Origin of the sequence: Salinicoccus albus DSM 19776 (assembly GCF_000385175.1) — a bacterium.
GTDB classification, from domain to species: Bacteria; Bacillota; Bacilli; order Staphylococcales; family Salinicoccaceae; genus Salinicoccus; species Salinicoccus albus.
The window spans coordinates 288,357-342,819 of the sequence record NZ_ARQJ01000033.1 but is presented as its reverse complement, the minus strand read 5'-3'; the positions used below and the strand labels follow the sequence as shown (position 1 = coordinate 342,819).

Below are 54,463 nucleotides of genomic sequence, written 5' to 3'. Positions count from 1 at the left end.
GATGGATTCAGTGGTATCATGAAGTTGCGTCATGTGATTTCATTCCTTTATTGAGAGTCTGCTAACTTCAATATAACATGAAATTCACATGGCGTTTTTTGTATCAAAGGTGGCTAAGTTCATTATAAAATCCACCAAAGGAAAATTAGTTTTATGAATGATGACATTAAATGCAATGGAAAGTGTTTTGATTTATAATTGTGAATGGATTGAGGTGGATCATGATGAAGAAGCTCAGAGACCGGTCTGAAGTATATATCAGCATACTGCTTGGAATATTCTTTGCAATGCTCGGAATTTTTATTCTCTTTAATACAGGGAACATCAGGGGGGATGCATCCGGAATGGAAGAATCCTCCATAGATACAATTTTCGATTTGATCAACGCATTCTTCCTCGAAGTGACGAATGTACTTGGTATGATGATCGGCCCGTTTCCCATTATTGCGGGCATTCTGATCATTCTGGCCGGCGTTGGAATGTTCAAAGTTGCAGCAACTGTCAAGCGGACGACAAAATACGACACGGAACTGTCATTTCTTTTCACCGGCCTTTCGTTTTTCCTATTTATGATTACGACAGTTCTGATGCACCAGGTCTATGGCTGGTGGGCATTGACCTACATGGCCGCTTTTATCGTTCATATGCTCTATAACATTTTCAAGGAATATCTCGACCCGCGGCACAGGAAAGAACAGTATATGGTCATTCTGTTTTTCTATGGAATCGCATATTTCCTCACGCAGAATGCTGTCTATTCAAACATAGAATCAACGATTACACCGACAGACGTACTGTCGATCGATATGTTCTTTGCCATCATGTGGATCCTGTCTTTGTGTGCACTGGGGGTCGGCGTATTTCTGTCCAAATCGAAAAACCTGCTTAAGAAACCGAAGCGTGATGAAAATGGTGAGATGATTCGGCAGTCCAAAAGGAATAGACTGCATCCGGACGAGTATTTAGGGTTTTCAAAACAACTGTATGATTTCAGGAACGGGGTGCTCGAAAGAACGAAAGCTTTTCTGGAAATCGAATTGCCCAGATGGCTCAGACCAGGGTATATTGAATTGCTGCTCGGGACACTCATGCTGATATTCATACTGATTGAGTTCAACAACCGTCACGGTGTATTCACAGAAGGCTATTTCAGACTGTCACAGATGAACTATATATATGAATGGGTGAACTTGTTCCTGGCGCTGGTCCTGGCAGTACTTTACCTGTTTACAACATTTTTCAATCTGACGCAGAATAAATTTTATCACAGACAGATGATTATCATTGCCGCCCTTTGGTTAAAGGTAAGTGTGAGTTTGTATATCACCTTATTCAAAGAAGTGGAGCTGTCGTTGTTCATACTGCCGTTCAATGTATTGCTGGTACTGATATCGACACCGCTTGTTCTGATCAGTATTTTCAAAGAGTTTAACGGGGAGGCAGAGAAATGAAAGAATTGAGGACATACACTTATAATGGCCGCATAGATAACCCTGATATTCATGAGAGGTTCCATCAGGTGGTGGGCGAATGGCATGAAGACACTCAGGCAAGTAAACCGGTGTTCATCGGTTTTAGTTCGGAGGAAGGAGTCCGCCGCAACCAGGGACGGGCTGGTGCAGCAGAAGGACCGTTTACAGTAAGAGAGAAGATGGCCTCGCTGCCCTATGTCGATGCTGCCTATGACTACGGGAGTGTAATGGGTGATGAAGATCTTGAAGGCTCGCAGAAAGCCCTTGGGGAACACGTGGAGACTGTGCTCGGCAACAATCAGTTCCCGCTGATTATTGGGGGCGGCCATGAGACTTTGTATGGACATTACCTCGGTGTCAGATCACGATATCCGGATGCGAAGATTGCTGTTGTAAATCTGGATGCACACTTTGATATGCGCCAGGAGCGTCCGTCTTCGGGGACGATGTTCCATCAGATCCTGTCCGAAGATGATCAAGTGGATTATTATGTATTCGGCATCCAGCTGAGCGGCAACACGAAGACGCTGTTTGATACTGCCGATGCGTTCGGTGTGAAATATGCATTGATGGAAGAAGTGCGCAGTTCGGATGTTTTCCAGGAGTCGCTCGATGACATGGGGGCATATGATGTTGTATTTGCTACACTGTGCATGGATTCCGTACAGCAGGGTGCGGCCCCCGGGACAAGTATGCCAGCGCCGAATGGGTTTACAGCTGAGGAAGTGCATTCGATGATCGGCAGCCTGGCAAAAGTGCCCAACCTGGTCAGTTTCGACATCAGTGAAGTGGCGCCGAAGCTCGATGCAAATGACCGTACGAGTGCGCTGGCTGCCAGTCTTTTCCACAGATTCATGATGGAAAGGCAGACATTCAGATAAAGTAAATACAGCTGCTTTCTGACTGTTCAGTGGAATTGGCTGCGTCATGGCGGACTTGCCCGTGTTAGTAAAGATAAAAATACGGGTATGAATACACTGTCCTGACTTAATAGAGTATAAAAGGAGTTTTGATGATGAGTGGATATCCGTTCACTGACGCGGAATTAAAAGAAAGGGAGAAAGAAGCGCGAGAACTTGTGGACAAGAAGGCGTTCTATTCTTCAGCAGCGGCAGCCGTACCGATTCCGTTCCTTGATATCGGTACGGATATGAAGCTGATGAACGATCTTACCGATGATATAGAGGAAATATTTGATCTGAATCATAAACAGGTCAGCAGGATGACAGATGATACCCGGAACCGTTTTGCGGTCATGGCTACCAGCATGGGCAGCGAGTTTGTTTCCACTCGGGTGACGAAATTTCTGATGAAACGTCTCGCGAAAAACTCAGCGAAGAAAAGCTTTCGCCTGCTGCCGATTATCGGTCAGGGGGCAGGTGCTCTCATCAGTTACAGAATGATGAAAAAACTTGGGTATGATCATATAGAAAAATGTCTAAAAGCATCAAAACAGATGAATGCAGCCTGATTAAAGACACTCTGAAACAGAGTGTCTTTTACATTTTATCGAAGAATTGCAGGAGTGAGACTTTTTCAGTCCCGGCACGGACTAAATTTGTAAAGTTTAAGCGTCTATGTACTGTGGTATATTAGCATTAGCATACCTAACCGTGATACAATAGCAATAATCATGTAATCATTTTCATGAACTATTAAAATATATCAATGCAAGCAAAAGGAGACTGGCACAATGGAACAGAAATCTTATCTAATCACAGACGAAACAGGGATTCATGCAAGACCTGCGACAATTCTTGTCCAGACCGCATCCAAGTATGACTCTGATATCCAGCTGGAATTCAACGCCAAGAAAGTAAATCTTAAATCCATTATGGGGGTAATGTCACTCGGCGTCGGGAAGGATTCGGAAGTGACTGTACATGTGGAAGGCAAGGATGAAGCTGAGGCGATTGAAGCAATTACTGAAACGCTTTCTAAAGAAGGACTGACTGACTGATGTCTAAGATTTTAAAAGGGATAGGGGCAAGTGATGGCGTGGCTATCGCGTCTGTTTATTCATTGGAGGAGCCCGACCTGTCTTTTGACGGGGATACAATTGAAGAGGATGAGAAAGACAGCGAAGTGGAGCGTTTTAAAGGCGCATTCAACCAGGCGAAGGTGGAGATTACCAAGATCCGTAATCACGCAGAGTCAACGGTGGGACCAGAGCATGCGGCAATCTTTGATGCCCATCTGCTCGTGCTCGATGACCCTGAGTTCTTGTCGCCGATAGAGGATGGTATCCGCAATGAGAAAAAAAGTGCGGCACAATCGCTGTGTGATACGCGCGATCAGTTTGTCACGATTTTCGAAGGCATGGATAATGAATACATGAAGGAAAGGGCTGCGGATGTCAAAGACGTATCAAAACGTGTGCTTGCCCAGATATTGGGGAAGGAAATTCCGACGCCAAGCAATATTTCTACACCAGTAGTGATTGTTGCTGAAGATCTGTCACCTTCAGATACTGCCCAGCTCGACAAGGAATTTGTCAAAGGATTCGTGACAAATGTCGGCGGGCGTACCTCTCATTCTGCAATCATGTCACGTTCACTTGAAATTCCCGCAGTCGTCGGGACCAGGGAAGTGACAGATGCTGTGACCGTCGGCCAGCAGATTATCGTGGACGGCGGTGCTGGTGATGTCATTGTCGATCCGGACGATGAAGAGATACAGGTCTATGAAGATAAAGCAGCCAGAGTTGAAGAGGACAAGGCAGCGCTTAAAAAACTTGTGGACGAACCATCCAAAACCATGGATGATGTCACAGTGGAACTCGCCGCCAACATCGGTACACCGGACGATCTTGATGGGGTTGTATCAAACGGTGCTGAAGGCATCGGCCTTTACCGTACAGAATTTCTTTACATGGGAAGAACGGAGATTCCGAGTGAGGAAGAACAGTACGAAGCTTACAAGGCAGTACTGGAGAAACTGGATGGCAGCCCCGTCGTTGTTCGTACGCTGGATGTAGGCGGAGACAAAGAACTTCCGTATCTGGATCTGCCCGAAGAATTGAATCCGTTCCTCGGATATCGTGCGATCCGCATGACGCTCGACAATCAGGAACTTTTCAGAACACAGTTGAGAGCGCTGCTCAGAGCAAGTGCGCACGGTAACCTTAAAATTATGTTCCCGATGATTGCAACAATAGAAGAATTTAATCAGGCAAAAGCATTGCTTGTCGAAGAAAAAAACAAATTGAAGGACGAAGGCGTCCAGGTTAAAGATGATATTGAAGTCGGCATCATGATTGAGATACCCTCTGCTGCCATCATTGCAGACCAGTTTGCTAAAGAAGTGGACTTCTTCTCAATTGGTACGAATGATCTGATTCAGTATACAATGGCAGCAGACCGTATGAACGAAGCTGTCAGCTACCTGTATCAGCCGTACCATCCTGCCTTGCTGCGTCTGATCAAAATGGTCATTGACGCTTCCCATAAAGAAGGGAAATGGACAGGAATGTGCGGAGAAATGGCGGGAGATGAAAAGGCCGTTCCATTATTGCTTGGACTCGGGCTGGATGAATTCTCCATGAGCGCCTCATCCGTATTGAAAGCGCGCAGGCAGCTTTCAGGATTGAAGAAAACAGACATGGAAAAACTCGTAGAATCAGCACTCGAATGTAAAGATACAGAAGAAGTGCTGGCACTTGTCGATGAATATACGAGCCGAGTATAAAATATGCAGGAGAACCTCCACGCGTTTTTGCGCGTGGAGGTTTTTTGAAGTTTAACGGTTATTGAAGGGCATGTTCAGTGCCATTAAAATTCTAAAACAACCATTCAGTTAAAAATTTTCATCAGCTCCCTAAACCTGCAGGCATCTGTTATACTTGGGAAAAAGTGGGGTGCCGGATATTGAAGGAACAGACACGCAGTCCGATTCAACTGTATTTGACGCTGCCGATTTTAGCGTGGGCGCTATTTGATTTTGCGAATACGATTTTCAGTGCGAATATCGTTACATTATTTTTCCCGCAATACATAACTGAAGTGGTGGGTTCCACCCCCCGCCTGGAACAGATTGCTTCTACAGTTATCGCTTATGCCAATGCTGTGTCAGCGGGTCTGCTCATTCTTTTCTCGCCTTTATACGGTGTGACAATGGATCGTACGGGCGCGCGTAAAAAATTTGTGATGCTGTTTACGCTGCTCTGTGTGACTGCAACGATTCTGATGGGTGTATTTGGCGGTATGGATACTGACCGCTGGTTCGGCTTGCCGAACGGGCTCGTCTTGACGATTATACTTTTTGTTTTTGCCCGTTTTGCATACAACTCCGGGAATGTATTCTACGATGGGATGCTTTCCAGCCTTGGCAATAAGAAGGAAATCCCCCTCATTTCCGGTTTTGGTGTGGCGCTCGGTTATTTGGGAACGCTTTTTGGCATTCTCACGGTAATGCTGCTTGTTGGTGATGCCGGCGTACACAATACGTTCTGGTTATCCGGGATTTTGTTTCTGGTGTTTGCACTGCCGTTGTTTATCATTAATAAAGATCAGAAAACACGGCCTAAGCCGAAACAGCCCTTCCTAAAAGGGTATAAGGATATTTATCATACATTCAAAATGGCGCGTGCCTATCCTTCGATCTTTTTCTTTATGATTGCGTATTTCTTTGTCAATGACGCGTTGGCAACTGCGATTGCGATGATGCAGCCGTATGCTACGACGGTTGTCGGGTTTGAACCGGGCGCATTCCTGATCATCTTCATGGTGGCAACCGCTTTTTCAATCGTCGGAGCGATTGTTTTCAGTTTCGTCAACCGGGCGATCGGTTCCAAAAAGACTTTCCTGATCATCGCCACAGTGCTGGGGACCGCAGTGGCCATCGCTGCAATTCCGCTGCCGATGTGGACGTTCTGGATTGCTGCTGTATTCTTCGGGATTGCGATGGGCTCCACGTGGGTCGTCAGCCGTACCATGATTATTGAGCTTTCACCGGAGGGCACTGAAGGCCAGTTTTTCGGGCTCTTTGCCTTCAGTGCAAAGATGAGCGCGATTGTCGGCCCGTTTATCTATGGCTCAATCACGTGGATGCTGGCGGATTACGGCGCGCTTGCGTCACGCGCGGCAATTACAAGTTTAATCGTCATGATTGCCATCGGGATCATATTCCTCATGAGAGTGCGGGAAGATCAGACTGCTGGAACAGAAGGATAAACGTCGATAAACACCTGCATCAATTGATATGCGGGTGTTTATTCATATTATTGATAATAATTTCACAAAAATGTCATGAAAATTGGAACTTTGCAGTTATCATACAGTCTACTTACGGACTATAATTGAGGGTAAGTTACTAATGGGGTGATTGAATGGATGATGTTATTCTTGGCCGTGTACTGACTGCCAGCACACTCGGTTTCCATATCATTTTTGCTACAATCGGTGTCGGTATGCCGATTGTCATCATGGTGCTGGAGTTCCTTGGCATCAGGAAAAAAGACACCGATTATCTGACGATGGCAAGACGCATTGCCAAAGGGTATACGGTGACCGTTGCTGTCGGTGTCGTGACCGGTACGATCATCGGTTTACAGCTGTCACTGATCTGGCCGGAATTTATGAGGCTGGGCGGGCAAATTATCGCATTGCCGTTATTTATGGAAACATTCGCTTTCTTCTTTGAAGCGATTTTCCTTGGGATCTACCTTTACACCTGGGATCGTTTCAAGAATCTGTGGTATCATTGGATGCTGAACATACCGATCATTTTAGGGGCAACCTTATCTGCTGTTTTCATCACGACGGTAAATTCATTCATGAATACACCGGCAGGGTTTGATATGGCAGATGGCGAACTTATCAACGCTGAGCCGCTGACTGCAATGTTCAACCCTTCAAGCTGGGTCAGAATGTTCCACGTCGTTGCGACTGCCTATATGACGGCGGTATTCATCATTGCGTCGATCGGTGCCTTCAAACTGCTCCGTTCCAAATTTAAAGAAGATCGTACTTATCATAAAAAAGGTCTGAAAGCGATGATGGTCGCTGGTGTCATTACTGCACTGCTTACAGTGCTTGCGGGTGATTTCTCAGCGAAATTCCTGCACAACCATCAGCCCGAAAAACTGGCTGCGATGGAATGGCATTTCGACACGGAAGAAAATGCAGATCTGGTGCTATTCGGGATGCTGGATGAAGAATCGCAGGAAATCAATTATGAACTGAGAATTCCCGGTTTCCTGAGCTTTTTGGCAGGCAGTTCATTTGATACGGAAGTCACTGGATTGAACGATATCCCTGAAGAGAATCACCCGCCGATGATCATTCATTATTTCTTTGATATCATGGTATTCTTCGGCATGTACGCGCTTGGTGTATCAATCATCTACTTTATCGCTAAGTTCACCAAGGGCCTGAACGAACACCACCCGGCACTGCTCTACGCTTATGTTCTAGCCGGCCCCTTGTCGGTCGCTGCCATTGAAGCAGGGTGGTTCCTGGCCGAGATGGGTCGTCAGCCATGGATACTGAGGGGCTATATGAGAGTTTCTGAAGCAATAACTAACGCAGACGGGCTGGGCATGGCCCTGATTGCATTTGTTGCATTGTATGCTGTACTCGGAGTGACCTGCGTTTACGTGCTGCTTAAAATGTTCAAGGATAAAAGTGCACAGGCCGAGCGCCTCGAACTATACGGTGAGTCCAATAAGGGAGGTCATCTCTGATGAATTATGAAATCATTGGGATAACAGTGCTGTGGACGTTCCTGTACGGCTATATCATCATTGCATCCATTGACTTTGGTGCCGGATTCTTCAATTTCTATGCCAAGGTCACCGGTGTGGAAAACATCATCAGTCCGATTATAAAAAGATATCTGAATCCAGTATGGGAAGTGACAAACGTATTTTTTGTGTTCTTCTTTGTCGGCATCGTCGGATTTTACCCGGATACTGCATATTACTACGGTACAGCGCTTCTGATTCCGGCAAGCATCGCACTGATACTATTGTCGATACGCGGGAGTTATTACGCTTTCAACTCGTACAATAAAATCCCGAAGATATCATGGGATTTTCTGTACGGCGCAACCGGACTCCTGATCCCGGCGTCTTTATCAGTGGCACTGGTCATCTCTGAAGGCGGATATATCATAGAAGATGCCGGCGGCATACAGCTTGATCTGGAAGCATTGCTCTACAGCACATATTCATGGTCAGTCGTATTCCTGGCCATCATTTCAGTGCTCTATATATCGAGCGGATTCCTGACATTTTACGCAGACCGGGCCAAAGCGGCAAAAGCGGTTGAACTGACCCGGCGCTGGTTTTTAATCTGGACGCTGCCGATGCTTGTCATCACGCAGTTTGTCTTCCTGGGACTTCGTGATCATAACTATGAGCATTTTATGAATGCCCAGGAATTGTGGTATTTATTCGGCCTCAGTCTGTTGTCGATGGGCATCGCCATTTTTCTGATATGGAAGCGGCGCAATTACGGCATTGCCTTCATCATGATCATGCTGCAGTTTGCATTTGCGTTTTACGGTTACGGTATCAGCAAGATGCCTTATATCCTGTATCCGCATGTTGAGGTAAATACATCCATCGTCAATGATGCCATGGCGATGAGTCTGACCATCGTATTTATACTCGGCCTCCTGCTGCTGATTCCAAGCCTTGCCCTGCTGCTCCGGTTATTCCTGTTTGACAAGGATTACGTCCAGGGTAAGGATAAAAGTAAATACTGAACCAAAATGACTTGAAAAGGGGATAATCTGATGAATAAAGAGTTTGCAGTGATTGGGCTAGGGCGTTTCGGCGGCAGTATCGTCAAGGAATTGATCAACCTTGATATGGACGTATTGGCGATTGATGCAGATGAAAAACGGGTCAACGAGTTTGCAGACATCGCCACCCAGGCAGTCGTTGCGAATACTACTGATGAGTCGGTCATCAAAGATCTCGGGCTGAAGAACTTCGACAATGTCATCGTAGCCATCGGTGATGATATCCAGTCAAGCATATTGACCACGGTCATCCTGAAAGACCTGGGTGTGGAAAAGGTAACAGTTAAATCACAGAGTGATCACCACGCTCGCGTGCTTGAAAAGATCGGTGCGGATTACGTTACACATCCTGAGAGGGATATGGGCAGGCGGATTGCGCATAAGCTGGTTTCCAATTCAGTACTCGATTACCTTGCATTGTCCGACCGGCATTCCATCGTAGAGCTGGAAGCGACGGATTTACTTGACGACAAATCCCTCCTCGACCTTGATATCCGGGCAGAGTACGGGGTCAGCGTCATAGCGATAAAAAGGGATGACGACATTATCGTCAGTCCGGATCCTACAATTAAGATCAGAACTAAAGACATTCTGATTGTCATTGGTGATGACAAAGATCTGACCCGATTTGAAAAGCTGCTGATACAAAAGTGAAAACAAAGCGAGTACATGAGTCATAACAATATCAGACTGCTGTCAGCTTTCAACAACGCAAAGAAGCACCCGCCTCGACAAATTGAGACGGGTGCCTTTTACTGTATATTAACGCTGCTGTTCCTGTGCCTGATCGACTCTCATGATCATGGGGAGGATCATCGGTCTTCTGCGTGTTTTCCGATACAGATGGTTGCTGAGTTCTTCAATGATGAGCTGTTTGACATGGAACCATTCAACGTCATCTTTGGTATTGAGCAGATTGATTACATCGCCTTTGATCTTTTTCTCGGAACTGCGGATGAGTCCGTAGGATTCTCTCATGTAGACGAAACCGCGGGAGATGATGTCCGGTCCGCTGAGGAGTTTGCCGGTTTTGAAGTCGATGGATACAACGACGATGGCGAGTCCTTCCTCCGACAGGTCTTTTCTGTCCCGCAGGACGATGTTGCCGATATCCCCGATGCCGATACCATCGATGAAGACCGTGCCTGCCTGTACCCTGTGTGAGTATCTTGCACGATCTTTTTTAAGTGCAAGGACGTCCCCCTGTTCCATGAGAAATACGTTCTCAGGATCTATGCCCGTGTTGACTGCAAGTTCTTTGTGCAGGTGGAGCATACGGTATTCCCCGTGGATCGGCATGAAATACTTCGGCTTCATCAGTCTGAGCATCAGTTTCTGTTCTTCCTGGGAACCGTGCCCGGACGTATGAATGTTTGATAATTTTCCATGGATGACATCAGCCCCCGCCTTGTACAGTGCATTGATCGTACGGTTGACACTGAGCGTATTGCCCGGAATTGGTGAAGAACTGAATACGACCGTATCGTCCGGGATGATGCTGATTTGACGGTGTGTGCCATTGGCGATTCTGGAAAGAGCTGCCATAGGCTCGCCCTGTGAACCGGTACAAAGGATCATCACTTTATGCTTCTCCATGCGGTTGATCATTCTGGGTTCGATGAATGTCTCCGGCGGTGCTTTAATATAGCCGAGCTCGGTACCAATACGGATATTATTCTCCATACTGCGGCCGAAGACGCATATTTTACGGTCTAACTTTACGGCTGCATCAATCGCTTGCTGAACGCGGTAGATGTTGGATGCAAAAGTCGCAAAAATAATCCGGCCTGCACATTTCCTGAAGATGTCCTCCACATTCTGGCCGACTGCTTTTTCGCTGATTGTAAAGTTCGGGACAGTCGCATTTGTCGAATCCGACAGCAGACAGAGGACGCCTTCCTCTCCAAGCTTTGCCATCTTTGCAATGTTCGCCGGTGCCCCGACAGGAGTGAAATCAAACTTGAAGTCACCGGTGTGCACGATGTTGCCTTCAGGAGTTCTGACGATGACTCCGTATGCTTCAGGGATGGAGTGGGTAGTCAGATAAAATTCAATTGTCATGTGTTTGAATTTGAGCACAGTGGATTCTTCAATCGGGTTGAGCTCTGCTGTCCGGAGAAGATGGTGCTCCTCCAGCTTGTTGCGGATGAGTCCAAGTGCAAGCGGCCCTGTGTAGATCGGCACATTAATCTCTTTCAGAAGGAACGGGATGCCCCCGATGTGATCCTCATGCCCGTGGGTGATGATCAGTGCGCTGATGCGTTCTTTATTCTGTTTTAAATACGTGTAGTCCGGGATTACATAATCGATGCCGAGCTGTTCATCATCTGGAAATTTTATGCCCGCATCGATCATAATTATCTCATCTTTATACTCTATGCAGTAGGTGTTCTTTCCGATTTCCCCAAGTCCCCCGAGGGCGAAAACACCAACTTCTTCCTTTTCAAGAGACATCAGAGATTCTCCACCTTAAAGTCTGCATTATTATTTCTTTCGTACTCCAGATGTTCGGGACTCAATTCCTGTACGAATTCGATATTATACGCTGCCGCTGCATCTTTCAGACCCCGTCGTACTTCTGTCTCTGAGTCTGCTTCGAAATACCTTGTCAATGTGTCTTCTCTGATAATTCTTGCATCCTGTCTTTCCTGGAAAAATACTTTGAATACTGCCATTTAGATAATTCTCCTTCAATTGTCTTTTAATAATTTATATGAATATACTTAGGTTCTCATGTCAATAAAAAACTTGTGCTGCCCCTGACAGCACAGTAAATCAGAGGGGGTTACTCCCCCTTCATATAATCGTTGTTGAGCAACCCTTTTCTACCGAGAATGCGTTTGAGCTTTTGCTTCAGTTTCTTGCGCAGACGCCTGAGCATAAAGACCACATCCCTCATTCAGCTTAGTTTTATTCTACATTATAGACGTTTGACATGCAAAGACTTTATAATGGGATTGATTGGAGGGATATACTGATGAAAGAAAAACAGATTATTGATGCTGTGCTGCTCGAGTATAACCGTGCAGACCGCAACATGACAAAACTGGAATTCAATATTCGTCCGGGCGTCGTAGTAATGGATTATGTGTATGATGATCTGGCGGAGGATAAGGGAGAAGATCCGCATAAGAAGCGTCATAACCATGATCCTGAAATAATGGATGAAAATACTTTTGAAGCAGTGAAAGAAAAATTATATGAACACAATATACCGTTTCGACAAAGGCGCGACGAGTTCATGTAAACATGAGCCCGCCGCGCCTTTGTCGCTTCTTCATTCTGCCGGCCTGGCGCCAATCTTAGGTTCCATGGGCATGTCCTTATCGATGCGGTCATAGAAGAGGATGCCATCCAGGTGATCCAGTTCATGCTGCAGTACGACTGCCGGGACGCCACTCAATTTAAGCTCAAATTCATTGCCTTCGATATCCAGCGCCTTAATTTTAACTCTTTGATAGCGGTGGATAAGCCCCGGATAATCTTCGTCCACGCTCAGGCAGCCTTCCCCGGCCGGCAAATATGTTTCAGTCACCGAATGGCTCTTCACCCTTGGGTTGATGAGCATGTAATCGTGAATGGGGCTGCCTTCTTCATCCTCTATATAGATTGCTGTCATTCTTTTATCCAGGCCGATCTGAGGCGCTGCCAGTCCGACCCCCGGCCGCAAACCGTATTTTTCAGCCACTGCTTCATCCTGTGAATTGATCACATAGTCTCTCATTTCCCGTAACTGATTGACAGTTTCCTGATTTATTTCTTTTATCTCCGCAGCCTTCTTTCTCAAGTTTGGATCGGGATCGCGGATTATATCTTTCATTGTCAGCAAAATAATGTCCTCCTGTTTCTTCTATTCATCCTGTTATTATACTATAATATACAAGTGATTGTGTTATTCTCAAACTGAAAATTAATCGTTATCAATCCTGGAGGTCGGAAAATGAGAAATTTGTTAGCCGGTTTAATGCTGGTCGTTGTGATAATTGCTGGATGTTCATCGGAGGAGGATGAACTGGGGGATTTTTATAATGCGTTTCAGGAGACCGTAGAAGTGGAAAAGGAGATAGAACCTTTAACAGAAGAATTCAATTCACTCGAGGAAGAGAAATCTGAACTGCAGCAGTCTCTGGAAGATGCATCCAGGGATGAATTACCGGATATCAGCGACCAGCTTGTAGAAAATACTGACTCGCGTATAGAGCAGCTGGATGCTGAAGTTTCTGTGATGGAAGACAGCAGGAATGCAATGGAATCTTCCCGTCAGTATGTCGAGGAAATTTCCAATGAGTCGTACAAAGAGAAAGCGCAGTCCCTGATTGATTCAATGGAATCAAGATTCACAGCTCACGAGGAAATGATCAGCAGTTATAAATCAGTGCTGGAAGGCGAGAAAGAAGTATTTGAGTATCTCGGGGGAGAAGATATTTCGCAGGATGAGGTGGATCAGCGTCTGAACAGCCTGAACGAGGAATATCAGACCGTTGAAGACAATACATCAGCTTTCAGTGAAGAAACCGATAAGGTAAATGAGATCAAGCAGGAAATAGAGGAACTGGTTCAGAGATAAAAAATGGAAGCGCTGTATCATACAACAGATTTTACTGTTATATGATAAAAACCCCCTCTATGTAAGTATTCATTACCATCTGTTATATTTTTGTTTATTTTACTATTGTAACAGCATATGATAAAATATAACTAATCATTGAAAATTTGAAAGGTATGGTGAACAGTTTATGGCACCGAAGAAAAAAGGCTTCGATCCAGTGAAGACACTAAACGAGATCGAAAGCAAATTTGAAATGTATCAGATTCTGGATAAGGAAGGCAACGTGATAAACGAAGGGGAAATGCCGGAGTTGTCTGATGATGAACTTGTTGAAATGATGACCCGGATGGTCTGGACACGTGTGCTCGACCAGCGCTCCATATCACTGAGCCGCCAGGGCCGTCTTGGATTCTATGCGCCGACTGCCGGCCAGGAAGCTTCACAGCTGGCCAGCCATTACGCGCTGGAGAAAAGTGACTATGTAGTTCCAAGTTATCGTGATGTGCCGCAGCTCATCTGGCATGGCTTGCCGCTCACTAAAGCGTTCCTGTTTTCAAAAGGGCATTTCGTCGGCAACCAATTCCCTGAAGGTGTCAATGCATTGAGTCCTCAGATTATCATTGGTGCAAACTATGTTCAGGCTGCCGGTGTAGCAATAGGCATAAAGAAACGCTCCAAAGATGCAGTAGCGATCACTTATATTGGTGATGGCGGATCTTCACAAGGGGACTTCTACGAAGGTTTCAACTATGCGAGTGCGTTTAAAGCACCGGCGATATTTGTCGTCCAAAACAACCAGTACGCAATTTCGACCCCTCAGGAATTGCAGACGGCTGCACAAACTTTTGCACAAAAAGGCTTGGCTGCTGGTGTGCCGAGTATCCAGGTGGATGGTATGGATCCGCTTGCCGTTTACAAAGTGACAAAAGAAGCACGTGAACGTGCGACAGCGGGAGAAGGACCGACAATCATCGAAACAGTCACCTACCGTTACGGTCCGCACACGATGGCAGGGGACGACCCGACCCGTTACAGGACTTCCGATGAAGATTCTGACTGGGAGAAAAAGGATCCGCTTGTCCGTTTCCGTAAATTCCTGGAGGATAAAAATCTTTGGAATGAAGAGAAAGAGAATGAGCTGATGGAAGAGGCTAAAGAAGAAATCAAGAAAGCAATCAAAGAAGCTGATAATACTGAAAAACAGACAGTCACTCAACTGATGGAAAACATGTACGACGAAATGCCTGCAAACTTAAAAGAGCAGCATGAAGTCTACAAAGCAAAGGAGTCGAAATAAGCAATGGCAGAATTGACAATGATTCAGGCAATCACTGAAGCGATGGCGACTGAATTGAAAAATGATGAGAATGTCCTTGTGCTCGGTGAAGATGTCGGTGCATACGGCGGTGTCTTCCGGGCCACGGAAGGTCTGCAAAAAGAATTTGGTGAGGACAGGGTGTTCGATACACCGCTTGCTGAAAGTGCGTTGGTTTCACTGGGTCTCGGACTCACTCTTGAAGATTTCCGTCCAGTCGTGGAGATTCAGTTTTTCGGATTTGTTTTCGAAGCGATGGATGGTGTTGCGGGACAGATCGCACGCCACAGAGCACGTTCCGGCGGAACTAAAGAAGCACCGATTCTAATCCGTGCACCGTTTGGCGGCGGTGTCCATACACCTGAACTCCATCCGGATTCACTTGAAGGACTAATGGCACAGACGCCGGGTCTGAAAGTGGTCATCCCTTCAAACCCAGCAGACGCTAAAGGACTTTTAATCGAAGCGATCCGTTCCAATGATCCGGTGGTTTTCCTTGAACATATGAAATTATACCGCTCATTCCGTGAAGATGTTCCTGAAGAAGAATATACGGTAGAGCTTGGCAAAGCCAGTGTCAAACGCGAAGGTGAAGATGTTTCCCTTATCGCATATGGTGCAATGGTCCAGGAAGCAATCAAAGCGGCGGATGCACTTGCTGAAGAAGACATTTCAGCAGAAGTCATTGATCTGAGGACCGTGTCACCGATAGATTACGAAACGCTGGTTGAGTCAGTGAAAAAGACAAATCGCGCAGTGGTCATCCAGGAAGCACAGCGTCAGGCAGGGGTCGGCGGCCAGGTGGTTGCTGAACTTTCCGAACGCACCATTCTGAGCCTGGAAGCCCCGATAAAACGCGTCACTGCCCCTGACACAGTTTATCCGTTCACTCAGGCAGAAGACATATGGCTGCCGAACAAGGACGATATCATAGAACGTGCAAAAGAAGTAATCGATTTCTAATCAAGATTTAAAGGAGGAATAAACTGTGGCTTATGAATTTAAACTGCCGGATGTTGGTGAAGGGACCCATGAAGCAGAGATTGCCAACTGGAATGTAGCCGAAGGCGATGAAATTAAAGAAGACGATGTGCTTGCAGAAGTACAAAATGATAAAGCCGTTGTGGAGATTCCCTCTCCGGTAGATGGTACGGTAAAAAAAATTCATGTGGAAGAAGGCGTTGTCACAACAGTCGGCGAAGTAATCGTTACTATCGATGACGGCTCTGAAGACAGCGGGAATGAGTCTGCTGCAGAAGAATCTGAAGCGCAGGAAGACTCTTCAAAATCTGAAGGAACTGAGGAAAAGGAAGCAGCCAAAGAAACGTCTGCAGAAAAATCTTCCGAGGATACAAAAACAGCTGGCAAAGCAGTGTCAGGTGAACGTGTCATCGCCATGCCTTCAGTCCGCAAATTTGCACGTGAAAACGATGTGAACATCAACGAAGTGACCGGCAGCGGCAAGAACGGACGGGTGCTGAGAGAAGACATCGAAGCATTTGCCAAAGGCGAACAGCCGGCTGCAGCGGCAGAAGAAACAGAGGAAGAAAAACCGGCAGCAGCTGCGGTGCCAGAAGAACAGTATCCAGAAACACGCGAGAAGATGAGCGGTATGAGAAAAGCGATCGCCAAAGCAATGGTCAATTCCAAACAGACATCTCCGCATGTTACTCATCTGGACGAAGTGGAAGTCTCCGCCCTGTGGGATCACAGGAAGCGATTTAAGGAAGTTGCACAGGAACATGATGTCAAGCTGACATTCCTCCCATATGTTGTGAAGGCACTTGTCTCAGCGCTCAAGAAATTCCCTGAACTAAATACTTCAGTTGACGGAGAAACGTTTGAAGTCATTCAGAAACATTATTATAATGTAGGTATTGCTGCTGACACAGACAGAGGCCTTGTTGTGCCGGTAGTCAAAGATGCTGAAAAGAAATCCATGTTCGAAATTTCTGGCGAAATCAACGAACTTGCTGAAAAAGCACGGGACGGCAAACTGACCAGTGAAGAAATGAAAGGCGGTTCCATGTCAATTTCAAACCTTGGTTCAGCTGGCGGACAGTGGTTCACACCAGTCATCAATCAGCCTGAAGTAGCGATTTTAGGCATTGGACGCATCGAGGAGAAACCGCTGGTACAGGATGGAGAAATCGTGGCTAAACCAGTTCTCGCACTGTCACTCAGCTATGATCACAGACAGATAGACGGCATGAAAGCACAGCTTGCATTGAACCATGTTAAGCGTTTGCTTAACAATCCAGAATTATTACTCATGGAGGGATAAGAGCATATGGTAGTTGGAGATTTTCCTATTGAAACTGATACTGTAGTTGTTGGCGCCGGTCCGGGCGGGTACGCAGCTGCGATTCGCGCTGCGCAGCTTGGACAAAAGGTGACGATTGTGGAGAAAGGAGATCTTGGAGGTGTATGTCTGAACGTTGGGTGCATCCCATCCAAGGCGATGATTTCTGCTTCACATCGTTACGATCAGGCACAGAATTCTGATGAAATGGGTATTATTACTGAAGATGTCAAACTCGACTTCCCGAAATTACAAGAATACAAAAGCGGCGTAGTCAATAAACTGACCAGCGGCGTTGAAGGACTGCTTAAAGGCAACAAGGTGGAAATCGTTAAAGGTGAAGCTTATTTCGTTGATGCCAACACGATGAAAGTGATGGATGAAAAACAGTCCCAGACTTATGAATTCAAAAACGCAATCATCGCTACAGGTTCACGGCCGATTGAAATCCCTGGATTCAAATTCGGCGGCCGGATCATTGATTCCACAGGTGCGCTTGCCCTTGAAGAAAAACCTGAAAAGCTTGTTGTCATCGGCGGCGGTTATATTGGTTCCGAACTGGGGACTGCGTATGCCAACTTCGGTACAGAAGTGACAATTCTTGAAGGAGCCGCAGATATTCTTGGCGGATTTGAGAAACAGCTCACACAGGTTGTCAAGAAATCACTTAAGAATAAAGGCGTTGAAGTTGTCACTGAAGCGATGGCCCAATCCGCGGAGGAAACTGACAACGGCGTTAAGGTAACTTATGAAGCTAAAGGTAAAACTGAGGAAATTGAAGCGGATTATGTACTGGTTACCGTGGGGCGCAAACCGAATACGGATGAACTTGGACTTGAAGAAGCTGGCATCAGGATGGACGATAATGGCATTATCGAAGTGGACAGGCAATCCAGAACATCCGTCGATAATATCTTTGCGATCGGCGACATCGTTCCAGGTTCTCCGCTTGCCCATAAAGCAATGTATGAAGCAAAGGTGGCTGCTGAAGTAATTTCCGGTGAAAAATCAGAAGTTGACTACCTTGGCATGCCGGCAGTATGTTTCACAGATCCAGAACTGGCAATTGTGGGTTACAATGAAGCAGATGCCAAAGATGCCGGATTCGAAGTCCAAACCGGTAAATTCCCATATGCGGCGAACGGACGTGCACTCGGGCTTAATGAAACAGAAGGTTTCGTTAAGCTTGTCTCCCGAAAAGAAGACGGGCTTCTGCTCGGTGCCCAGGTGGCCGGTACAGGTGCCTCTGACGTCATTGCAGAGCTTGGACTTGCGGTTGAAACAGGCATGACGGTGGAAGACATTTCACTAACAGTCCATGCACACCCGACTCTGGGCGAGATTCCGATGGAAGCTGCAGATGTAGTACTTGGCCAGCCGATCCATACGATGTAAGTAACAGATCAATATATCAGGCGTCCAATGATGGACGCCTTTTATTTTACAGAGTAAAGGGAGGATTTAATGCCGGATGAATACAGCTACCCGATCGATGCAGATTGGACGACAGAGGAAATCATCGATGTCGTTGAGTTTTTTGAGACGATAGAACGTGCATATGGGGCAGGCATATCCCCGGAAGAACTGAGAGAAAAATATCGCAGATTCAAAGCAGTCATTCCATCGAAGTCTGAAGAAAAAACGGTATTCAAAGCATTTAAAAAATCCAGTGGTTTCGAGGCTTACACTGCGGTAAAACAGCTGAAAGAGAGTGAAGATGGCCGGACGATAAAAATTTAAATCAATAATGCAGTATTTATTTGATTAAATCATATCGTGCAGGGTAATATTCAATATAAAGATATAATTAACGGAGGACAATATGGCTAATAAATCTTACAAACAAACTGTAGAACCGGTCAGCCGGATAGCAGAAAGAATATTTGGCTGGATTGCGTGGGCAGGTCTGCTGGTAATAACTGTTTTACTTCTGTTTTTTGCCTTGGTTATGGTAAACGATCCAAATTTTATCGAACAGTTCAGACAGGCATTTATACAATCGATGGAGCAGCAGATGCAGGGCCAATCATCTGAAGAGGCTGTCGGAGTTTCAAGTGAAGAAATGGCCGACATGATTGTTGGCTGGCTTAACAGCAGCTGGATATTTGCACTTTACCTTGCTTTGCCGCTAATACTGGGATTATTTGGTTTAATTACGATGCGCCGCAGGATTTTATCAGGATTCCTCCTGCTGATCACTGCCATTTTGACGGCGCCGCTTGTATTTTTCATCATCACTGGACTTATCCCGTTGTTCTTTGTGATTGCTGCCATCCTTTTGTTCGTCAGGAAAGACCGTGTCATTAATCACGATGAATTTGAACACGGCGGAGGAGAGGCCAGGAGAGATGAGTTTGACGCGCCGGGCCAGCGTGATGATGGGGAAAGTTTAAGAGAAGACAGAAGCCGTCGTCAAGATGGCCCTTTCCGTGAAGACCAGTATCGGGATGATACGGTAACGTATGAACGTTCGCAATCTCCAGATTCAGGGACGGATGAAAATAATATGGAAGAGACACGTCAGTTCCGTGCAATCGATGCGGACACTGACAGAGAGTACAGGAAAGAAAGCAACAGTGAAGCGCAGTCAGAAGCAGGGCGTTATGTGGACAGCAACCTGGACTCCCAGGAGACGACGGAACCTGTGACCGAGGAAGAATACACAAGAAGCGGCGGTACTTCCGGATTTTCAGAAGAGGCCGAGCGCGAAGATGATTCATTGTATAGAGAGTCAGAAGACCGTCGCCGTGAGTCACGCATGAACAATGAATACGGTTACGGGGAAGACGCTTCGACAGAACGCAGAAGAAATGTCGACCGCAGAAATAATGATGAATTGTAATCTGGGATTTGGAAAGAGAGAGCAATGAACAAAACGACGAGTTAAAGACCTTAATCTGGGGTATCTTGAAACGAGATCCCCCAGATTATTTTTTATGTATTCATGTCGTAACGGGCATTTTATACCGCATTAGTCATAAAAAATTGGAAAAACACTGACAATAACCCCCCACTGGTTTTAGAAGGTTCAGACTGCCTTGTTAATTTCAAAGATTCTAAAAATTTTTCAGCCAGCATCTAGGATATTCAAGAATTATCTGTTAATATACTCTTTATAGTTTTAATCAAAACTGAATCATGCTGCAATCCATTAAGGAGGAGTGTTTATGAACGCTGCGGGTAAACTCAGTCAGTTTGTTGGTAATACATTCGGGATCTGGGTCATTTTATTTGCCGTTGTTTCTTTTATGTTCCCGGAAGGATTTATGTGGATTGGTGGCTATATCAATCTGCTCCTCGGGATTATAATGTTTGGGATGGGGCTTACTTTAAAACTTGAAGATTTCAAGCGGGTTTTAAAAGTACCTAAAACGGTACTTGTCACTGTACTGCTGCAATATACAATCATGCCGCTGGTTGCATTGGGACTGGTATTTCTGTTTCAGCTGCCGCCTGAACTTGCAGTGGGTGTGATACTTGTCGGATGTACGCCGGGCGGAACCTCATCGAATGTGATGACTTTCCTGGCCAAGGGTAATACAGCGTTGAGTGTTACTGCAACTGCAGTTTCCACTCTGCTGGCACCAATCCTGACACCTGCACTGACACTGCTTTTGGCAAGTGCATGGCTGCCGGTATCGTTCATGGACATGTTCATGACGATATTGCAGATTGTGTTAGTGCCAATTGCCCTCGGACTTGTTGCCAGGTATCTTCTCGGTGATTATGTTGAGAAAGGTATCCAGGTGCTGCCGCTCGTTTCTGTAATAGGTATCGTTGGTGTCGTGGCAGCTGTAGTCTCCGGCAATACTGAAGCAATTGTACAGTCCGGACTGCTCATTTTTGCGGTCGTCATTCTGCATAATCTGCTCGGCTATCTCATCGGTTTCATAATGGGCAGAGTTCTGCGCTTCGATCTTTCAGATCAGAAAGCTGTTTCCATCGAGGTAGGTATGCAGAACTCTGGTCTGGCTGCGGCGTTGTCTGCAGCACACTTCTCGCCGCTGTCGGCTGTGCCGGCCGCACTGTTCAGCGTGTGGCATAATATTTCAGGGTCTCTGATCGCAACCCTGCTGAGTAAAAAGACGGACAGCGGTAAGATTGATAAAACAACAGAAACTGATGACGGAAGTGTTCAAGTTTAAAGCGTATCAACGTTAAAAGAAAGGTGGTTTCCAGAATGTCAAATAAGGAAGAAACTAAACAAGATTTGCGGATTAAGAGTCATGTGTATACAGAAAGTAATGTCAAAGCGCCGAACCGTGCTATGCTGAGGGCCGTCGGATTGACAGATGACAGCTTTACGAAGCCCCAGATTGGTATCGGAAGTACATGGGCGGAAGTGACTCCATGTAACATCCATCTGAATGATCTTGCCAAAGCGGCAAAACAGGGTGCACTCGACTCAGGCGGTGTCCCGCTGCAGTTCAACACAATTACTGTATCCGATGGTATTTCCATGGGAACGCAGGGCATGCGTTATTCACTCCCTTCCCGTGATCTTATCGCCGATTCAATTGAAACAGTTGTCGGGGCTGAAAATCTGGACGGGCTTGTAGCTATCGGGGCATGCGACAAAAATATCCCTGGATGCGGCATTGCAATTGCCAATGCCGAAATGCCGGCAATATTCGTGTATGGCGGCACCATTGCGCCGGGAAGGCACAAAGGGAAGGATATCGACCTTGTCTCAGTCTTCGAGGGTGTGGGTAAAAACAGTGCTGGTGACATTGATGATGAGGAACTCAATGCCATAGAATGTAATGCATGTCCGGGCGCCGGTGCATGCGGCGGTATGTACACAGCAAACACAATGGCTTCAGCAATGGAAGCGATGGGGATGAGCCTGCCCGGCAGCGCATCCAATCCTGCCGAATCAGAAGACAAGGAAAAAGATGTTAAAGCTGCCGGCGAAGCAGTGTTGAACCTCCTTGAACAAGGGATATATCCAAAGGATATCATGACAGAGAAAGCATTTGAAAATGCCATCACCGTCGTCATGGCGCTTGGTGGTTCCACAAATGCCATCCTGCATCTGCTCGCCATCGCCCGTGCGGCAGAAGTGGACCTTACGATCGATGATTTCAACCGTATACAGGAAAAGGTGCCGCATCTTGCAGACTTGAAACCGAGCGGACGTTACGTCTTCCAGGATCTTTACAATGTTGGCGGTGTCCAGGCAGTGATGAAGATGCTCCACCGTGAAGGATATCTCCATGGAGACTGTCTGACTGTCACAGGCAGGACCGTTGCTGAAAATCTTGCGGAAGCGGCCGATCTTACAGATGGTCAGGACGTTATCATGCCGCTTGAAAATCCGAAACGTGCAGATGGACCGCTGATCGTGCTCAAGGGCAACCTGTCACCAACAGGCGCTGTGGCCAAAGTATCCGGCGTTAAAATTAAACGCCATGAAGGACCTGCAAGGGTATTCAACACAGAAAAAGAGGCATCTGATGCCGTATTAAATAATGAAATCAGGGAAGGCGATGTGCTGGTCATCCGCTATGTGGGGCCCAAAGGCGGTCCGGGCATGCCTGAAATGCTTTCCGTTTCCAGCTTGTTGGTGGGCAAGGGGCTTGGACAGAAAGTTGCATTGCTCACAGACGGCCGTTTTTCAGGCGGTACACACGGGCTTGTCGTCGGACACATTTCTCCGGAAGCACAAAGCGGCGGGCCGATTGCCTTTCTTGAAGAAGGTGATTTGGTGACGATTGATTCTGAACATAAAGAAATTTCTTTCGACGTCTCCGATGAAGTGATAGAGCAGCGCAAAGCAGAGTGGGTGCAGCCTGAACTTTACAGAAAAGGCGTGCTGGGCAAGTATGCCCATAATGTGACAAGTTCTGCTGAAGGTGCGGTCACAGATTACCTTAACAGATAGTATTGACTTTAACCTCCCGGCATATGCCGGGAGGATTTTTGCTGGATAAGCCTTCGTCATCCAGACCTGGCCAAAAGACAAATTTTTTAAGATCAAACAAAAAATTTTAAAAAAATCGATTTTAATTTAAACCTTGACATGGAAGTAATGTAAACGATTTCAAATTCTGAAATATTAGACAATTATAAAAAATCATTGGATTTAACGGTTGATTTCTTTCCGAAAAGGGTTTAAGATTACGTTCAATATCACATATCAGAAATGTCTGACATTGGAATGTGAGACATGCAGCATAAAGAAAAACGACGAAGGGACCGTACAGGACGCTTTGACATTTACCAGAGACTCGGATAATAGCTGGAAACCGGGAATGCCAACATCCTGTATCTCAGCCCAGAGTGCCGGACTGAAAGATCACACGTTGATTTAATAGGCCGAGCCGGGTGATTGACCACCCGTTATCAAAACGGACTGCCCCAGGCAGTCCAGGAGGCAGTCGCCGCAAGGTGTCTGTAAACTTGGGTGGTAACGTGAAAGATGGCTCTTTTCTCCCCATAACGGCTCCTGCTTGGTAACAGGCGGGCGTCTTAGGGAGGAAAGGGTCATTTTTTATATCTAAAAGTTTTTCCCGCAGGCCGTAACACAGGGACTCGCGTGAATTTTACAAGGAGGTTAGTGGTAATGAAGACTCAGACTGAAATGAAAACAAGTAAAGCAGAGCGAACACTAAGAACTGGAGCAGATTTATTTATCGAGTCGCTTGTCGATCAGGAAGTCGGCACTGTATTTGGTTACCCGGGCGGTGCTGTACTGCCGATTTACGATGCCCTCTACCGGGCAAAGAATCCATTTCAGCATATTTTGTGCAGACATGAGCAGGGCCTCATCCATGCTGCTGAAGGATACGCCAGAGTTACAGGCAAGCCGGGCGTCGTCATTGCCACTTCCGGACCGGGAGCCACAAATCTTGTTACAGGCATAACGGATGCAATGATGGATTCACTGCCGGTTGTTGTATTTACCGGCCAGGTGGCAACAGGCGTTATCGGTACAGATGCTTTTCAGGAAGCGGATGTTATCGGGTTAACAACGCCCATAACAAAACACAATTATCAGGTGACTGACCTGAAAGATATGCCGAGGATCATAAACGAAGCATTCCACATCGCATCTACCGGACGGCCGGGACCGGTCGTTGTTGATATACCGAAGAATATCGCTTCAGAAATATCAGGTGAGGCTTATAGCAGTGATTTTGAATTGCCGGGGTACCAGCCGACGATAAAACCGAATCCTCTGCAGCTCAGAAGACTTGCCGAAGCACTTTCAAAAGCTGAAAAACCGATTCTGCTTGCCGGCGCAGGTGTACACTTTGCAGATGCTTCTGAAGATCTGCTCGCATTCGCCGAAAAGTACCAGCTGCCGGTGACAACCACGCTGCTCGGACTCGGGTCTTTCCCGGGAGAGCATGAGCAGTCACTGGGTATGGCTGGTATGCACGGTTCATATTCAGCGAATATGGCACTTTACGAGTCAGATCTTCTCATCAACATAGGCGCACGGTTTGATGACCGGCTGACCGGAGCCATCCAGCATTTTGCACCAGACGCAGAGGTGGCCCACATTGATATCGATCCAGCTGAAATCGGCAAGAATATCAAAACGAAAATTCCGGTGGTCGGTGATGCTAAAGAGGCGCTCAACGGGCTGCTTGCACGTGACATAGAATGTGAAGACTGCAGTGATTGGATTGAGAAGGTGAGCAGGAATAAGAAAGACAGTCCATTCTGGTTCGAGCGCTCGGATGATCTGATTTCTCCACAATGGCTGATCGAAGAGCTGTACAAGGTGACAGGCGGGCAGGCAATCATCACTACAGACGTTGGGCAGCACCAGATGTGGGCGGCACAGTTCTATCAGTTTAATGAGCCCTATAAATGGGTGACATCAGGCGGTCTTGGTACCATGGGATTTGGACTGCCATCTTCAATCGGGGCACAGATTGGCAGACCGGAAGAAACCGTTGTTTCGATCGTCGGAGACGGCGGCTTCCAGATGACAATGCAGGAGATGGCGGTCATCAAACAGTACAATCTGCCGATAAAAGTGATCATCGTCAATAATGAAGCGCTCGGCATGGTGAGACAGTGGCAGGAAGACTTCTACGAAGAAAGATACTCCTCATCATTGATGACAGAAAATCCAGACTTCATCAAACTTGCTGAAGGATTTGGTGTCAAAGGCATCAGTGTTTCCAAAGAAACAGATGTGCCGCAGGTGATGAAGGAAGTCTTTGACTATGACGGCCCGGTGCTGTTGGATGCGAGAGTCCAGAAACTTGATAAAGTGTTCCCGATGGTTGCCCCAGGCAAAGGAAACCATGAAATGGTAGGTGTAAAGCGATGCAAAGAGTAATAACAGCCACGGTACAGAATTCCAGCGGTGTACTGAACAGGATTACGGGCATGATGTCCAAAAGAGCATTCAACATTGAAAGTATCACTGTCGGAACTACAGAAACCGAAGGCATTTCCAAGATGACGTTCGTTGTTGAGGTCAACGATGCGAATAAGATAGAACAGCTGACCAAACAGCTTAATAAACAGATTGATGTTCTGAAAGTGAACGACATTACCGATAATTCCATTGTTGCCAGGGAACTGGCGCTGATAAAAGTAGGCAGTACTTCAGCATTACGGGCAGAGATCCAGGGCGCCATCGAACCATTCAGAGCAAGAGTCCTTGATGTTTCGAGAGACAGTATGATCATAGAAGTTACAGGCAAGCCGGACAAGATAGAAGCATTGATTGACCTGCTGCAGCCATACGGTATCAAAGAACTCTCCAGAACAGGGGTGACAGCTTTCCGGAGAGGGAAGCAGCCCAGGCAGGTCCAGGACATGGCTGCCATGAATAATTAGGTTGAACAACAGTAATTTATAAATAAAAAACAGATCAAACTATTAATTGGAAGGAAGATTATAATGGCAAAAGTATTTTATGACAAAGACATCAATAAAGAAGCACTTCAAGGGAAAAAAATAGCAATCGTCGGTTATGGCTCCCAGGGACATGCACATGCACAGAATCTGCGTGACAGCGGTCATGATGTAATTGTTGGGCTGCGTCCGGGAAAATCCAGGGAGAAAGCCGAAGAAGATGGATTTGACTCAAAATCAGTTGCTGATGCTGTGGCAGAAGCAGATGTAACCATGGTCCTCCTTCCCGATGAAAAACAGCCTGAGGTATATGAGGAGAGCATTAAGCATAATCTCAAATCTGGCAGTGCGCTCGCATTCGCCCATGGATTCAACATCCATTTCAGCCAGGTGGTGCCCAGGGAAGATATTGATGTATTCCTGGTCGCACCTAAAGGGCCGGGTCACTTAGTCCGGAGAACTTTTGAAGAAGAAGCAGGCGTACCTGCCTTATATGGTGTGTACCAGAATGTATCCGGGGCGGCTGCAGATGTGGCAATGGCATATTCAGCCGGTATCGGTGCTGCCAGGGCAGGTATATTGGAGACTTCTTTCCAGGAAGAGACAGAAACTGACCTCTTCGGCGAACAGGCTGTGCTCTGCGGCGGGCTTACAAGTCTTGTTAAAAACGGTTTTGAAACATTGACGGAAGCGGGTTACCAGCCTGAAGTCGCATATTTCGAATGCCTCCATGAGATGAAGTTGATTGTTGACCTGATGTATGAAGGCGGTCTGGAAAACATGAGATATTCCATATCCGATACTGCACAGTGGGGTGACTTTGTTTCAGGGCCGCGTGTCGTAAACGAAGAAACAAGAGCACGTATGGAAGATGTGCTGTCTGAAATTCAAAGCGGCGAGTTCGCCAAAGGCTGGATTCTTGAAAATAAAGCGGGACGTCCTCAGTATAACGCAGTCAACAGAAAAGAATATGAACACCCAATCACTAAAGTGGGGCAGGACTTGCGCGAGTTGATGCCTTTTGTTAAACAGCCGGTTCAGAAAAATAAGTAGGAAGAGAGGGAATGCCGATGTCACAGATTAAAATTTTTGATACAACGCTCCGGGACGGCGAACAATCCCCCGGTGTCAACCTCAACAAGCAGGAAAAGCTGGAAATTGCCAAACAGCTCGAACGGCTGGGCGTCGATGTGATGGAAGCTGGATTCCCGGCATCTTCGGAAGGGGACTTCCAGGCTGTGAAATTGATTGCCGATACGATTAAAGATGTCTCAGTGACAGCCCTTGCCCGTACGAGGAAAGAAGATATTGACCGTGCATGGGAAGCGCTGAAGCATACACCACATCCAAGAATCCATATTTTCCTTGCCACTTCACCGATTCATATGCAATATAAGCTGAAATTGACACCGGAAGCGGTCGTTCAACAATCTGTAGACATGGTCAGATATGCCAAGCAATATTTTGAACATGTTGAATGGTCGGCTGAAGATGCGACACGTTCTGATTGGGACTTTATGACCAGTATCATCGAACAGGTCATCGATGAAGGTGCAACAGTCATCAATCTGCCGGATACTGTAGGATATTCAACACCGGAAGAATACGGCCGCCTGTTCAACTATATGAAGGAAAATGTGCCGAACATCGATCGGGCGGATCTGTCTTGTCATTGCCATAATGATCTTGGACTTGCTGCAGCGAACACGATCGCGGCGGTTGAAAATGGAGCGACCCAGGTGGAAGGGACGATTAACGGCATTGGTGAACGGGCCGGCAATGTCGCACTCGAAGAAGTCGCAGTCGCGCTTCATATCCGATCCGATCAGTATGAGTTCAATACAAACCTTAAGCTGGATGAAATTAAAAAGACGAGCGACCTGATCGCCAAGCTTTCCGGTATGTATGTACAGGCGAATAAAGCCATCATCGGCAGGAATGCACATGCTCATGAAGCAGGTATTCACCAGGATGGGGTATTGAAAAATGCCGAGACTTATGAAATTATCACGCCTGAATTGGTCGGTGTGACTTCAAACACGCTGTTCATGGGTAAACATTCGGGGAAACACGCGTTCAAGGACAAAGTCAAAGAGTTCGGTGTTGATCTGACTGACGGAGAAGTCAAATCTATATTCGCAAAATTCAAGGAACTGACCGACCACAAAAAAGAAGTGACCGACGATGACATCTATACATTGATTATGGAAACGAAAACAGAGCATTCTGCGATCAGTAAATATTCTCTGGATACGTTCCAGGTCAATTACGGCACTTCCAACATTACAACGGCAACAGTAAGTCTGTACACACCGGCAGGAGAAAATGTTCAGACAGCCGCGACTGGAAATGGCAGTGTTGAAGCTCTCTATAAAACAATCCAGGAACTGATTGATTTTGAATTGAAGCTGCTGGATTATCAGCTCAATTCGGTCGGCGGCGGAAAAGATGCTCTGGCAGAGTCACACGTGCAGCTGCGGGTCAATGGTGAAACTGTCAACGGCCGGGGCACAGCACAGGATGTTATTGAAGCATCAGCGAACGCCTATATCAATGCAGTCAATCGTTATGTCTTCAAGGCACAGGCGGCTAAATCAGAAGAAGTCGTCAACGGATAAATTACAGATGGAGGGGTTCAGATGAGAAAGCGAATTATCATGCTGCCCGGCGATGGTGTCGGGGCGGAAATTATGAAAAGTGCCAAGAAAGTCCTTGATGCGGTGGCTGGCGAACACCATCATGAATTCGTCTTTCACGAACATGCGATCGGCGGAGATGCGATCGATCGTTTCGGCACACCGCTTCCGGATGAAACAGTAACAGCATGTAACAATGCTGATGCAGTCATGCTCGGAGCAGTCGGCGGTCCGAAATGGGATAGTATGCCCGGGGAAAAAAGACCTGAAAAAGGGCTTTTGGGTATCCGGAAAAACCTGGGCCTGTTTGCCAACCTCCGCCCGGTCCAGGGGTTCAGCACACTTGTTCATTCCTCTCCACTGAAAACAGAAATTGTTGACGGCTGCGATATTATGATTGTCCGTGAACTGACGGGCGGACTTTACTTCGGTACGCCGAGTGAGAGAAGAGACGGCGGAGAGACGGTCGTCGACACACTGAAATATAAGAGAGAAGAAATCGAACGTATTGTTGAAAAAGGGTTTGAAACTGCCAAGTTGAGAAGTGGCAGACTGACTTCTGTTGACAAGGCAAATGTACTTGAATCAAGTCGCATGTGGCGGGAAATTGTAGACCAAAAGGCAGAACATTATCCGGAGGTGACAGTCGAACATCAGCTGGTGGATGCAGCCGCGATGAAATTGATTACAAACCCGCAAAGTTTTGATGTCATCGTCACAGAAAACCTTTTTGGAGATATTTTAAGCGATGAGGCATCCGTGTTAACCGGTTCGCTTGGCATGCTGCCATCGGCAAGCATCCGGGGGGACGGTGTCGGTCTGTATGAACCTGTACATGGGTCTGCACCGGATATCGCAGGCACAGACGCGGCCAACCCGCTGGGCATGATTCTTTCAGCATCGATGATGCTCCGCTATTCATTCGGCATGGCGGAGGAAGCGGATGAAATCGAACGTGCTGTCAGTGAAACGCTGGACAGAGGGTTCCATACAGCAGATCTTGATGTTAAAGGCGGTACCAGAGCCGGCACACAGGAAATGGCTGAAAAAGTCATTGAAAATCTATCAACAAAAAGTATTTCGAACGCGATCTGCAGTTCGTATATGTAAGAGAAGGTGATGTGACATGGGAAAAACTATTATTGAAAAGATTTGGGACAGTCATATTGTACACAGTGAAGAGAACAAGCCGGATTTGATTTATATAGATCAGCATCTTGTCCATGAAGTGACTTCACCTCAAGCTTTTGAGGGGCTTCGCCTGAACAATCGCAAGGTCAGGCGCCCGGATTTGACTTATGCGACTATGGATCACAACGTGCCGACTCAAAACAGGGACGTTATCAAGGATGATATCTCCAAAAAACAGATGGAAACGTTGAGACAGAACTGCAAAGAATTCGGTGTTAAACTTGCTGATATGTTCCACCCCGACCAGGGTATCGTCCATGTGATCGGCCCCCAGCTTGGTCTGACACAGCCGGGCAAAACGATCGTCTGCGGTGACAGCCATACCTCAACCCATGGTGCATTTGGTGCGCTGGCATTCGGAATCGGCACAAGTGAAGTTGAGCATGTACTTGCTACACAGACTCTGACGCAGAGCCGTCCGAAAACGATGAATGTGAAAATCAATGGGGATCTCGCCCCCGGGGTGACAGCAAAGGATCTGATTCTTGCGATCATCTCCAAATTTGGAGTGAAATTTGGTACCGGACATGTCATCGAATATACAGGTGAAGCCATCCGGAATCTTTCAATGGAGGGCAGGATGACAGTATGCAATATGTCTATTGAAGGTGGAGCAAGAGCCGGTCTGATCAGCCCGGATGAGACCACTGTCGAATTTCTAAAAGGCAGGGAATATGTACCGGATGGGGAAGCCTATGAAGCCTGGGTTGAAGAATGGCTGAGTCTGGCTACTGACAATGATGCCGCCTATGATACTGCTATTGAAATCGATGCTGCCGAAATAGAACCGCAGGTTTCCTGGGGGACGAATCCGGGCATGGTTGTACCGATCAGCGCTGCAACGCCATCCATTGACGGGGCAGAGAACAAAGAGGAAATCAAAAGAGCACTTGAATATATGGGGCTCGAGGAAAACCAGCCGATTTCTTCCATTGAAATCGATCATGTATTCATTGGTTCCTGCACAAACTCCAGGCTGCCAGACTTGGAGAGAGCTGCTGAAATTGTCCGCGGCCACAGAGTAAAGGACAGCGTTCGGGCAATGGTCGTGCCAGGTTCGTTCAGCGTGAAGTTTCAGGCGGAAGAACTCGGTCTTGATAAAGTGTTTAAAGATGCAGGTTTCGAATGGAGAGAGGCCGGCTGCAGCATGTGTCTAGCGATGAATGATGACGTCGTCCCGGCTGGCGGCCGTTGTGCATCCACCTCAAACCGGAATTTCGAAGGCCGCCAGGGATCGGGGTCAAGAACCCATCTTGTCAGTCCGGAGATGGCTGCGGTTGCCGCAATTGAAGGAACGTTCACAGACGTACGAAAATTCAAAACCGGGGTGCCGAGCTAGGAGGATTAGAGAATGGAAGCGATCAAGGAACACAAAGGTAAAGTGTATCCGCTTGACAGAGGCAATGTGGATACGGATCAGATTATTCCAAAACAATTTTTGAAACGCGTTGAACGGACGGGGTTCGGCCAGTTTGTTTTCAACAACTGGCGCTTTGACGATGAAGGTAACAGACGCCCGGATTTTGATCTGGATGATGAAAAGTTCGATGGTGCCTCTGTACTTATCGCAGGTGAAAACTTTGGCTGCGGTTCTTCGAGGGAACATGCGCCCTGGGCGCTTTTGGACTACGGCTTCCGGGTGATTATCGCACCGAGCTTTGCGGACATATTCTACAACAATGCCTTTAAGAACGGTATCATTCTGATAAAAGCGGATGAGTCTCAGGTTAAAGAATGGATGAAAAAATCGGCAGACGGCACATTCAACCTGCATATTGATCTTGAGAAGCAGGAAATTGCTGATGATGAAGGTACAGTTATAACCTTCAATATCCCCGGCTATCACAAAGAAAATCTTTTGAACGGCTGGGATGATATTTCATTGACACTGCTGCTCGACGATAAAATTAAAGATTATGAGGACAGGCAGCCACAGTCTGCCAAAGTCCTCGATGATGACGGGATTTATAAGAAGGTATAAAGTAAATCCGAATATAACAAATCAAGGAGTGTGAGCACATGGGGATTTCCTGACTGGTGGATTAGTCCATGACGCCTGGGAGCGTCTGGATCATGTTGTCCATCAAACGCCAATACGCACATCTGCGACAACGAATAAGCGCACAGATAAGAATGTCTATTTTAAAATGGAGAACCAGCAAAAAACGGGGGCTTTTAAATTCAGAGGCGCAAGTAATAAATTAATGCGTCTTTCGGATGCTGAACTGCAATGCGGTGTAATTACCGCCTCTGCCGGTAATCATGCTCAGGGGCTTGCCTTGGCAGCCCATAAACTCGGAGTCAAAGCGACGATATATATGGCAGAGTCGACACCTGAGGCAAAAGTACAGGCGACAAGAGGATATGGTGCCAATGTTGTCCTTACCGGTGAAAGTTTCCAGGAAGCCTATGAAGCTTCACTTGATCACCAGCAAAGATGCGGTGCGACATACGTTCACCCGTTCGATGATTATGACATCATGGCTGGACAGGGTACAATTGCACTTGAAATGCTTGAGCAGCAGGATAATATCGATACGATACTTGTACCTATCGGGGGCGGCGGGCTTATCAGCGGTATCGCAGTGGCAGCAAAATCACTGAAGCCGGATATCAAGGTGATTGGTGTTCAGGCATCATCCGCTGCGGCCATGCATACGGCCTATCACCGGGGAACTGTGGAAAAGTTGGATAAAGTTTCTACGATTGCCGAAGGGATAGCTGTGAAACAGCCGGGAGAAAATACCCTGCCGCTCATTAGAAACTATGTGGATGATGTGCTGACTGTCAGTGAACAAGAAATTGCGTATGCCATGGTTTATATGCTTGAGCGTGGCAAATCATTGGTTGAAGGTGCCGGTGCCGCTGCATTTGCGGGATTACTATCGCATAATGATCAGATTGATTCCAGACATTGTGGGATAATCGTCTCGGGCGGAAATTTCGATGTTGGCCGTCTGGCTGATATACAGGCGCTCGCAAACCAGTTGAAATCCGGACAGCCCTACGCATCCACAGTCCTGTAATAATTTAGAAATGCAGAAGGACGGAAATTGTTTTTGCCCGCTGCTGTAAAGGCAGCGGGCTTTTATGTACAAAAACACCAGGACAAAATCGTCCTGGTGTTAGTATTCAGTACAGCTTGACAAGATGGGTCATTACGGTTTCAAGGTCTTTGATGAATGCCTCATCACTTTGAAGTGCCGGGTCATCGGGCAGGTACACTTTACCGATGAGAAATTCCCCTTTCTTGACATTCTTCAGCCGGACGAGACCATCTTCCAGGTTCTTATCGCTCATCTCATTAAGCGGGGTTTTTTCAGGTTTCATATGGTTCAGGGATACATGATAATCCTGCGGAAAGCTGTGGAACAGATCGAAGTTTTCAAGCCATCTGTCGGCGGCTGCCTTTTTATCCGTTGATTCGTATATGGCACCATACATGCAAAATGCATGGTCATTGAACAAGCCGATCTGGAAATGCGGCATCATTTTATATCCTCGTGGATTTGTGCTGAAACTCACCCAGGAATCATCCGGCGGATTTGTTGTTCTGCGCGCATGTCTGGCTACATGGGCGAACTGCTCATCGCCTGTTAATTCGGTTAAAAATTCACTGAAGTGTGTACCGAGATTTTCAAGTTTGGGACGTGTATTGTCTATTAGTGCCTCCATTCTTGGTCCCAGTCCGTCAATATCAAATACTTTAAAATCAGTGTTTGTAAAATGGTATTGTGACATATTGCTGCTCCTTTCAAAACATTACTTATATGATAGAATAACTATTGACTGCAATCAAACATTTGAGGTGGACAATTATGGAAATTTACGAGTTTGGTAAACATCTGATCAATGAAGCGGGTCATTTCATTCGTCGCCGCATGGTGCATGATTTTGAGGTGGATTCGAAATTGAATCCCAATGACCTTGTCACCGATGTCGACAAGGAAACCGAAACATTCATCTTTGACAGAATATCACAGAAGTATCCGGAACATAGAATTCTCGGGGAAGAGGGTCATGGGACTGATATTGTTGATACAGATGGCTTTCTCTGGATTGTCGACCCGATAGACGGCACGTTGAATTTTGTACATCAGGGGGAAAATTTCGCCGTTTCCATCGGTGTGTATAAGGATGGCATGCCGTATTGCGGATTCATTCTGGATGTAATGAATGATACACTTTATCACGCCCGTCCAGACAATGGCGCATTCAAAGATGATGTCCGGCTCAAGCCAATGGAAAAAACAAAACTGAAAAAATCGCTTGTCACCCTCAATCCGAATTGGGTTGTCAAAGCGCAGATCAGTGCCCCTTTCACTGAAGTCGTAAAGAAGGCGAGAAGCACACGCTCCTATGGGTCAGCAGCGCTGGATCTGGTACATACAGCTACAGGCCTGGTCAGTGCCGCACTTTTTTTCAGGCTTCATCCATGGGACTTTGCAGCGGGCATGATCCTCATTTCGGAAGCGGGCGGACGGACGACCAACCTTCTTGGTGAAGAAATCGATATTATACGAAAAGATAGTATTCTCGCAGGAAATCCAGCGATTCATGAAGAACTGAAAGGATACTTCACAGCGGATGATTCATTCATCAGTCATCACAGGAAAGTTCATGGTGAAAAATAGTAGCTTCGCTTTTTGTCTCCCAGTCTTGTAAAATTGGTTTTCATAATTTTTTGGAGTGTGTATTCAGAGATGTTCACCCGGAGATGATCCTTAATCAGACGCCTCTTATATATTTCTCCGGGCTTGACGATGTCGACTGCCTCAAAATATTTAATGATCATATCTTCCAATCCGCTGATGTCTCCGCAGTCCGTACAAACAACGATATGTCCCCCGACCGCTTCTACATTGAACTGATGACATTTTGTACACTTCAGCCCATGTCTGATTTTGTTCACGTTAATATTAAACACGTGACTATAGTTTAAAAGTTTGTAGTAACCGGGGGATAATGCTTTTTTTTGATTACTGCAGAATGTTCAATCGCTTTCAAATAATAATCGAGGTTTCGCCTGTTAAGAAATTTTTCACTTTTACTCCCTGTTAAACTGAATTTTTCATTCATTACGACATATTTCAGTATAACCGGTCTCTGGTATTTACCATCATCAATCAGCTGATCGCGGAAGATCTCATAAATCCTGTCGCTTCGGTTTAAGTCGAGCACAGCCTCATGGCTGCTGTCACACAGAATATTGAACGAATTGATGTAATGCTCTCCATGGAGATCTCGAAGCACGAACATGTAATAGCAGTAGTCTGTTGCAATTAGTACATTGACGAGTTCATAGCGGCTGTCGACAAGCACTTCAGAATGCCAGTGTATCTCCATATTGCCGGTTTTTATTTTCGACAGATGCGATTCAAATTCTTTTTCCAGTTTCTCCATGCGCTGCAGTGCTTCCAGTTCTTCTGCTTCATCTTCAGAGAAGGGCAGTCGGTTATAGAGGAATTCGTACACTTTCAACTTCTCATTTTTCTCTCTCATCATTTTCACTCCCAAAGTTTTAATATCTTTATTTTACGTGGAAATGAATTTTTTACAAAATGCAACAATAAATTAAATGCAATAGAAAATAAGCGGATAATGAAAATCTGCGTTGAGATTTCCATTATCCGCTTTCAGTTTGAACAGCTATCTAATTTTTGTATAGTCAGAGCCATCCGTTCTCCCTGTACTTTTTCTTCAAGGTGAAACCGACGCCGAATATCGCGATAAATATCAGAACAGTAAGACCTGCGAATATCGGCATGCCTTCAGCGACGAATACTGAAAAAGCGATTAGCATCAGTATAGCCAGAACAGCGAGAACGGCAAATATCGCTTTGGATTTTTTCTGTGCCATGTTTACACGGTCCTTTCGAAAGGATTACTGTGGTAATTGTATCATAGAACTGAGGGAAACCACAGTGTATGTAATTCGGCAAAGGTATAATTTAATACTATTTTATGTTATAATAGTACAGTTATGAATTAGAGACTCTAAATATGAAGGGAAAGTCCTGATGAAATTAAGAAATGATATTCGCAATATAGCGATAATTGCACACGTGGACCACGGCAAGACCACACTCGTAGACGAACTGCTCAAGCAGTCCGGTATATTCAGGGAAAATGAGCATGTTGCAGAACGTGCGATGGACTCGAATGATATAGAGCGGGAGCGTGGGATTACAATACTGGCGAAAAATACAGCAATTGATTATAAAGATACAAGGATAAACATCCTTGATACACCGGGACACGCTGATTTTGGCGGTGAAGTGGAACGTATCATGAAAATGGTGGACGGGGTGATCCTTGTTGTCGATGCACATGAAGGGGCAATGCCGCAGACACGCTTTGTTCTGAAAAAAGCGCTGGATCAGGATTTAAAGCCTCTTGTAGTCGTCAATAAAATCGATAAGGACACAGCAAGGACAGAAGAAGTCGTCGATGAGATTCTGGAGTTATTCATCGAGCTTGATGCAGATGATGAACAGCTTGAATTTCCTGTCGCTTATGCTTCAGCAGTCAACGGTACAGCAAGCCTTGATCCAAATAAACAGGATGAAAATATGCAGTCCATCTATGAAATGGTGGTTGGAAATGTGCCAGCACCGATAGATAACCGGGATGAACCGCTGCAGTTCCAGATTGCTCTGCTTGACTATAACGACTATGTAGGGCGTATTGGCGTCGGCCGTGTATTCCGCGGTGAAATCAACGTCGGTGATCATGTATCACTGATGAAAAAAGATGGCTCGATTAAGAACTTCAGAGTGACGAACATGTTCGGATATTTCGGTTTAAACCGTGTGGAGATTCAAAATGCGAAAGCCGGCGATCTGATTGCGCTCAGCGGCATGGAGGACATCAATGTCGGAGAGACAGTAACCCCTTACGACCATCAGGAGGCACTGCCGATACTGCACATCGATGAACCAACATTGCAGATGACATTCTCAGTGAACAACTCCCCGTTTGCCGGGCGTGAAGGCAAATATGTGACGGCCCGTCAGATTGAGGAGCGGCTGGCCCAGCAACTGGAAACGGACGTATCACTGCGTGTCGATCCAACAGATCAGCCGGATGCCTGGAAAGTATCCGGCCGCGGAGAGCTGCATCTTTCAGTCCTGATTGAAAACATGAGACGTGAAGGTTATGAATTGCAGGTTTCCAAACCTGAAGTGATCGTCAAGAAAATCGACGGTGTCAAATGTGAGCCGTATGAAAGTGTCCAGGTCGATGTGCCCGAGGAATATGCCGGCAATGTCATTGAATCCATGGGACAGCGGAAAGGTGAAATGACTGATATGGGGAATAATGGCAATGGCCAGAGCCGCATCCATTTCATGATTCCTTCCAGAGGGCTCATCGGTTACAGAACAGAGTTCATGTCAATGACGCACGGTTATGGTATCATCAATAATACGTTTGAAGATTTCCGCCCGATATTCAAAGGCAGAATTGGCGGGCGCCGTAACGGTGTGCTCGTCTCCATAGACAAGGGTGCAGCTTCCTCCTATGCTATCATGCAGCTTGAGGGCCGCGGAGAAAACTTCATGGAACCGGGCACTGAAGTGTATGAAGGGATGATTGTCGGTGAAAATTCACGTGACAATGACCTTACAGTCAACATTACAAAAGTGAAGGCTCAGAACAATATCCGTTCAGCAACCAAAGAACAGACGACAACGATGAAAAAACCAAGGATTCTGACATTGGAAGAAGCACTGGAATTTATCAACGAAGACGAGCTTGTGGAAGCCACGCCTGAAAAAGTGCGTCTCAGGAAAAGTATTCTTGCTAAAAATGAAAGGGAAAAGGCACAAAAACAAGAAAAGATAAAATCGGAAGTGGAGTGAGTGTAGGTGAACTTTCCAATCTTGATGAATGTCAACGTCACTGAACGCTTGACGTTCTTCGGCAGGGTCTTTGGCCTGGATAACAATCCGGAGGCAGGCATGTGGTATTTATATATCACGATATTCATATTGTGCATCGTCGTGTACAACCTGGGTTTTGCGAGAAAGATAAAATTCTGGCAGAACATTATCATTTATATCGTAATGTTTGCCGGATGTATCATATTGACATTCTTTGGTGCATTCCTGCCGATTGCGGAAAGTCTCATCGTTGCAGCTGTTGTTCTGGCGCTTTACCGCTACAGGCTGCATAAGGAGCGTAAGGCTGGTAAGATCAGCACTTCACCTGATAAATAATAAGTAGACCCTGATGCTCATGACAAAAGAAAAGAAGGCGAACCTTTTTGGGTTCGCCTTCTTTTTATCTTTCTAATCGAATTTAATACCGCTCACATGCTCCAGACGTTGTTGGACCTGGCCGTTTTCAATCAGCAGGACATCGATCATTCCATCATCATACATTCTCTGTCCCTCATTGGAAAATTGCGCGAAGATTTTACTGCGATCCCTGTAGGGCAGGATGGTGGAGTCTTCATCGTGACTGAATGTGATCACTGCCTCTTCTCCGCGTTCCGGTTCTGTGTATTCCAAAAATGGGGCCATGCAAATGACGAATGTACCTTCAAGCATCTGTTTTTTATTGTATTTCTTTTCTGTTTTGAGCGTCGGCGGCTTTGTACTGCCTTCCATAATCTCACGGTTCCACTCTGATGAATCGTCAAAATGGATTTCCTCACTGTCGGATTGTGCAGCGAGGAGTTTATCCAGATCTTCTTTGCGGTCATCGAATATCCATGCTGATGGATCTAATGTAATCTGATAGTGTACATTTCCCAGTATCTGTATAATCATAATCTTCTCTCCTTATTTTATAAGTATAACAGATACATATATTGAAAAGAAATGATGTTTGTGTATTTCATCGGTTCTGTAATTGCTTGCTTTTTTAGCGTTTGTGATATAGAATTTTAGTGAAAGATCTAAGAAAGGGGATAGTTTCGTGTCCAAAAATGAAGAATTGAGTAAACAGGCATATGAGCAGCTGGAGAAGGACGCGGAGAAGATTGTTCAGCTCATAGAAGTGCAGATGGACAATTTAACGATGCCCCAATGTCCGGTCTATGAAGAGGTTTTAGATACACAAATGTTTGGCTTGTCGAAGGAAGTACATTTCGCGGCCAGGCTCGGTTTAATAGATCCAGAAGTTGGGCATGAGCTTTTGGAGCGTCTGGAGCAGGAAGTATCAAAGGTCCATGAAGCATATATGAGAGATGAGAATAGAGTCTAAAGAGTAATATCTTTAGACTTTTTTAAATGAGGGATCAGGTTGCGGTACATCAAAGACTTTTTTAAATACGTTAAAGATTATTCAAAATACGTGGATTTTACCATAGTCATTACATATGTACTCCTGAGCTTGATCGGTCTGGTAATGATCTACAGCGCGAGTATGGTGATGGCCACAAGGACAGAAGATATAACAGGCGGTAATTCGGAGCATTATTATATCAGGCAGCTGTTATTCATAGCGCTGGGATTTGCAATAGTTTTTTTCATGGCATATTTCATGTCAGGTGAATTCCTGAGGAATAAATACTTCCAGATCCTCGGGACTGCAATCATCCTTGTTCTTCTTGTATATACTACCTTTTTCGGTTATGAGGTCAATGGGGAGCGGAACTGGATACGTGCAGCCGGATTCAACTTCCAGACATCCGAATTTTTCAAAATCATGACCATACTCTATCTGGCTTATATTTATGACCGCAAGAAGAACAAACTTAAGGAATTGGAATGGGGGCATCTGGCTCCGATCGGTTTCATCGGTATCGGTACGGTGCTCGTACTGTCAAATGATTTTGGTACCGGTCTTATCTTATCCGGTATCATCGCCGGCATCTTCATCTACTCGGGCATTCCGATGAAATTCCTGGCCAAGATGGCAGGGGCGCTTGCAGTTGCAGGCGGTGCCGTCGGTGTCGTCATCTATATGATTAAGGGAAGTATCCTGTCTCCGCACCAGCAGGCACGAATCGAAACCTTTCTGCATCCATTCAATGATCCGACAGGTACGGGGTACCAGCTGACCAATGCCCTTGTCTCCATTTCCCATGGCGGCATCTTCGGCAACGGGCTCGGCAACGGTGTGATGAAACTCGGATATCTGCCGGAACCTCATACGGATTTCATTTTCGCTGTCCTTGCTGAAGAGCTCGGACTGGTCGGTGTGTTTGCTATTCTTGCGCTTTACCTCGTCATCATTATAAAAGCGTTAAGATATGCAGCGATATCTCAAGATATGTTTTACCGTCTGGTGTGCATGGGAGTAGCTATTTATGTCACGTTCCAAGTGTTCGTGAACCTCGGCGGCATTTCGAAGCTGATTCCTCTGACAGGAGTCCCTTTGCCTCTTTTGAGCTACGGCGGGTCTTCGTTCTTAAGTATTTCAATTGCTGTCGGTCTCCTGATCATTGCTGCAAAACATGTTAAAAAAGAAAAAATTCAAAACGAAGCATAATTATAAATTTCCCGGTGTCGGACATAAATGATGCCGGGTTTTTCAAATCGATACATGCAAACGTTTTCATTTGTAATATGTTACAAAACGCTTGCTGCTGTATTGTGTATTTTCTGAATATTTATTATACTTGGTAATTATAAAGAAGGGGGAAAGACATGAATAGAATAAGCAAACTGATGGTAGCAAACCGCGGTGAGATTGCAATCCGCATTTTCCGTGCGTGTACTGAACTGGATATCACGACTGTTGCAATTTACAGTAATGAAGATAAAGGCGCCTTACACAGATACAAAGCGGATGAAGCTTATCTGGTCGGTGAAGATCTTTCTCCGACTGAAAGCTATCTGGATATCGAATCCGTCCTCAAAGTTGCCAAAGATGCTGATGTCGATGCTATACATCCAGGGTACGGTTTCCTGAGTGAAAATAAGGAATTTGCCAAAAGATGTGAAGAGGAAGGCATTGTCTTTGTCGGCCCGGAACTCCGTCATCTGGATATGTTCGGAGATAAGGTCAAGGCGCGTGAAACTGCTTTATCCACTGGTCTGCCCGTGATCCCGGGGACTGACAGTGCGGTTGAATCCTTTGAGGAAGCAGAAGCGTTCATCGCTCAGCACGGTTACCCAATCATTATTAAAGCGATTTCCGGCGGCGGCGGAAAGGGCATGCGCATCGTCAATGATGATGATGATCTGCGCGACAGTTTTGACAGGGCGAAAAGTGAAGCGCAAAAGTCCTTTGGCAATGCCGAAGTTTATCTGGAAAAATATGTAGATAATCCGAAGCATATTGAGGTCCAGGTCATCGGAGACCATGCAGGCAATGTCGTTCATCTGTACGAGCGTGACTGCTCGGTGCAGAGGCGTCATCAGAAAGTGGTCGAAGTGGCGCCCTCTGTAGGAATAACAGATGATCTTCGTATGAGGATTTGTGACGCTGCAAAAGAAATGGCTGAGAAAGTGGGGTATATCAACGCAGGTACGGTGGAGTTCCTGGCTTCAGGCGATGATTTTTATTTCATAGAAGTGAACCCGAGAGTCCAGGTTGAACATACAATCACTGAAATGGTTACCGGCGTCGATATCGTCAAGACACAGATCCAGATTGCCGACGGCAGCCCGCTGTTCGGCGGGGTCATTAATATGCCTGTACAGGAAGATATTCCGCTGATGGGATACGCAGTGCAGTGCCGGATTACAACTGAAGATCCTCTGAATGACTTTATGCCGGATACAGGAGAAATCATGGCCTACCGTTCAAGCGGCGGATTCGGTGTGCGTACAGATGCAGGGGATGGATTCCAGGGTGCGGTCATTTCACCGTACTACGATTCGCTGCTTGTAAAACTGTCGACACACGGGCTGTCATATAAGGAAGCAAATGAAAAAATGCTGCGCAGCCTTAAAGAGATGCGGATCCGCGGGATAAAGACCAATCTGCAGTTCCTGGTCAATGTCATTACCGATGAACATTTCCGAAAAGGGGATTATTCCACTAAGTTCATCGACACGACACCTTCATTATTTGAATTTGAAAAACCGAGAGACAGGGGAACTAAAACACTCGAATATATTTCAACAATTACGATTAATGGCTTCCCAGGAGTGGACCAGCGCGAAAAGCCGGTATTTGAAAAACCCCGGATGCCGGAATTTAAACCCGAAATCAGGGAGGGGACCAAGCAGATTCTTGAAAAAGAGGGACCCGAAGGGGTTGCGAAATGGCTGAAGTCACAAGATGATGCACTCATTACAGATACGACGATGCGGGATGCCCACCAGTCTTTATTGACAACACGTATGCGTACGTATGACATGAAGAAGATTGCACCGTATACTGCCCACGATCTAAGCGATGCGTTTTCACTGGAGATGTGGGGCGGGGCAACATTTGACGTGGCCTATAATTTCTTGAAAGAGGACCCCTGGAGAAGGCTCCAGGTCCTGAGGGAAGAAATTCCGAACGTCATGTTCCAGATGCTGCTGCGGGCATCCAATGCAGTCGGCTATAAAAATTATCCGGATAATGTCGTTGAAAAATTTGTGGCTGAGAGTGCTGAAGCGGGGATCGATGTCTTCAGGATCTTCGATTCATTAAACTGGGTAGAAGCGATGAAGCAGCCGATCGAATCGGTGCTGAAAACAGGTAAAATGGCTGAAGGGGCAATCTGTTATACCGGCGATATCCTGAACCCGGAACGTTCCAATGTGTATACGCTGGATTATTATAAAAAAATGGCCAAAGAACTCGAGTCTCTCGGTGTCCATATACTTGCCATCAAGGATATGGCAGGGCTGCTCAAACCTGAGGCGGCATATGAGCTGATCGGTGAACTCAAGGAGACTGTTGATATTCCGGTCCACCTCCACAGCCATGATACGAGCGGCAACGGTATCATGATGTACAATAAAGCGATTGAAGCAGGGGCGGATGTTGTGGATACTGCATTGGGCGCTTTGAGCGGATTAACATCCCAGCCGAGTGCAAACAGCCTTTATTATGCCCAGACAGGCCAGCCCAGACAGATCCGTGCGGATATTGACGGTCTTGAGCGATTGAGCGAATATTGGGAAGATGTGCGCAAATACTACGTTGATTTTGAAAGTGACATCAAGAGTCCGCACACTGAAATCTACGAGCATGAAATGCCCGGCGGACAATACTCCAACCTGCTCAGTCAGGCAAAATCGATGGGGCTTGGCGACCGTTACGGTGAAGTTAAGAAAATGTACAAGCGTGTAAATATGATGTTTGGTGATATTGTGAAGGTGACACCATCATCAAAAGTGGTCGGTGATATGGCACTCTTCATGGTTCAAAATGACCTGGATGAGGACACTGTCATCACAAGGGCGCCACATCTCGATTTTCCGGATTCAGTCGTCAGCTTCTTCAAAGGTGAAATCGGCAGACCTGCAACAGGCTTTGATGAAGAATTGCAGAGTGCAGTGCTGAAAGGTGCAGAGCCACTGACGGAACGTGCAGGGGCAGTGCTTGAACCGGTGGACTTTGATGCGCTCAAAGAAGAGATGGCGGAGTTCTGTGAAACAGAAGTATCCGATAAGGAAGTGCTGTCATACGCACTTTATCCCAAAGTGTATAAATCGTTCGTTAAAAGTCAGCAGGCCTTCGGAAACGTGGAGGTATTCGATACACCGACATTCCTGTTTGGCATGAGAAAGAATGAAATCCTTGAAATTGAAATAGATAAAGGAAAGACTCTGATTGTCAACCTGCTGTCGATTGGCCATGTTCACGAGGACGGTCATCGCTGGATGTACTTCGAACTGAACGGTTTCCCAAGAAAGGTTTATATCAAAGATGAGAATGTTGAATCGAAAGTAGCCAGGCTGAAAAAAGCCGATCCCGCTGAGATTGGTGAAGTAGGTGCTCAAATGCCGGGCACTGTGAGCACGGTCAAATATAAAGCGGGCGAGTCATTTAAAAAGGGCGACGTAATCATTATTACTGAAGCGATGAAGATGGAAAACTCGGTGAAAGCACCGTTTGACGGTACTGTATCGGAAGTATTCGTTGATCCGGGTGATGCTGTTGAGTCCATGGATCTTATGATGAAAGTGGAAAAATAGACCATAAAAATGCCTTTCCCGAATGGGAAAGGCATTAAATTTATCTGTATTTTGATCTGGATAACAGCATGATGAAGTAGCATAATAAGCCGAACAGCAGTGTTATGAACAGAGCGTGCAGCAGCGCAATGAAAATATTCACCATAGTGAAGACTGAGAGCATACCGGTCAGCGCCTGTAATAATACAAGTGTGAATGCAAGGATCCAACCGTATTTTATCACTCTGTAATGGCTGTAATGCCGGATTGCGTGAATCATGATGATGAGAATCCAAACGATGACCAGACCTGCTAGAAAGCGGTGGCCCATCTGAACCCATTCATGGAAGTTCGTCGGCATTATCTGTCCCGGCTGACAGTGCGGCCAGTTCATGCAGGCAAGCGAAGACTCCGTGTGCCTGACAAGTGCACCGCTGTAAACGACGATATAGATGTATATTGTCAGGAAGATTGTATTGTATCTCAGGAATGGTCCGAACACAATTTTGCTGGCCTCAAACTTTGTATCCACTTCAAAAATCAGCAGGGTGAGCAGAAATACTGCTGCAAAACATATTAATGAAATGCCAAAATGAGCGGCAAGTACATAGTCATTCTGCCCCCACAAGACGGCAGCTGCACCGAGTAGAGCCTGTCCGAATATAAAAGAGAGGCTCATTATGACCAGGAATTTAGTTTCCCGTTTATGAGGTATCAGCTTAAGTGCCATATAGGCTAATACAAGCAGTAAGATTATTGCTATGCCGGATACGCCCCTGTGGGCAATCTCTATAATCGTTTCAATCGGCCATTCTGACGGTAAAATCTGTCCGTGACAGAGCGGCCAGGACTGACCACAGCCGTCGGCTGAACCTGATTTTGTCACCAGTGCCCCGCCGACTTGAACAAAGGCCATCATTATTGTTGTTACCGCAGCCACAATTTTTAGGTTTCTATACATTGGTAACACCTCTATAATCCTAATACTGTAAGTGTTCACAGTTGTTTAATATATATGAAAGAACCGCCAGGTGCAATCAATATTATTCTGAAATGCCCTTAACAATTCTGGAATATATGGTAAAATCGATATGTGGTATAAAACAACTAACCCCATTATAAATCAGATTTATTATTTCAATATGGGATATTAATGAAGAATTTTTGAACAATATAAAATGTAAACATTTTATTTAATAAATGTATAGTAAATGTGACTCGTTTAATTTATTATTAAATATAAATGTGTTATTTGGTGAAAGGAGGCGTATGGATGCAAAATGATGTATATGGTAATGTGCATCATGAAGAGACGGGAATAACTCTTAAAGCGGTAAAGACCCTGGTCAAGGACGGGATCATCAAATCCAATCTGATTCCGGCATTTGCTGCAGGGTTTTTGGCAGTGATGTATTATGGACACTCTTTTTTTGCCAATGTTCCGTTATTACTCGTCATGGTTGTTGCCACAGCACTTGTTATAGGCGGTGTCGCGGCACTTAACAATTACTATGACAGAGATATTGATTCATTAATGGCATCGAAATTGGCCCGGCCCAGTATTGATGGTACGTTCACGGGGAAACAGATACTGGCTGTAGGCTTTATATGCCTGGTCGCCGGTGAAATGCTGCTTTATGCCGTCAACCCAACTGCCGGGACCCTCGGGCTGATAGCTGCCTTTGCCTATGTAGTGGTTTACTCTATGTTTGCTAAAAGACACCTGGTTGCAAACACTATTATTGGCGCCATTCCCGGAGCGATGCCGCCTTTAATCGGCTGGTCCGTCATCGAGCCCAGCCTTCATGTGCTTGCCTGGGCGATGTTCATCGTCATGTTCTTGTGGCAGCCACCGCATTTTTATGCGCTGGCGATCAAGCGCAGTGAAGAGTACAGCATGGCCGGTGTACCTATGCTTCCTTCAGTAAAAGGGAATCACCGCACGAGAAAATCCATTGTGTTTTGGGTGGCATTGCTCACTTTGACTCCATTGATGATGGCAGAACTGGGGACATGGTTTGTACTGAGTGCAATCCTGCTAAATGCGCTTTGGCTGGTTACAGCTCTTAATAAGTTCCGTCATGTTGAAGATGATAATCGCTATGCCGGGCGGGTATTTATCTTTTCACTGAATTACATGGTTATATTCTTTGTAATGATTATTGTCGCCGGTCTGTTGTGGAATTTCTAAAGCATAAGAATGAAAGAGGGGCTATTTATATGAAAAATCGTTGGATGAACGCCAAGTGGATTGGGCTGATTTCCTTACTGATGCTGTTTGTATCCGGCTGCGGTAAGAATCAACTCAGCACACTCAGGCCAGCTGGAGAGGTCGGGCAGGAACAATTCAATCTCATGCTGCTATCAATCGTTATTATGTTGTTAGTCATCGTTGTTGTCACTGTCCTCTTTACAATTGCAGTCGTTAAAAACCGAAGAAAGAAAAAGGGCGAAGATTTTGAGCCTAAAGACATATCCGGAAATCATACTCTCGAAGTGATCTGGACTTCTATCCCGATCCTTTTACTTATAATCCTTGCAATTCCTACTGTCTATCTGACGTTCAAACAAGCGGATACAAGCGCAATGGAAACAGATGAAGGTGAGGTTAACAGCGAGGAAGTTGTCATCAATGTTACCGCTCATCAGTACTGGTGGGAATTTGAATATCCGAACCAGGAAGTCGTCACGTCCCAGGAACTTGTAGTGCCAACCGACACCAGGGTCTATTTCAACCTCCAGGGTGCTGACGTGAAACACTCATTCTGGGTACCAGCTGCCGGTGGTAAGATGGATACGAACATAGATGGTATCAACAGCTTCTACCTGGTCTTTGATGATGAGAAGGCACAGGATTCCGACCGGCTCTTCTATGGTAAGTGCGCCGAACTTTGCGGTCCTTCACACGCACTGATGGACTTTAAGGTACAAGCGCTGCCTCAAGCTGAATACGAACAGTGGCTTGCTGACATGAAGAATATCGAAGAACCGGTACAGGCTTCAGCTGAAGATGCCCAGCAGGGTCAGGGAATTTTCAATGATTCATGTATGGCATGTCATGCGACAACACCTACAGGTGCAGGTTCACAAGGGCCCAACCTGACGAACTTTGCTGACCGTGATCTGATTGCAGGTTACCTTGAAAACAACGAAGAGAATCTGCAGGACTGGATCGCTGACCCTGAGAGCATTAAACCGGGGAATAATATGACTGGTGCCTATGACTTAACAACGGAAGAAATTGATGCGGTCGCATCCTATCTTATGGAACTTGAAGTTGAAGAAGGTTCCGGCGATGTGGAAGCCCTGCAGCAAAATACTGAGGAAGATTCTGAAACCGCCTCAGAATCTGACAGCGAAGAAGATACTTCAGAAGAAGGGGGTAACTGACAATGGCATCCACAGCTGAAAAAAAAGGTTTTTGGTCTGTAATCTGGGAGTATCTTACTACAGTCGACCATAAGAAAATTGCAATACTTTATCTGATTGCCGGCGGTATATTCTTTCTGATGGGCGGTATAGAAGCGATGCTGATCAGGCTTCAGCTTGCAATACCTAACAATGATTTCCTGTCAGCAGGGTTGTTCAACGAAGTGCTCACGATGCATGGAACAACGATGATATTCCTGGCGGCAATGCCGCTGTTGTTCGCATTCATGAATGCAACAGTGCCGCTGCAGATCGGGGCGCGTGACGTTGCCTTCCCATTTCTGAACTCTCTCGGTGTATGGCTGTTCATCTTCGGCGGGATCTTTCTTAACCTGTCATGGGTGATGGGCGGTGCACCGGATGCAGGCTGGACAAGTTACGCCTCATTGGCAATCGACTCACCGGGCCACGGCATTGACTTCTATGCAATTGGTCTTCAGATTACTGGTTTTGGTACGCTGATTTCAGGTATCAACTTTATTACAACAATCATAACAATGAGAGCACCGGGTATGACCTATATGAGGATGCCGCTGATGACATGGACCACTCTTGTCGCCTCAGTACTCATCGTATTTGCATTCCCGCCGTTGACGATAGGTATTTTCCTATTGATGTTCGACCGCATGTTTGGTTCGAGTTTCTTCCTGGTAGAAACCGGAGGGAACACCATTATCTGGGAGCATTTGTTCTGGATTTTTGGCCACCCTGAAGTTTATATATTGATATTACCGGCATTCGGTATTTTCTCTGAGATATTTTCGACATTCTCGCGTAAACGACTGTTTGGTTATTCCGCCATGGTATTTGCAACAGTGCTCATCGGTTTCTTCGGATTCATGGTCTGGGCCCACCATATGTTTACAGTGGGGCTTGGACCGACTGCCAATGCGATATTTGCAATAGCCACCATGGCCATCGCGGTACCAACGGGTATAAAGATATTCAACTGGATAGCCACTGTATGGGGCGGCAGTATTGAGTTTACAACACCGATGCTTTATGCGCTTGCCTTCATTCCGTCATTCGTCATGGGCGGAGTCACCGGTGTCATGCAAGCGGCAGCGCCTGCGGACTACCAGTATCACGATTCTTATTTCATCGTTGCCCATTTCCACTACGTAATCGTAGGCGGTGTGGTATTCGGTCTGCTGGCAGGACTCCATTATTACTGGCCGCTGATGTTTGCCACGATGCTTAATGAAACACTGGGTAAAATTTCATTTGCACTTTTCGTCACAGGTTTCCACGTGACATTCCTGATCCAGCATTTCCTCGGGTTATGGGGGATGCCGCGCCGTGTGTTCACATTCCTGGACGGGCAGGGGTATAACACCGCCAATCTGGTCTCGACAATCGGTGCATTCATGATGGCTCTCGCCGTCATTATCCTGTTGGTCAACATTGTCATGACTGTGGCTCAAAATAAAAGAGTTGCCCGCGACCCTTGGGGAGACGGACGGACACTTGAGTGGTCACTGCCGCTTCCTGTACCTTATTACAACTTTGCTCAAACACCGCTTATCCGGGGGCTGGATGCTTACTGGATCGAGAAGAAAGAAAACAATGGCCAGATGCTGCCGGCTGAATCGCTGGATGATTTCCATATGCCGAACAATTCAATCCTTCCGTTCATTATTTCTGCTGGTCTATTCATCGCCGGATTTGGTGCTCTGTATCTTGCGTCCGGCAGAGAATGGGCGATTGAGGCAGTATCCGACCTGCCGCAGCATCCATGGGCAATCTGGGTGCTCATCACAGGCCTGCTGATTACATTCATATCCATGGGTATACGCTCCTGGAAAGATGATCTTGGATATTATGTGACAAAAGAAGAAGTATTGAACGATCTTGAAGAACAGGAAAGGGGTGGGAAATAATGGCTGAAATGGAATATAACGTACCTAGTGAAAGATGGCCGTCTCACCCGGAAACAGCAACGCATGAAGGTAAGAATAAGTTTTACGGTTTCTGGATTTTCCTCGCAGGTGAAACAACTCTTTTCGCGTCACTGTTTGCCACATACCTGGCACTTAAAGATTCTGTGCCAGGGGATGATCATCTCCTGGCAGCAGATCTGTTCGCTCTCGAACTTGCATTTGTCATGACGATGTTCCTATTGACGTCTTCTTTGACATCAGTCTTTGCTGTCCATCATATGAGAAACAATAACTTCAGTAAAATGCAGCTCTGGCTGGGTATTACCGTATTGCTGGGTCTTGGGTTCCTGTCGCTTGAAATCTATGAATTTATTGAGTATACCCATCTGGGACATACCTTCCGTTCAAGCGCGTTCGGCAGCGCATTCTACTTCCTGCTTGGGACACACGGGGCTCACGTTGTATTTGGACTGATCTGGATTACAATGCTGATCATCCGTAATGCCAAACGCGGGCTTTCAGTCTACACAGCTGCCAAAGTACATACAGCAGCTCTGTATTGGCACTTCATCGATGTTGTGTGGGTGTTCATCTTCACAATAGTTTACCTGTTAGGGGTGGTTTAATATGGCTGAAATCAAACAGGAACCGATGTCTCAGAAAAAGTTGGAGTACATCAGGCGTGAACGAACTAAAGAAATGCGCTTGCAGCTGATTTCATTTGCAATGATGATTTTCCTGACTTTTATCGCCTTCGGGCTTGTTGCATTGGATTTTGATGAAGCTTTTGTCACGCCAGTTGTCTTGGGTCTGGCATTTTTACAGGTGATACTGCAGTTTTTCTACTTCATGCACATGAAGGATAAAGGGCATGAATTCATCAAGCTGATGATGCTTGTCGGCATGTTCTTTGCAATTTCTTTCTGTGTTACTTTTGTATACATCGTATGGATAGGCGCACCGATTTAAAACATCTGAGGAGGCCGGCAACCTGGTTTGCCGGCCTCCTTTTGTCATGATATTGTCATCAGGATTGCTTGATATGGGAAATCTTTAAAATTATAATTAATGTGAGTGAAATTTTAAAGGACTGATTTCAATGGAAAATCTTTCATCTATATCCATATTTGGCTTCATAGCAAACTGGAGCCCGTTTTTCCTCGCTTTCACAATATTTTTGACAGTAATGTATTTCATTATCACAAAAAGATGGTATAGAAAATTTGAAGCAGGCAGGCCGCTAAAATTAAGAGAGGGCGTCCTTTTCGTAACCAGCATGATTCTGCTGTATGCAATGTATGGTGCGCCCGTCGATCTGCTCAGCCATATTCTGTTCACTTTCCACATGCTTCAGATGGCGGTTGTGTTTCTGCTGATTGCGCCTTTGCTATTTTTTGCTGTACCTGATTATCTCCAGAAAGCTTTTGTGAATCTGCCGGTGGTAAAACAGATTTTCAGCATTACAGGATATCCGCTTGTCGTACTCATGCTGTTTATCGGTGCGTTTTCAATCTATCATCTGCCGGTGATGCTTGATTACTTAAAACAGAGTGCACTTCTACATAATGGTTTTATGGTCCTTTTATTCCTGCTTGCAGTCCTGATGTTCTATCCGATCTTTAACAGGGTCGAACCGAAGGAAAACCATATGGGCGGATTGTTTAAGCTGTTATATATCTTCGGGATCGGTGCGCTGCTGACACCGGCATGCGCCCTGATCATTTTTGCAGGAGACCCTCTGTATAATACATATACAAATGGCGACGCATGGTTGTCCGCTATGGCACTTTGTGTACCGTCAGGCATTCTCGAGGGTCTGGCAGGTCAGGGAGTAATTTCCGGCCCCGAATATTTCACAGATACCACACCGATCAGAGATCAGCAGACGGGCGGAATTATTATGAAAGTACTCCAGGAAGTATTCTTCGCGTTCATGCTCGGGTATATCTTCTCACGCTGGTACAGGGAGGAGCGCAGAGACGAAGAGGAAGTCACGAGACGATCACTGGAAGAAGCGCAGCTGCAGAAAGAATTCTACAGGCAATATAGATAAAAGAGATAGGAGAAATTCACCGTGCATTTTTTACCGACAATCAGCACAATTTTCATCGTGCTCAGCGCAATTTTCATGGCGATAGGTCTGGTGAAGATCAAGAGGCATCGTGATATAAATGGACATCAGAAACTGATGACGTATGCTGCCATCAGCGCAATCGCCTTCTTTATCGTTTACGTATCCCGGACGATATTTATCGGCAATACCCAATTCGGCGGACCGGATTATTTGGTGCCGTACTACACGGTATTCCTTGTATTTCATATTACTCTGGCCACTACAGGTGCTGTCATAGGCGGCATACAGATCTATTTCGGTGTTAAGGAAAAGCTGTCCAAGCACAGGAAGCTTGGACCATGGGCGGCAGTCATATGGTTCGCTACGGCAATCACCGGAGTCATCGTTTATGTATTGCTTTATATTCTCTATCCGGGCGGAGATACGACGTCGCTCTTCCGTGCGATATTCCAGGGGTAATCTGCTAACCAAATCCTTTCATAAAGGATTTGGTTTTTCTTTGAAAAAACCGGAACACAAATCGAGTGTCCCGGTTACAAATAAGTATATTTAAACTAATGCTTTCAAATCTTTTGTGACAGCTCTGATTTGATCCACAGCATGACTCACTATTCTTTCGGGGAAATGCTCATCACTGCTGTATTCGACACCTGTCGGATAATAATGTTTACCCATGTATGGATCCATAAGCTGCAGTACAGCATTGCGTGCGCCCACATCTCCTTCCAGAGAGTAGCCGGGGATACGCAAGTAATAGATGCCTTCAGGTATCTCATATTTAAAATCATAAGTCATACGTTCATAATCCCAAGAACCCCCGAGTACAAATCCATTTTTGTTCATTGTATCCTTTAGAATGTCCTGGGAAACAACCATTTTTTCAAGACCAGAGTTTTCAAAAACCATGAACTTTCCTCCCTAAGCATTTTGCATTACTTTAATTTTAATTCAAAACTTGAATAGTTGCAAATGGAATTTGAATTTTCATGTCAACGCATATAGAAGGAAGCGGAATGTTGTGATACTATTGAACGAGAGGTGATATAAATGATTACTGAAAAGGAAATGGAAGTCATGGATCAGCTCGATGCCTTGAATGAAAAGGTAATGGAGACGGAAATATATCAGCACTACTGCAAATACAGCCAGCTTCTGGACACTGACCCGGAAGTATCAGGTATGATAAATCGCTTTACAAAATTGAAAGAGGATTTTGAGGAAGTTCAGCGGTTTGGTAAATATCACCCTGACTTCAGCACGAAGAGACGGGAGATTAACCAATTTAAAAAACAGCTGGATATGCACCCTGTAATCATGGAATACAGACGTGCAGAATATCAGCTGCAGGCGCTGCTTGATGAGATTCTCTATCATGTATCCATAGGCGTCAGCGAAAACGTCAATGTAGTCAGCGACAACCCATTCTTTTCCGTCGGGGAGGAAGGCGGTTGCTCATCGGGCGGCAGCTGTGGTATTCAGGCAGCAATATGAAGTCATAAAAATCCCCCTCTGTCAAAGAGGGGGATTTTATGACTTAATATCTTTCATTCAACAGATGGAAGCTGATATCCGGAAAGTCGGTAACGATCGTATGGGCGCCTTTTTGAATGAGCGCATCCATTTGATCCATTTCATTGACCACCCAGTAGCCCACTGCGATATTCAGACTCTGCAGATAGTCGATAAAACCTTCATGATCAAGCGGTATGTTGTTGACGGTTACAGGCATTTGGAAAGTATCCGCTTTTGGCGTATACAGATGTTTAAAGAATGTGGTGTATGCCAGATACGCGTCCCGTACCTGGTCGGTACCGGCACCAAGCGCAACTGTATCTCCGGAATAAAGTCCGAAACGGTCAATCTGGGAATCATGGAAACTTGTTACCAGGACCCGGTTCTGCACGCCCGTCTTATCAATCAAACGATAGAGCAGGCTTGGTATCAAACTGCCTTCATAAGTTTCCGGCTCATCTTTGATATCAATATTGATGAGTTTATCCGGATAACTTTCAAGCAGTTCTTTCAGTGTCATGATCTTTGCATCGTTTGCACCCCTGAAAGGATGGCTGCCTTCAACATCTCTGTAGTGGTAGCCGAAATCAAGCTGTTTGAGGTCCTGAAGTGTCATATTATTGATGCGTCCTGCACCGTTGGAAGTGCGGTCAACATATGCATCATGGAACAGGACAATCTCTTCGTCTTTTGTCATGCGTACATCGACTTCAAATCCATCCACGTCAAACTCATTGGCCTTGTCAAATGCAGCTTTTGTGTGTTCAGGCGCAAGTCCCATACCGCCACGGTGTGCGAAAATATATGGGGAGCGGTGTCTGAAATACGGTTTGATGTCTCTGATTCTCGGTTCGGACATCACTTTGGTTCCAACCCACAGTCCGCCGATTATACCACCGGTTACACCTGCTGCTGCTAAAAGTCTTTTGATACACTTGTTCATATTCTGCTGCCTCCAGTCAATAGATTCATTTTAAAACTCTTAATATCCATGGTACCATATCTCTAAAGGATTTTATAAGGTGGGACTGTAATGCTAGAACAACGCATCGGCATATATATATATTTTAAACAAAATAAGTTTATACGACAATTGAAAAGATACGGTCATCTTATATATGTGAACAAGGATAAAAAGTACTTATTGCTATATATATATGAATCTGAGCTATCCCAAACAATCGGGGAACTGGAAAAGCTCAAATATGTAAGGGACATCATCGTCAGTGAATATCGGAATATCAGAAAGGATTACGGTACTGAGAACTTTGAAGCTGAGGATTACCGTGTCATATAGTCTCTTTGAACCTTTATCATAAAGGCCGGAGCAGATGGTTGAGCCTCAGCACCCCTGTCATATATTGATAAAATTGTTCGCGTTCATAAAAATCATCCGGATTGCGTGTTGAAAGTTCAATGACCGGAATGTTTTTTTCTTCACACCATTGGCGTATCATATTATATTTCCGTCCTTCACCGTCTCTGTATGGGATGCCCATGTATAGGGTGTAGATTGCCTGGA

At 45.8% G+C, this 54,463-nt stretch carries 54 protein-coding genes (1 of these 54 running past the window's edge); 42 read left to right on the top strand and 12 right to left on the bottom strand.

The genetic code is table 11. The features are described from left to right. The first annotated feature begins 224 nt into the window (after nucleotides 1-224). From auxA to G343_RS0113980, 9 genes are all read left to right on the top strand, one after another. A complete protein-coding gene (gene auxA / locus G343_RS0114020) occupies nucleotides 225-1,451 on the top strand; it encodes a lipoteichoic acid stability factor AuxA (RefSeq protein WP_020008797.1) in 1,227 nt (408 codons plus the stop codon). Further along, nucleotides 1,448-2,353, top strand: a complete 906-nt coding sequence (locus G343_RS0114015; protein WP_020008796.1) for a formimidoylglutamase — start codon at nucleotides 1,448-1,450, stop codon at nucleotides 2,351-2,353. The genes auxA and G343_RS0114015 overlap by 4 nt, the downstream gene beginning before the upstream one ends. Nucleotides 2,354-2,487: 134 nt before the next feature. Further along, the gene (locus tag G343_RS0114010; RefSeq protein WP_020008795.1) at nucleotides 2,488-2,943 is read left to right on the top strand and encodes a hypothetical protein; all 456 of its coding nucleotides are present in this window, start codon (nucleotides 2,488-2,490) and stop codon (nucleotides 2,941-2,943) included. A gap of 222 nt (nucleotides 2,944-3,165) precedes the next feature. After that, nucleotides 3,166-3,432, top strand: coding sequence for a phosphocarrier protein HPr (locus G343_RS0114005; protein WP_020008794.1), 267 nt, complete (start codon nucleotides 3,166-3,168; stop codon nucleotides 3,430-3,432). Then, nucleotides 3,432-5,159, top strand: coding sequence for a phosphoenolpyruvate--protein phosphotransferase (ptsP, locus tag G343_RS0114000; RefSeq protein ID WP_020008793.1), 1,728 nt, complete (start codon nucleotides 3,432-3,434; stop codon nucleotides 5,157-5,159). The genes G343_RS0114005 and ptsP overlap by 1 nt, the downstream gene beginning before the upstream one ends. 179 nt (nucleotides 5,160-5,338) lie before the next feature. Beyond that, nucleotides 5,339-6,643: an MFS transporter gene (locus tag G343_RS0113995; RefSeq protein ID WP_020008792.1), complete on the top strand. Its 1,305-nt coding sequence runs from the start codon at nucleotides 5,339-5,341 to the stop codon at nucleotides 6,641-6,643. A gap of 155 nt (nucleotides 6,644-6,798) precedes the next feature. Beyond that, nucleotides 6,799-8,154: a cytochrome ubiquinol oxidase subunit I gene (locus G343_RS0113990; protein ID WP_020008791.1), complete on the top strand. Its 1,356-nt coding sequence runs from the start codon at nucleotides 6,799-6,801 to the stop codon at nucleotides 8,152-8,154. Further along, complete coding sequence (locus tag G343_RS0113985; RefSeq protein ID WP_020008790.1) at nucleotides 8,154-9,179, top strand: cytochrome d ubiquinol oxidase subunit II; 1,026 nt, start codon at nucleotides 8,154-8,156, stop codon at nucleotides 9,177-9,179. Before G343_RS0113990 ends, G343_RS0113985 begins: the two co-directional genes overlap by 1 nt. A 30-nt stretch (nucleotides 9,180-9,209) precedes the next feature. Further along, a complete protein-coding gene (locus G343_RS0113980) occupies nucleotides 9,210-9,872 on the top strand; it encodes a potassium channel family protein (protein WP_020008789.1) in 663 nt (220 codons plus the stop codon). 108 nt (nucleotides 9,873-9,980) lie between these two features. Here the strand turns inward: G343_RS0113980 and rnjA are convergent, their stop codons facing one another. Together rnjA and G343_RS0113970 are read right to left on the bottom strand one after the other, a co-directional pair. Beyond that, nucleotides 9,981-11,672, bottom strand: a complete 1,692-nt coding sequence (gene rnjA, locus G343_RS0113975) for a ribonuclease J1 (RefSeq protein ID WP_020008788.1) — start codon at nucleotides 11,670-11,672, stop codon at nucleotides 9,981-9,983. Next, nucleotides 11,672-11,893, bottom strand: a complete 222-nt coding sequence (locus G343_RS0113970) for an RNA polymerase epsilon subunit (protein ID WP_020008787.1) — start codon at nucleotides 11,891-11,893, stop codon at nucleotides 11,672-11,674. The genes rnjA and G343_RS0113970 overlap by 1 nt, the downstream gene beginning before the upstream one ends. A 302-nt stretch (nucleotides 11,894-12,195) precedes the next feature. On the opposite strand from G343_RS0113970, the gene G343_RS0113960 reads away from it, so the two are divergent. Then, a complete protein-coding gene (locus G343_RS0113960; RefSeq protein ID WP_020008785.1) occupies nucleotides 12,196-12,465 on the top strand; it encodes a hypothetical protein in 270 nt (89 codons plus the stop codon). 30 nt (nucleotides 12,466-12,495) lie between these two features. Here G343_RS0113960 and def read toward each other — a convergent pair whose 3' ends face one another. After that, nucleotides 12,496-13,047: a peptide deformylase gene (gene def, locus G343_RS0113955; RefSeq protein WP_020008784.1), complete on the bottom strand. Its 552-nt coding sequence runs from the start codon at nucleotides 13,045-13,047 to the stop codon at nucleotides 12,496-12,498. A gap of 111 nt (nucleotides 13,048-13,158) precedes the next feature. On the opposite strand from def, the gene G343_RS0113950 reads away from it, so the two are divergent. The 17 genes from G343_RS0113950 to ilvA all read left to right on the top strand — a co-directional run bounded on the left by G343_RS0113950 (nucleotide 13,159) and on the right by ilvA (nucleotide 33,060). After that, nucleotides 13,159-13,785: a YkyA family protein gene (locus tag G343_RS0113950; RefSeq protein WP_020008783.1), complete on the top strand. Its 627-nt coding sequence runs from the start codon at nucleotides 13,159-13,161 to the stop codon at nucleotides 13,783-13,785. 169 nt (nucleotides 13,786-13,954) lie between these two features. Then, the gene (gene pdhA / locus G343_RS0113945) at nucleotides 13,955-15,064 is read left to right on the top strand and encodes a pyruvate dehydrogenase (acetyl-transferring) E1 component subunit alpha (RefSeq protein ID WP_020008782.1); all 1,110 of its coding nucleotides are present in this window, start codon (nucleotides 13,955-13,957) and stop codon (nucleotides 15,062-15,064) included. A 3-nt stretch (nucleotides 15,065-15,067) separates the two neighbouring features. Then, the gene (locus tag G343_RS0113940; protein ID WP_020008781.1) at nucleotides 15,068-16,045 is read left to right on the top strand and encodes an alpha-ketoacid dehydrogenase subunit beta; all 978 of its coding nucleotides are present in this window, start codon (nucleotides 15,068-15,070) and stop codon (nucleotides 16,043-16,045) included. A 25-nt stretch (nucleotides 16,046-16,070) separates the two neighbouring features. Next, a complete protein-coding gene (locus G343_RS0113935; RefSeq protein ID WP_020008780.1) occupies nucleotides 16,071-17,366 on the top strand; it encodes a dihydrolipoamide acetyltransferase family protein in 1,296 nt (431 codons plus the stop codon). 6 nt (nucleotides 17,367-17,372) lie between these two features. After that, complete coding sequence (gene lpdA / locus G343_RS0113930; RefSeq protein WP_020008779.1) at nucleotides 17,373-18,779, top strand: dihydrolipoyl dehydrogenase; 1,407 nt, start codon at nucleotides 17,373-17,375, stop codon at nucleotides 18,777-18,779. A 69-nt stretch (nucleotides 18,780-18,848) separates the two neighbouring features. Further along, the gene (locus G343_RS0113925; protein ID WP_020008778.1) at nucleotides 18,849-19,124 is read left to right on the top strand and encodes a UPF0223 family protein; all 276 of its coding nucleotides are present in this window, start codon (nucleotides 18,849-18,851) and stop codon (nucleotides 19,122-19,124) included. 82 nt (nucleotides 19,125-19,206) lie between these two features. Next, nucleotides 19,207-20,226: a DUF4064 domain-containing protein gene (locus G343_RS0113920; RefSeq protein ID WP_020008777.1), complete on the top strand. Its 1,020-nt coding sequence runs from the start codon at nucleotides 19,207-19,209 to the stop codon at nucleotides 20,224-20,226. A gap of 325 nt (nucleotides 20,227-20,551) precedes the next feature. Beyond that, the gene (locus tag G343_RS0113915) at nucleotides 20,552-21,529 is read left to right on the top strand and encodes a bile acid:sodium symporter family protein (RefSeq protein ID WP_020008776.1); all 978 of its coding nucleotides are present in this window, start codon (nucleotides 20,552-20,554) and stop codon (nucleotides 21,527-21,529) included. Between the two features lie 35 nt (nucleotides 21,530-21,564). Further along, entirely contained in the window at nucleotides 21,565-23,268 is a 1,704-nt protein-coding gene (gene ilvD / locus G343_RS0113910) for a dihydroxy-acid dehydratase (RefSeq protein ID WP_020008775.1), read from the top strand. 681 nt (nucleotides 23,269-23,949) lie between these two features. Continuing rightward, nucleotides 23,950-25,683 (top strand): biosynthetic-type acetolactate synthase large subunit, encoded by a 1,734-nt coding sequence (gene ilvB, locus G343_RS0113905; RefSeq protein WP_020008774.1) that lies wholly within the window; start codon nucleotides 23,950-23,952, stop codon nucleotides 25,681-25,683. Beyond that, the gene (gene ilvN / locus G343_RS0113900) at nucleotides 25,671-26,189 is read left to right on the top strand and encodes an acetolactate synthase small subunit (RefSeq protein WP_020008773.1); all 519 of its coding nucleotides are present in this window, start codon (nucleotides 25,671-25,673) and stop codon (nucleotides 26,187-26,189) included. The genes ilvB and ilvN overlap by 13 nt, the downstream gene beginning before the upstream one ends. A 63-nt stretch (nucleotides 26,190-26,252) precedes the next feature. Continuing rightward, the gene (gene ilvC, locus G343_RS0113895; RefSeq protein ID WP_020008772.1) at nucleotides 26,253-27,260 is read left to right on the top strand and encodes a ketol-acid reductoisomerase; all 1,008 of its coding nucleotides are present in this window, start codon (nucleotides 26,253-26,255) and stop codon (nucleotides 27,258-27,260) included. 17 nt (nucleotides 27,261-27,277) lie between these two features. Further along, nucleotides 27,278-28,825, top strand: a complete 1,548-nt coding sequence (locus G343_RS0113890) for a 2-isopropylmalate synthase (RefSeq protein ID WP_026366416.1) — start codon at nucleotides 27,278-27,280, stop codon at nucleotides 28,823-28,825. Nucleotides 28,826-28,846: 21 nt separating this feature from the next. Continuing rightward, a complete protein-coding gene (gene leuB / locus G343_RS0113885; RefSeq protein ID WP_020008770.1) occupies nucleotides 28,847-29,953 on the top strand; it encodes a 3-isopropylmalate dehydrogenase in 1,107 nt (368 codons plus the stop codon). A 16-nt stretch (nucleotides 29,954-29,969) separates the two neighbouring features. Continuing rightward, nucleotides 29,970-31,373, top strand: coding sequence for a 3-isopropylmalate dehydratase large subunit (gene leuC / locus G343_RS0113880; RefSeq protein ID WP_020008769.1), 1,404 nt, complete (start codon nucleotides 29,970-29,972; stop codon nucleotides 31,371-31,373). A gap of 12 nt (nucleotides 31,374-31,385) precedes the next feature. Continuing rightward, a complete protein-coding gene (leuD, locus tag G343_RS0113875; RefSeq protein ID WP_020008768.1) occupies nucleotides 31,386-32,015 on the top strand; it encodes a 3-isopropylmalate dehydratase small subunit in 630 nt (209 codons plus the stop codon). An 85-nt stretch (nucleotides 32,016-32,100) separates the two neighbouring features. After that, entirely contained in the window at nucleotides 32,101-33,060 is a 960-nt protein-coding gene (gene ilvA / locus G343_RS0113870; protein ID WP_083931402.1) for a threonine ammonia-lyase, read from the top strand. 106 nt (nucleotides 33,061-33,166) lie between these two features. Here ilvA and G343_RS0113865 read toward each other — a convergent pair whose 3' ends face one another. Beyond that, a complete protein-coding gene (locus tag G343_RS0113865; RefSeq protein WP_020008766.1) occupies nucleotides 33,167-33,775 on the bottom strand; it encodes a YktB family protein in 609 nt (202 codons plus the stop codon). Nucleotides 33,776-33,852: 77 nt separating this feature from the next. On the opposite strand from G343_RS0113865, the gene G343_RS0113860 reads away from it, so the two are divergent. After that, nucleotides 33,853-34,668: an inositol monophosphatase family protein gene (locus tag G343_RS0113860; protein WP_020008765.1), complete on the top strand. Its 816-nt coding sequence runs from the start codon at nucleotides 33,853-33,855 to the stop codon at nucleotides 34,666-34,668. On the opposite strand, the gene G343_RS15505 is transcribed toward G343_RS0113860, so the two are convergent. The 3 genes from G343_RS15505 to G343_RS0113845 form a co-directional block, all read right to left on the bottom strand. Beyond that, on the bottom strand, nucleotides 34,653-34,946 hold the full coding sequence (locus tag G343_RS15505) for a hypothetical protein (protein WP_156823643.1): 294 nt from the start codon (nucleotides 34,944-34,946) through the stop codon (nucleotides 34,653-34,655). The genes G343_RS0113860 and G343_RS15505 overlap by 16 nt on opposite strands. 26 nt (nucleotides 34,947-34,972) lie before the next feature. Next, nucleotides 34,973-35,536 (bottom strand): hypothetical protein, encoded by a 564-nt coding sequence (locus G343_RS0113850; protein ID WP_020008763.1) that lies wholly within the window; start codon nucleotides 35,534-35,536, stop codon nucleotides 34,973-34,975. A gap of 166 nt (nucleotides 35,537-35,702) precedes the next feature. Beyond that, a complete protein-coding gene (locus G343_RS0113845) occupies nucleotides 35,703-35,894 on the bottom strand; it encodes a DUF5325 family protein (RefSeq protein ID WP_020008762.1) in 192 nt (63 codons plus the stop codon). A 160-nt stretch (nucleotides 35,895-36,054) separates the two neighbouring features. Between G343_RS0113845 and typA the strand changes: the two genes are divergently transcribed. Next, complete coding sequence (gene typA, locus G343_RS0113840; RefSeq protein WP_020008761.1) at nucleotides 36,055-37,896, top strand: translational GTPase TypA; 1,842 nt, start codon at nucleotides 36,055-36,057, stop codon at nucleotides 37,894-37,896. A 24-nt stretch (nucleotides 37,897-37,920) separates the two neighbouring features. Next, complete coding sequence (locus G343_RS0113835) at nucleotides 37,921-38,253, top strand: YlaH-like family protein (RefSeq protein ID WP_020008760.1); 333 nt, start codon at nucleotides 37,921-37,923, stop codon at nucleotides 38,251-38,253. A gap of 72 nt (nucleotides 38,254-38,325) precedes the next feature. Here the strand turns inward: G343_RS0113835 and G343_RS0113830 are convergent, their stop codons facing one another. After that, on the bottom strand, nucleotides 38,326-38,808 hold the full coding sequence (locus G343_RS0113830) for a hypothetical protein (RefSeq protein WP_020008759.1): 483 nt from the start codon (nucleotides 38,806-38,808) through the stop codon (nucleotides 38,326-38,328). A gap of 148 nt (nucleotides 38,809-38,956) precedes the next feature. Between G343_RS0113830 and G343_RS0113825 the strand changes: the two genes are divergently transcribed. The 3 genes from G343_RS0113825 to G343_RS0113815 all read left to right on the top strand — a co-directional run bounded on the left by G343_RS0113825 (nucleotide 38,957) and on the right by G343_RS0113815 (nucleotide 44,067). Beyond that, nucleotides 38,957-39,244: an Fpa/YlaN family protein gene (locus tag G343_RS0113825; protein WP_020008758.1), complete on the top strand. Its 288-nt coding sequence runs from the start codon at nucleotides 38,957-38,959 to the stop codon at nucleotides 39,242-39,244. 39 nt (nucleotides 39,245-39,283) lie between these two features. Continuing rightward, complete coding sequence (locus G343_RS0113820) at nucleotides 39,284-40,474, top strand: FtsW/RodA/SpoVE family cell cycle protein (protein ID WP_020008757.1); 1,191 nt, start codon at nucleotides 39,284-39,286, stop codon at nucleotides 40,472-40,474. Between the two features lie 158 nt (nucleotides 40,475-40,632). Next, nucleotides 40,633-44,067, top strand: coding sequence for a pyruvate carboxylase (locus G343_RS0113815; protein ID WP_020008756.1), 3,435 nt, complete (start codon nucleotides 40,633-40,635; stop codon nucleotides 44,065-44,067). Between the two features lie 40 nt (nucleotides 44,068-44,107). Here G343_RS0113815 and G343_RS0113810 read toward each other — a convergent pair whose 3' ends face one another. Next, nucleotides 44,108-45,007, bottom strand: a complete 900-nt coding sequence (locus tag G343_RS0113810; protein WP_020008755.1) for a COX15/CtaA family protein — start codon at nucleotides 45,005-45,007, stop codon at nucleotides 44,108-44,110. A 312-nt stretch (nucleotides 45,008-45,319) separates the two neighbouring features. Between G343_RS0113810 and cyoE the strand changes: the two genes are divergently transcribed. The 7 genes from cyoE to G343_RS0113775 all read left to right on the top strand — a co-directional run bounded on the left by cyoE (nucleotide 45,320) and on the right by G343_RS0113775 (nucleotide 51,888). Further along, nucleotides 45,320-46,237 (top strand): heme o synthase, encoded by a 918-nt coding sequence (cyoE, locus tag G343_RS0113805; protein ID WP_020008754.1) that lies wholly within the window; start codon nucleotides 45,320-45,322, stop codon nucleotides 46,235-46,237. A gap of 29 nt (nucleotides 46,238-46,266) precedes the next feature. After that, nucleotides 46,267-47,436: a cytochrome c oxidase subunit II gene (gene coxB, locus G343_RS0113800; protein WP_020008753.1), complete on the top strand. Its 1,170-nt coding sequence runs from the start codon at nucleotides 46,267-46,269 to the stop codon at nucleotides 47,434-47,436. 2 nt (nucleotides 47,437-47,438) lie between these two features. Continuing rightward, nucleotides 47,439-49,355, top strand: a complete 1,917-nt coding sequence (locus G343_RS0113795) for a cytochrome c oxidase subunit I (protein WP_020008752.1) — start codon at nucleotides 47,439-47,441, stop codon at nucleotides 49,353-49,355. Next, complete coding sequence (locus G343_RS0113790) at nucleotides 49,355-49,981, top strand: cytochrome (ubi)quinol oxidase subunit III (protein ID WP_020008751.1); 627 nt, start codon at nucleotides 49,355-49,357, stop codon at nucleotides 49,979-49,981. The genes G343_RS0113795 and G343_RS0113790 overlap by 1 nt, the downstream gene beginning before the upstream one ends. Before the next feature lies 1 nt (nucleotide 49,982). Next, nucleotides 49,983-50,324 carry a cytochrome C oxidase subunit IV family protein gene (locus G343_RS0113785; protein WP_020008750.1) on the top strand — a complete coding sequence of 114 codons (342 nt, stop codon included), beginning with the start codon at nucleotides 49,983-49,985 and terminating at the stop codon, nucleotides 50,322-50,324. 130 nt (nucleotides 50,325-50,454) lie between these two features. Then, the gene (gene ctaG / locus G343_RS0113780; protein WP_020008749.1) at nucleotides 50,455-51,408 is read left to right on the top strand and encodes a cytochrome c oxidase assembly factor CtaG; all 954 of its coding nucleotides are present in this window, start codon (nucleotides 50,455-50,457) and stop codon (nucleotides 51,406-51,408) included. A gap of 21 nt (nucleotides 51,409-51,429) precedes the next feature. After that, nucleotides 51,430-51,888: a DUF420 domain-containing protein gene (locus tag G343_RS0113775; RefSeq protein ID WP_020008748.1), complete on the top strand. Its 459-nt coding sequence runs from the start codon at nucleotides 51,430-51,432 to the stop codon at nucleotides 51,886-51,888. A gap of 90 nt (nucleotides 51,889-51,978) precedes the next feature. Here the strand turns inward: G343_RS0113775 and G343_RS0113770 are convergent, their stop codons facing one another. Next, a complete protein-coding gene (locus G343_RS0113770; protein ID WP_020008747.1) occupies nucleotides 51,979-52,335 on the bottom strand; it encodes a YugN family protein in 357 nt (118 codons plus the stop codon). A 141-nt stretch (nucleotides 52,336-52,476) separates the two neighbouring features. Between G343_RS0113770 and G343_RS0113765 the strand changes: the two genes are divergently transcribed. After that, nucleotides 52,477-52,920 (top strand): YlbF/YmcA family competence regulator, encoded by a 444-nt coding sequence (locus G343_RS0113765; protein ID WP_020008746.1) that lies wholly within the window; start codon nucleotides 52,477-52,479, stop codon nucleotides 52,918-52,920. Nucleotides 52,921-52,963: 43 nt separating this feature from the next. On the opposite strand, the gene G343_RS0113760 is transcribed toward G343_RS0113765, so the two are convergent. Continuing rightward, complete coding sequence (locus G343_RS0113760; RefSeq protein WP_020008745.1) at nucleotides 52,964-53,884, bottom strand: glycerophosphodiester phosphodiesterase family protein; 921 nt, start codon at nucleotides 53,882-53,884, stop codon at nucleotides 52,964-52,966. A 90-nt stretch (nucleotides 53,885-53,974) separates the two neighbouring features. Between G343_RS0113760 and G343_RS0113755 the strand changes: the two genes are divergently transcribed. Further along, on the top strand, nucleotides 53,975-54,238 hold the full coding sequence (locus G343_RS0113755; RefSeq protein WP_020008744.1) for a DUF2129 domain-containing protein: 264 nt from the start codon (nucleotides 53,975-53,977) through the stop codon (nucleotides 54,236-54,238). A gap of 16 nt (nucleotides 54,239-54,254) precedes the next feature. On the opposite strand, the gene G343_RS0113750 is transcribed toward G343_RS0113755, so the two are convergent. Next, nucleotides 54,255-54,463, bottom strand: the 3' portion of a protein-coding gene (locus G343_RS0113750) for a DUF7147 family protein (protein ID WP_020008743.1). Its footprint extends 160 nt past the window's final position; the window shows 209 of its 369 coding nt (coding positions 161-369); its start codon lies beyond the right edge, outside the window; it ends in the stop codon at nucleotides 54,255-54,257.

Excerpts from the sequence above, each read along its gene's own strand:
- G343_RS0113835 (WP_020008760.1), top strand. The coding sequence starts at position 37,921 with ATGAATGTCAACGTCACTGAACGCTTGACGTTCTTCGGCAGGGTCTTT.
- cyoE (WP_020008754.1), top strand. The coding sequence starts at position 45,320 with ATGCAAAATGATGTATATGGTAATGTGCATCATGAAGAGACGGGAATA.
- G343_RS0113770 (WP_020008747.1), bottom strand. The coding sequence starts at position 52,335 with ATGGTTTTTGAAAACTCTGGTCTTGAAAAAATGGTTGTTTCCCAGGAC.
- G343_RS0113925 (WP_020008778.1), top strand. The coding sequence starts at position 18,849 with ATGCCGGATGAATACAGCTACCCGATCGATGCAGATTGGACGACAGAG.
- coxB (WP_020008753.1), top strand. The coding sequence starts at position 46,267 with ATGAAAAATCGTTGGATGAACGCCAAGTGGATTGGGCTGATTTCCTTA.
- rnjA (WP_020008788.1), bottom strand. The coding sequence starts at position 11,672 with ATGTCTCTTGAAAAGGAAGAAGTTGGTGTTTTCGCCCTCGGGGGACTT.
- G343_RS0113810 (WP_020008755.1), bottom strand. The coding sequence starts at position 45,007 with ATGTATAGAAACCTAAAAATTGTGGCTGCGGTAACAACAATAATGATG.
- G343_RS0113795 (WP_020008752.1), top strand. The coding sequence starts at position 47,439 with ATGGCATCCACAGCTGAAAAAAAAGGTTTTTGGTCTGTAATCTGGGAG.
- G343_RS0113920 (WP_020008777.1), top strand. The coding sequence starts at position 19,207 with ATGGCTAATAAATCTTACAAACAAACTGTAGAACCGGTCAGCCGGATA.
- ilvB (WP_020008774.1), top strand. The coding sequence starts at position 23,950 with ATGAAGACTCAGACTGAAATGAAAACAAGTAAAGCAGAGCGAACACTA.
- G343_RS0113985 (WP_020008790.1), top strand. The coding sequence starts at position 8,154 with ATGAATTATGAAATCATTGGGATAACAGTGCTGTGGACGTTCCTGTAC.
- G343_RS0113940 (WP_020008781.1), top strand. The coding sequence starts at position 15,068 with ATGGCAGAATTGACAATGATTCAGGCAATCACTGAAGCGATGGCGACT.
- ilvD (WP_020008775.1), top strand. The coding sequence starts at position 21,565 with ATGTCAAATAAGGAAGAAACTAAACAAGATTTGCGGATTAAGAGTCAT.
- G343_RS0113890 (WP_026366416.1), top strand. The coding sequence starts at position 27,278 with ATGTCACAGATTAAAATTTTTGATACAACGCTCCGGGACGGCGAACAA.
- G343_RS0113765 (WP_020008746.1), top strand. The coding sequence starts at position 52,477 with ATGATTACTGAAAAGGAAATGGAAGTCATGGATCAGCTCGATGCCTTG.
- G343_RS0113845 (WP_020008762.1), bottom strand. The coding sequence starts at position 35,894 with ATGGCACAGAAAAAATCCAAAGCGATATTTGCCGTTCTCGCTGTTCTG.
- G343_RS0114005 (WP_020008794.1), top strand. The coding sequence starts at position 3,166 with ATGGAACAGAAATCTTATCTAATCACAGACGAAACAGGGATTCATGCA.
- G343_RS0113960 (WP_020008785.1), top strand. The coding sequence starts at position 12,196 with ATGAAAGAAAAACAGATTATTGATGCTGTGCTGCTCGAGTATAACCGT.
- G343_RS0113865 (WP_020008766.1), bottom strand. The coding sequence starts at position 33,775 with ATGTCACAATACCATTTTACAAACACTGATTTTAAAGTATTTGATATT.
- G343_RS0113990 (WP_020008791.1), top strand. The coding sequence starts at position 6,799 with ATGGATGATGTTATTCTTGGCCGTGTACTGACTGCCAGCACACTCGGT.
- G343_RS0113815 (WP_020008756.1), top strand. The coding sequence starts at position 40,633 with ATGAATAGAATAAGCAAACTGATGGTAGCAAACCGCGGTGAGATTGCA.
- ptsP (WP_020008793.1), top strand. The coding sequence starts at position 3,432 with ATGTCTAAGATTTTAAAAGGGATAGGGGCAAGTGATGGCGTGGCTATC.
- G343_RS0113850 (WP_020008763.1), bottom strand. The coding sequence starts at position 35,536 with ATGAGAGAGAAAAATGAGAAGTTGAAAGTGTACGAATTCCTCTATAAC.
- leuD (WP_020008768.1), top strand. The coding sequence starts at position 31,386 with ATGGAAGCGATCAAGGAACACAAAGGTAAAGTGTATCCGCTTGACAGA.
- ilvN (WP_020008773.1), top strand. The coding sequence starts at position 25,671 with ATGCAAAGAGTAATAACAGCCACGGTACAGAATTCCAGCGGTGTACTG.
- leuC (WP_020008769.1), top strand. The coding sequence starts at position 29,970 with ATGGGAAAAACTATTATTGAAAAGATTTGGGACAGTCATATTGTACAC.
- ilvC (WP_020008772.1), top strand. The coding sequence starts at position 26,253 with ATGGCAAAAGTATTTTATGACAAAGACATCAATAAAGAAGCACTTCAA.
- G343_RS0113760 (WP_020008745.1), bottom strand. The coding sequence starts at position 53,884 with ATGAACAAGTGTATCAAAAGACTTTTAGCAGCAGCAGGTGTAACCGGT.
- G343_RS0114010 (WP_020008795.1), top strand. The coding sequence starts at position 2,488 with ATGAGTGGATATCCGTTCACTGACGCGGAATTAAAAGAAAGGGAGAAA.
- leuB (WP_020008770.1), top strand. The coding sequence starts at position 28,847 with ATGAGAAAGCGAATTATCATGCTGCCCGGCGATGGTGTCGGGGCGGAA.
- G343_RS0113970 (WP_020008787.1), bottom strand. The coding sequence starts at position 11,893 with ATGGCAGTATTCAAAGTATTTTTCCAGGAAAGACAGGATGCAAGAATT.
- lpdA (WP_020008779.1), top strand. The coding sequence starts at position 17,373 with ATGGTAGTTGGAGATTTTCCTATTGAAACTGATACTGTAGTTGTTGGC.
- G343_RS0114015 (WP_020008796.1), top strand. The coding sequence starts at position 1,448 with ATGAAAGAATTGAGGACATACACTTATAATGGCCGCATAGATAACCCT.
- G343_RS0113785 (WP_020008750.1), top strand. The coding sequence starts at position 49,983 with ATGGCTGAAATCAAACAGGAACCGATGTCTCAGAAAAAGTTGGAGTAC.
- G343_RS0113915 (WP_020008776.1), top strand. The coding sequence starts at position 20,552 with ATGAACGCTGCGGGTAAACTCAGTCAGTTTGTTGGTAATACATTCGGG.
- G343_RS0113950 (WP_020008783.1), top strand. The coding sequence starts at position 13,159 with ATGAGAAATTTGTTAGCCGGTTTAATGCTGGTCGTTGTGATAATTGCT.
- G343_RS0113790 (WP_020008751.1), top strand. The coding sequence starts at position 49,355 with ATGGCTGAAATGGAATATAACGTACCTAGTGAAAGATGGCCGTCTCAC.
- pdhA (WP_020008782.1), top strand. The coding sequence starts at position 13,955 with ATGGCACCGAAGAAAAAAGGCTTCGATCCAGTGAAGACACTAAACGAG.
- G343_RS0113980 (WP_020008789.1), top strand. The coding sequence starts at position 9,210 with ATGAATAAAGAGTTTGCAGTGATTGGGCTAGGGCGTTTCGGCGGCAGT.
- G343_RS0113755 (WP_020008744.1), top strand. The coding sequence starts at position 53,975 with ATGCTAGAACAACGCATCGGCATATATATATATTTTAAACAAAATAAG.
- ctaG (WP_020008749.1), top strand. The coding sequence starts at position 50,455 with ATGGAAAATCTTTCATCTATATCCATATTTGGCTTCATAGCAAACTGG.
- typA (WP_020008761.1), top strand. The coding sequence starts at position 36,055 with ATGAAATTAAGAAATGATATTCGCAATATAGCGATAATTGCACACGTG.
- G343_RS0113860 (WP_020008765.1), top strand. The coding sequence starts at position 33,853 with ATGGAAATTTACGAGTTTGGTAAACATCTGATCAATGAAGCGGGTCAT.
- auxA (WP_020008797.1), top strand. The coding sequence starts at position 225 with ATGAAGAAGCTCAGAGACCGGTCTGAAGTATATATCAGCATACTGCTT.
- G343_RS0113830 (WP_020008759.1), bottom strand. The coding sequence starts at position 38,808 with ATGATTATACAGATACTGGGAAATGTACACTATCAGATTACATTAGAT.